Annotated in this window: 44 protein-coding genes and 1 riboswitch (1 of these 45 running past the window's edge); of the genes, 13 read left to right on the forward strand and 31 right to left on the reverse strand. The window is 68.6% G+C overall.

What is annotated here, in order from left to right; genetic code table 11:
* The first annotated feature begins 336 nt into the window (after positions 1–336).
* The gene (locus SOM39_RS08515) at positions 337–2,856 is read left to right on the forward strand and encodes an autotransporter outer membrane beta-barrel domain-containing protein (protein ID WP_320458076.1); all 2,520 of its coding nucleotides are present in this window, start codon (positions 337–339) and stop codon (positions 2,854–2,856) included.
* A gap of 16 nt (positions 2,857–2,872) precedes the next feature.
* On the opposite strand, the gene thiL is transcribed toward SOM39_RS08515, so the two are convergent.
* The 5 genes from thiL to SOM39_RS08540 form a co-directional block, all read right to left on the reverse strand.
* Entirely contained in the window at positions 2,873–3,844 is a 972-nt protein-coding gene (thiL, locus tag SOM39_RS08520; protein WP_320458077.1) for a thiamine-phosphate kinase, read from the reverse strand.
* Between the two features lie 19 nt (positions 3,845–3,863).
* Positions 3,864–4,343: a transcription antitermination factor NusB gene (gene nusB / locus SOM39_RS08525; RefSeq protein WP_068849204.1), complete on the reverse strand. Its 480-nt coding sequence runs from the start codon at positions 4,341–4,343 to the stop codon at positions 3,864–3,866.
* The gene (ribH, locus tag SOM39_RS08530) at positions 4,340–4,807 is read right to left on the reverse strand and encodes a 6,7-dimethyl-8-ribityllumazine synthase (protein ID WP_068854542.1); all 468 of its coding nucleotides are present in this window, start codon (positions 4,805–4,807) and stop codon (positions 4,340–4,342) included. The genes nusB and ribH overlap by 4 nt, the downstream gene beginning before the upstream one ends.
* 182 nt (positions 4,808–4,989) lie before the next feature.
* The gene (ribB, locus tag SOM39_RS08535; protein ID WP_068849203.1) at positions 4,990–6,105 is read right to left on the reverse strand and encodes a 3,4-dihydroxy-2-butanone-4-phosphate synthase; all 1,116 of its coding nucleotides are present in this window, start codon (positions 6,103–6,105) and stop codon (positions 4,990–4,992) included.
* Complete coding sequence (locus tag SOM39_RS08540; protein ID WP_093536107.1) at positions 6,102–6,713, reverse strand: riboflavin synthase; 612 nt, start codon at positions 6,711–6,713, stop codon at positions 6,102–6,104. The genes ribB and SOM39_RS08540 overlap by 4 nt, the downstream gene beginning before the upstream one ends.
* A 76-nt stretch (positions 6,714–6,789) precedes the next feature.
* Positions 6,790–6,934, reverse strand: a riboswitch (FMN riboswitch).
* 153 nt (positions 6,935–7,087) lie between these two features.
* Between SOM39_RS08540 and SOM39_RS08545 the strand changes: the two genes are divergently transcribed.
* From SOM39_RS08545 to SOM39_RS08555, 3 genes are all read left to right on the forward strand, one after another.
* Positions 7,088–7,720, forward strand: a complete 633-nt coding sequence (locus SOM39_RS08545; RefSeq protein WP_320458078.1) for an outer membrane beta-barrel protein — start codon at positions 7,088–7,090, stop codon at positions 7,718–7,720.
* Between the two features lie 209 nt (positions 7,721–7,929).
* On the forward strand, positions 7,930–8,196 hold the full coding sequence (locus SOM39_RS08550) for a hypothetical protein (protein WP_320458079.1): 267 nt from the start codon (positions 7,930–7,932) through the stop codon (positions 8,194–8,196).
* On the forward strand, positions 8,196–8,525 hold the full coding sequence (locus SOM39_RS08555; RefSeq protein WP_320458080.1) for a transcriptional regulator: 330 nt from the start codon (positions 8,196–8,198) through the stop codon (positions 8,523–8,525). The genes SOM39_RS08550 and SOM39_RS08555 overlap by 1 nt, the downstream gene beginning before the upstream one ends.
* 91 nt (positions 8,526–8,616) lie before the next feature.
* On the opposite strand, the gene ribD is transcribed toward SOM39_RS08555, so the two are convergent.
* From ribD to SOM39_RS08580, 5 genes are all read right to left on the reverse strand, one after another.
* Positions 8,617–9,699: a bifunctional diaminohydroxyphosphoribosylaminopyrimidine deaminase/5-amino-6-(5-phosphoribosylamino)uracil reductase RibD gene (gene ribD, locus SOM39_RS08560; RefSeq protein ID WP_320458081.1), complete on the reverse strand. Its 1,083-nt coding sequence runs from the start codon at positions 9,697–9,699 to the stop codon at positions 8,617–8,619.
* A 205-nt stretch (positions 9,700–9,904) separates the two neighbouring features.
* A complete protein-coding gene (gene nrdR, locus SOM39_RS08565; protein ID WP_068849191.1) occupies positions 9,905–10,426 on the reverse strand; it encodes a transcriptional regulator NrdR in 522 nt (173 codons plus the stop codon).
* A 93-nt stretch (positions 10,427–10,519) separates the two neighbouring features.
* Positions 10,520–10,963, reverse strand: coding sequence for a hypothetical protein (locus SOM39_RS08570; RefSeq protein ID WP_320458082.1), 444 nt, complete (start codon positions 10,961–10,963; stop codon positions 10,520–10,522).
* The gene (gene glyA, locus SOM39_RS08575) at positions 10,963–12,216 is read right to left on the reverse strand and encodes a serine hydroxymethyltransferase (protein WP_320458083.1); all 1,254 of its coding nucleotides are present in this window, start codon (positions 12,214–12,216) and stop codon (positions 10,963–10,965) included. The genes SOM39_RS08570 and glyA overlap by 1 nt, the downstream gene beginning before the upstream one ends.
* A 119-nt stretch (positions 12,217–12,335) precedes the next feature.
* Positions 12,336–12,800: an RcnB family protein gene (locus tag SOM39_RS08580; protein ID WP_068849185.1), complete on the reverse strand. Its 465-nt coding sequence runs from the start codon at positions 12,798–12,800 to the stop codon at positions 12,336–12,338.
* A 233-nt stretch (positions 12,801–13,033) separates the two neighbouring features.
* Here SOM39_RS08580 and ettA point away from each other — a divergent pair, with 233 nt between their 5' ends.
* The gene (ettA, locus tag SOM39_RS08585) at positions 13,034–14,698 is read left to right on the forward strand and encodes an energy-dependent translational throttle protein EttA (RefSeq protein WP_068849183.1); all 1,665 of its coding nucleotides are present in this window, start codon (positions 13,034–13,036) and stop codon (positions 14,696–14,698) included.
* Between the two features lie 372 nt (positions 14,699–15,070).
* Entirely contained in the window at positions 15,071–16,387 is a 1,317-nt protein-coding gene (locus SOM39_RS08590) for an NCS2 family permease (RefSeq protein WP_068849181.1), read from the forward strand.
* A gap of 145 nt (positions 16,388–16,532) precedes the next feature.
* Here the strand turns inward: SOM39_RS08590 and pncB are convergent, their stop codons facing one another.
* The 17 genes from pncB to purL form a co-directional block, all read right to left on the reverse strand.
* On the reverse strand, positions 16,533–17,708 hold the full coding sequence (gene pncB, locus SOM39_RS08595) for a nicotinate phosphoribosyltransferase (RefSeq protein WP_320458084.1): 1,176 nt from the start codon (positions 17,706–17,708) through the stop codon (positions 16,533–16,535).
* Between the two features lie 73 nt (positions 17,709–17,781).
* Positions 17,782–18,618 (reverse strand): glycosyltransferase family 2 protein, encoded by an 837-nt coding sequence (locus SOM39_RS08600; protein ID WP_320458085.1) that lies wholly within the window; start codon positions 18,616–18,618, stop codon positions 17,782–17,784.
* Complete coding sequence (locus tag SOM39_RS08605) at positions 18,615–19,475, reverse strand: glycosyltransferase (protein WP_320458086.1); 861 nt, start codon at positions 19,473–19,475, stop codon at positions 18,615–18,617. Before SOM39_RS08605 ends, SOM39_RS08600 begins: the two co-directional genes overlap by 4 nt.
* 43 nt (positions 19,476–19,518) lie before the next feature.
* Positions 19,519–21,717 (reverse strand): type II secretion system secretin GspD, encoded by a 2,199-nt coding sequence (gene gspD, locus SOM39_RS08610; protein ID WP_320458087.1) that lies wholly within the window; start codon positions 21,715–21,717, stop codon positions 19,519–19,521.
* A 9-nt stretch (positions 21,718–21,726) separates the two neighbouring features.
* Positions 21,727–22,545, reverse strand: a complete 819-nt coding sequence (locus SOM39_RS08615; RefSeq protein WP_320458088.1) for a hypothetical protein — start codon at positions 22,543–22,545, stop codon at positions 21,727–21,729.
* The gene (gene gspM, locus SOM39_RS08620) at positions 22,535–23,257 is read right to left on the reverse strand and encodes a type II secretion system protein GspM (protein ID WP_320458471.1); all 723 of its coding nucleotides are present in this window, start codon (positions 23,255–23,257) and stop codon (positions 22,535–22,537) included. The genes SOM39_RS08615 and gspM overlap by 11 nt, the downstream gene beginning before the upstream one ends.
* Complete coding sequence (locus SOM39_RS08625; RefSeq protein ID WP_320458089.1) at positions 23,238–24,395, reverse strand: PilN domain-containing protein; 1,158 nt, start codon at positions 24,393–24,395, stop codon at positions 23,238–23,240. The genes gspM and SOM39_RS08625 overlap by 20 nt, the downstream gene beginning before the upstream one ends.
* Complete coding sequence (locus SOM39_RS08630) at positions 24,392–25,252, reverse strand: general secretion pathway protein GspK (RefSeq protein ID WP_068854541.1); 861 nt, start codon at positions 25,250–25,252, stop codon at positions 24,392–24,394. Before SOM39_RS08630 ends, SOM39_RS08625 begins: the two co-directional genes overlap by 4 nt.
* Entirely contained in the window at positions 25,249–25,881 is a 633-nt protein-coding gene (locus tag SOM39_RS08635) for a type II secretion system protein J (protein ID WP_320458090.1), read from the reverse strand. Before SOM39_RS08635 ends, SOM39_RS08630 begins: the two co-directional genes overlap by 4 nt.
* Positions 25,878–26,300 carry a type II secretion system protein XpsI gene (gene xpsI, locus SOM39_RS08640; RefSeq protein ID WP_320458091.1) on the reverse strand — a complete coding sequence of 141 codons (423 nt, stop codon included), beginning with the start codon at positions 26,298–26,300 and terminating at the stop codon, positions 25,878–25,880. Before xpsI ends, SOM39_RS08635 begins: the two co-directional genes overlap by 4 nt.
* The gene (xpsH, locus tag SOM39_RS08645) at positions 26,297–26,806 is read right to left on the reverse strand and encodes a type II secretion system protein XpsH (RefSeq protein ID WP_414715865.1); all 510 of its coding nucleotides are present in this window, start codon (positions 26,804–26,806) and stop codon (positions 26,297–26,299) included. Before xpsH ends, xpsI begins: the two co-directional genes overlap by 4 nt.
* 6 nt (positions 26,807–26,812) lie before the next feature.
* Positions 26,813–27,247, reverse strand: a complete 435-nt coding sequence (gene gspG, locus SOM39_RS08650; RefSeq protein ID WP_320458092.1) for a type II secretion system major pseudopilin GspG — start codon at positions 27,245–27,247, stop codon at positions 26,813–26,815.
* Positions 27,248–27,290: 43 nt separating this feature from the next.
* A complete protein-coding gene (gene xpsF, locus SOM39_RS08655) occupies positions 27,291–28,511 on the reverse strand; it encodes a type II secretion system protein XpsF (protein WP_320458093.1) in 1,221 nt (406 codons plus the stop codon).
* Positions 28,512–28,513: 2 nt separating this feature from the next.
* Entirely contained in the window at positions 28,514–30,247 is a 1,734-nt protein-coding gene (gene gspE / locus SOM39_RS08660; protein ID WP_249833749.1) for a type II secretion system ATPase GspE, read from the reverse strand.
* 118 nt (positions 30,248–30,365) lie between these two features.
* Entirely contained in the window at positions 30,366–32,219 is a 1,854-nt protein-coding gene (locus SOM39_RS08665) for a S8 family peptidase (protein WP_184124692.1), read from the reverse strand.
* 128 nt (positions 32,220–32,347) lie between these two features.
* Positions 32,348–40,993: an ESPR-type extended signal peptide-containing protein gene (locus SOM39_RS08670; protein WP_320458094.1), complete on the reverse strand. Its 8,646-nt coding sequence runs from the start codon at positions 40,991–40,993 to the stop codon at positions 32,348–32,350.
* Positions 40,994–41,453: 460 nt separating this feature from the next.
* Entirely contained in the window at positions 41,454–45,338 is a 3,885-nt protein-coding gene (purL, locus tag SOM39_RS08675) for a phosphoribosylformylglycinamidine synthase (protein WP_320458095.1), read from the reverse strand.
* 310 nt (positions 45,339–45,648) lie between these two features.
* Between purL and SOM39_RS08680 the strand changes: the two genes are divergently transcribed.
* Together SOM39_RS08680 and SOM39_RS08685 are read left to right on the forward strand one after the other, a co-directional pair.
* A complete protein-coding gene (locus SOM39_RS08680) occupies positions 45,649–47,751 on the forward strand; it encodes a glycosyl hydrolase family 18 protein (RefSeq protein ID WP_320458096.1) in 2,103 nt (700 codons plus the stop codon).
* A gap of 266 nt (positions 47,752–48,017) precedes the next feature.
* The gene (locus SOM39_RS08685) at positions 48,018–49,337 is read left to right on the forward strand and encodes a hypothetical protein (RefSeq protein ID WP_320458097.1); all 1,320 of its coding nucleotides are present in this window, start codon (positions 48,018–48,020) and stop codon (positions 49,335–49,337) included.
* A 41-nt stretch (positions 49,338–49,378) separates the two neighbouring features.
* Here SOM39_RS08685 and SOM39_RS08690 read toward each other — a convergent pair whose 3' ends face one another.
* Complete coding sequence (locus SOM39_RS08690) at positions 49,379–50,155, reverse strand: DsbC family protein (RefSeq protein ID WP_068854539.1); 777 nt, start codon at positions 50,153–50,155, stop codon at positions 49,379–49,381.
* A 167-nt stretch (positions 50,156–50,322) separates the two neighbouring features.
* Between SOM39_RS08690 and SOM39_RS08695 the strand changes: the two genes are divergently transcribed.
* Positions 50,323–51,123, forward strand: a complete 801-nt coding sequence (locus SOM39_RS08695; protein WP_320458098.1) for a hypothetical protein — start codon at positions 50,323–50,325, stop codon at positions 51,121–51,123.
* 21 nt (positions 51,124–51,144) lie between these two features.
* On the opposite strand, the gene xerD is transcribed toward SOM39_RS08695, so the two are convergent.
* Positions 51,145–52,119 carry a site-specific tyrosine recombinase XerD gene (xerD, locus tag SOM39_RS08700; protein WP_320458099.1) on the reverse strand — a complete coding sequence of 325 codons (975 nt, stop codon included), beginning with the start codon at positions 52,117–52,119 and terminating at the stop codon, positions 51,145–51,147.
* Between the two features lie 70 nt (positions 52,120–52,189).
* Between xerD and SOM39_RS08705 the strand changes: the two genes are divergently transcribed.
* Positions 52,190–52,663 (forward strand): RDD family protein, encoded by a 474-nt coding sequence (locus SOM39_RS08705; protein ID WP_320458100.1) that lies wholly within the window; start codon positions 52,190–52,192, stop codon positions 52,661–52,663.
* Between the two features lie 306 nt (positions 52,664–52,969).
* Here SOM39_RS08705 and lptG read toward each other — a convergent pair whose 3' ends face one another.
* Both lptG and lptF read right to left on the reverse strand, forming a co-directional pair.
* Positions 52,970–54,076: an LPS export ABC transporter permease LptG gene (lptG, locus tag SOM39_RS08710; protein ID WP_306989887.1), complete on the reverse strand. Its 1,107-nt coding sequence runs from the start codon at positions 54,074–54,076 to the stop codon at positions 52,970–52,972.
* Positions 54,073–55,152, reverse strand: coding sequence for an LPS export ABC transporter permease LptF (gene lptF / locus SOM39_RS08715; RefSeq protein ID WP_093536157.1), 1,080 nt, complete (start codon positions 55,150–55,152; stop codon positions 54,073–54,075). Before lptF ends, lptG begins: the two co-directional genes overlap by 4 nt.
* Before the next feature lie 104 nt (positions 55,153–55,256).
* On the opposite strand from lptF, the gene SOM39_RS08720 reads away from it, so the two are divergent.
* The 3 genes from SOM39_RS08720 to SOM39_RS08730 form a co-directional block, all read left to right on the forward strand.
* Positions 55,257–56,747, forward strand: a complete 1,491-nt coding sequence (locus tag SOM39_RS08720; protein ID WP_320458101.1) for a leucyl aminopeptidase — start codon at positions 55,257–55,259, stop codon at positions 56,745–56,747.
* Positions 56,734–57,159 (forward strand): DNA polymerase III subunit chi, encoded by a 426-nt coding sequence (locus tag SOM39_RS08725; RefSeq protein WP_184124672.1) that lies wholly within the window; start codon positions 56,734–56,736, stop codon positions 57,157–57,159. Before SOM39_RS08720 ends, SOM39_RS08725 begins: the two co-directional genes overlap by 14 nt.
* Before the next feature lie 73 nt (positions 57,160–57,232).
* Positions 57,233–57,671 carry the 5' end (the start) of a valine--tRNA ligase gene (locus SOM39_RS08730; RefSeq protein ID WP_320458102.1) on the forward strand. The gene runs 2,387 nt beyond the window's last position, so only the first 439 of its 2,826 coding nucleotides appear in the window; it begins with the start codon at positions 57,233–57,235; its stop codon lies off the right edge, out of view.

Raw genomic sequence — 57,671 nt, forward strand, 5'->3', positions numbered from 1 at the left:
GCTCGGCGCGGGCGCCCGCGTCGGTGTCGGCCGGGGCGTTTCGGCATGGGGCGGGCTGGCGCTGACGCGCGGCGATGGCGGCTACCGGGAAACCGCCGCGCAGCTGGGGCTGTCCTGCGACTGGTAAGCACGTCACGCGCAAAGTGTGATGCTTTGCAATTCCTTGCATGGGCCGGGCGCGCATCGCTGCGCATTCTTGTCGCCCCCTGGACACCCGGCCTGCCACACGGCCCCGCGGTGGATGCGCGGCCTTTGGCCACGTCGTCCCACGCCCTCCTGCAGCCAACGCCGTGGTGATGGTCGGGAGTCCTCTGCCCCCGACCAGGACGCAAGACGATGATGCCGCCCCGCCGTACCCGCCCCACCCCTCTTTCGATGCGCACCTCGTTGGCCAACAGCGTGGTACTCGCGCTGCTGGCGCTGCCGTTGGGCGGCCTCGCCGCGCGCGAACTCGACGGGGAAGACCAGACCGCCGTGATCGGGCCCGGGGACGGCAGCGAGTCGTGGTCCCTGCGCAACGGCGCCTCACTGGTGGTCCATCTTGGCCAATCGCGCTCGATCGATGCCGACAGCGGATCGCACGTCACCTTGTCCGGTGCCACCGTCACCCGTAATGCCAACTACGGCCGGACGGCCGTACTAAGCGGCGGCGCCAGACTGGAAGCAGCCGGCACCCGGTTCCTGGGCGGCGGGCTGTGGCTCAACGGTGCGTCTTCGGCCCACCTGGTCGGCAGCGACATCCTGATGGAGAACCTCGGCGCGGACTTCGTCGGCGGGAGCGTGGGCATTGCGCTGCTGCCCTTCGATGGGTCCGACCACGGCCCGATGCAGGTGGTGCTGGATTCCAGCCGCGTCCACGTCCGCGACGTGGAAGGGGTTGCCGACCGCGATTCGGGAGTGGGCGTGCGCCTGGACCACGGCCGGGTGGACATCCTCGACCGCTCGCACATCGAGGCCGCGAACGTAGGCGTTCTGTTCGAAGGCTTGGTCGGCAGGGACGGTGTAGGCCACGTCCGCGTGGACAATTCGACCATCCGCTCGGGCCGTGGCGCCGCCATCCATGTCAACGCGCTCTACACCGATGCCTCGGATCGCCTTTATGACATCGAGATCGTCAACGGTTCCCAGCTGTTCGGCGGCGATGGCAATCTGCTGCGGGTTGACGGCAACCCGAACGCCGGGCAGCGCTGGATCAACTTCAGCGTGGACGATGCGCAGCTTGCAGGCGATATCAGCGTGAACGGGGCGGGCGACAACCTCCATGTGGACGTGACCCTGCGCAACAGTGCGCGCATCGAGGGCCGATTCCTCGGTGTCGGATCGGCCACGCTGGGCACGGATGCCTCCTGGCAGTTGACCGGCGACAGCAGGGTGGGCCGCCTGCGGATCGACACCACCGGCACCGTCGCGCTGAGCGATGGAACCACCTTCAACACCCTCACCGTCGATGATTTCCTGGGCAATGGTGGCACCCTGGCGTTCAATACCGTGCTCGGCGATGACGCCTCGCTCACGGACCGCCTGGTGATCACCGGTGATGCCAACGGCCAGGCTGGCGTACGCGTGCTCAATGTGGGCGGTGCCGGCGCGAAGACCGACCGTGGCATCGCGCTGATCAGCATCGTCGGCGAATCCAACGCGCAGTTCGACCTGGTCGGGCGTGCCGTTGGCGGCCAGTACGAGTATTTCCTGGTCAAAGGCATCGACGGCAGCTGGTACCTGCGCTCGGAGGGTGGCCCCACGCCGGATCCGTGCGATGTTGATCCCAGCCTGCCGCAGTGCGAGCCGATTGATCCGATTGATCCGATTGATCCAGTCGATCCCGTCGATCCGGTGGACCCGGTGGACCCAATTGATCCGGTAGATCCCGTCGATCCAGTGGATCCGGTCGATCCCGATGAGCCCGCGGATCCCGTCGATCCCGGACAGCCGGCTCCCGTGCTTCGCCCCGAAACCGGCGCCTACCTGGCCAACCAGTTCGCGCTCCACCACCTGCTGCGCCACAGTGCGCGCGAGCGCACTGCGCAGCACGCATCTACCCGTGGGAACGTGCGCGCGTGGGCGACGCTGGATGGAACCCATACCCGCCTGGGCGCGGTCAAGGACCAGCTTGCCCTTGATGTAGACCGCTCGCGCCTGCTGGTCGGCACCGACATCGGCGCGTTTGCTGCCGACCGGGGCCGCGTGGGCGTGATGCTCGCGGCCGCCCGGTCGCAGGCGACCTCACGCTCCTCCCTCACCGGCTACCGCGCACGCGGCAAGGTGGAAGGCGGCGCGGCAGGTGTGTACGGCAACTGGCGCAATGACGCCGTGTCCGTGGATGCATCGGTGCAGCGCGGCCGGTTCCGCAACCGCGTGGAAGGCGATGGCCTGCAGACCGAGCGCTACGACGCGGACCTGTGGCAGTCGTCGCTGGAAGTCGGCTACCGCCTGGATGTCGGTCGCATCGGCGCCACGGCGCTGAGCCTGCAGCCGGAGCTGCAACTTCTCCATACCGATGCTGCCATGGACGTGCATCGCGAGGGCAACGGCACCACGGTACGCAGCCTGGGCGACCACGGCCTGTCGGGCCGGCTGGGCATGCGCCTGGAAGGCGCGACCGAGCGCAGCAGTGGCACCATGTCCCTGCAGCCGTACGCAACGGCGAACTGGTATCGCGACGGGGCCGGCAACGGCATCGCCTTCGACGACGAGGCGCTGCGCGCCAGCACCCCGCGCAACCGCTACGCGCTCGGCGCGGGCGCCCGCGTCGGTGTCGGCCGGGGCGTTTCGGCATGGGGCGGGCTGGCGCTGACGCGCGGCGATGGCGGCTACCGGGAATCCGCCGCGCAGCTGGGGCTGTCCTGCGATTGGTGAGCGCTTCGGCCCGGCGCTACAGCTCGGTGAAGTGCTCGTAGCCGCGATGGCCGGTGGTTTCGCCACCGGCATCCACGCCCTGGCCGGCCACGATCGCGCCGATGCGGGTGAGCGGCAGCGCCAGGCGCGCGGCGATGGCCTCGACCGCCCCCTGTTGCGCAGCGGCGGCGGTGAAGCAGAGTTCGTAATCGTCGCCGCCGCGCAGCGCGGCCTCGCGCGCATGGGTCAGACCCACCCGTGCACGCGCTGCGTCTGACACCGGCAGGCGCTCGGGGTCCACGCGCGCGCCTACGCCACTGCGTTCGCAGATGTGGCCCAGGTCCGCCAGCAGGCCATCGGAGATATCGACGGCCGCATGCGCCACACCCACCAGCGCGGCGCCAAGCGCCACGCGCGGCGTAGGCCGGGCCAGGCGCTGGCGAAGGTAGTCCACCGGCGCATCTTCGGCGGGCCGACGCACGTCGAGGGTACCGCCCTGCCAGGCGCGCAGGGCCACGGCGGCGTCGCCGAGCGTGCCGCTGACCCAGACATCGTCGCCCACCTGCGCGCCATCGCGGCGCAGTGCCGCACCCGGCGCCACCTGCCCCATCGCGGTCACCGACAGCGACAACGGGCCACGCGTGGTGTCACCCCCGATCAGCACGATGTCGTGCGCATCGGCCAGGGCGAAAAAGCCGTCGGCAAACGCATCCACCCAGTCCGGGTCGGCGTCGGGCAGCGACAGTGCCAGCACGCACCAGGCCGGCTGCGCGCCCATCGACGCCAGGTCGGAAAGATTCACGGCCAGCGTCTTCCAGCCGATGTCATAGGCCGGGGTTTCCGCAGGGAAATGCACGCCGCTGTTGAGCGTATCGGCGGTGACCACCAGCTGTTGGCCGGCACGCGGCTGCAGCAGCGCGGCATCGTCGCCGATGCCGAGCACCACATCGGCACGCGCGCGGGTGCGCGTGCGGATGCGTTCGATCAGGGAGAATTCGGCGAGGGACATGGGCGTTCCCCGACCCGGCTCAGTGCCCGCTTTCGACCTTGCGCCACTCCACCGCAGCGCGATCCAGCACGCCGTTGACGTAGGTGTGGCCGTGTTCGGAACCAAACTTCTTGGTCGATTCGATCGCTTCGTTGATCACCACGCGGTACGGCACGTCCATGCGGTAGCGCAGCTCGAACGCGGCCACGCGCAGCGCGGCACGCTCGATGGCGTCCACTTCCTCGATGCCGCGGTCCACGAACGGATCCAGCGCCTCGTCGAGGTCCTTGCGGTGGTCGAGCACGCCGCTCACCAGCGCCTCGAAATACGCCAGGTCGGCGATTTCGCGCGCCTGCTCGTGGGCGAACTGGGCGATCAGGGCCTGCGCGTTGCCGCCGGAGATCTGCCAGGCGTAGATTGCCTGCAGGGCACGACGACGCGCGCGCGAGCGCAGCACCGGGTCGATGCCATCGCGGCGGACCGGCTTGCCGGAGGGCTTGCCCGGGTTTGACTTGTTCACGGCAACTGCTCCAGAAGATTGACCATTTCCAACGCCGTCAGTGCGGCTTCCTCACCCTTGTTACCGTGGCTGCCACCGGCGCGGGCCTCGGCATCCTCGGCGCGTTCGACCGCCAGCACGCCATTGAGCACCGGCACGCCGAAATCCAGCTGCACACGCATCAGGCCTTCGGCGCAGCGGTCGGCCACGTGTTCGTAGTGGCGGGTGTCGCCACGGATCACACAGCCCAGGGCGATGATCGCGGCATGTTCGTGCGCCGCCGCCAGGCGCGCGGCCACCAGCGGCAGTTCCCACGCGCCCGGCACCCGGATCACGTCGATGGCCGCTTCCTGGATCCCGTTGCCGGCCAGGCTCTGGCGCGCGCCGGCCACCAGCACGTCGGTGATGCGGGCATTCCAGCGGCTGGCGAGGATGGCGAAACGGGCCTGTTCCGGTGTCCGGAGATCGCCTTCGTAGTGGCTCATGATCGGCGTGGGTCCATTTAATAGATGAATATTCTAGCGCATGGCCGCGCGTAGCCGGATTGCGGCACGCTGCGGGACGGGTCGGGTGGAAAAGCCCCCTGAGTCAGGGGGCTGCCGCGAAGCGGCGGGGGTCTGGGTGATGGTAAGAGGGGCCCGCGGTTTGCGAAGCAGATCGTGGGGCGTCAGCGCGCATGCGATGACGGGCTCCCCACCGTTTCGATGATCTCCAGGCCGTAGCCGGCCAGGCCGATCTGGCGGCGCGGGGTGCCCAGCACGCGCAGCTGGCCCAGGCCCAGGTCGGACAGGATCTGGGCGCCGGCACCGTTGCGGCGCCACTGGCTCACGTCCTTGTCCTTGCCCGGGGTGACCGGCTGCGGCTGCTGGCGCAGGCGGGCCAGCAGGCTGTTGCTGTCACGCGGGGCCGACAGCACCACCATCACGCCGCGCTCGGCGGCCGCGATGGCGCGCAGGGCGTCGGTGGACGCCACGCCGAAATCGTCGCGGCGCCAGTGCAGCAGATCGGCCAAGGGGTTCTCCACCTGCACCCGGACCAGGGTCGGCTGGGTGTCGGGGGTGCCGCGGACCAGGGCGAAATGCAGGTCGTGCGCGATCCGGTCGCGGTAGGTCACCAGCTTGAACGGGCCGAATTCGGTGTCGATCTCACGCTCATCGACCCGTTCGACCGTCTTCTCGGTGGCCAGGCGGTAGGCGATCAGGTCGGCGATGGAGCCGATCTTCAGGCCGTGCTCGCGCGCGAACACCTCCAGCTCCGGGCGGCGCGCCATGCTGCCATCGGGGTTGAGGATCTCCACCAGCACCCCGGCCGGCTCCAGCCCGGCCAGCATGGCCAGGTCCACACCCGCTTCGGTATGGCCGGCGCGGGTCAACACGCCGCCCGGCTGGGCGATCAGCGGGAAGATGTGCCCCGGCTGGTGCAGGTCGGCCGGCTTGGCATCGGGCTTCACCGCCGTGCGGATGGTATGCGCGCGGTCGTAGGCCGAAATGCCGGTGGTGACGCCTTCGGCGGCCTCGATGCTGACCGTGAAGTTGGTCTGGAACTGGGCGGTATTGGCCTGCACCATCGGCGCCAGGCCGAGGTCGGCGGCACGTTCGCGGGTCAACGGCAGGCACACCAGGCCACGGCCGTGGGTGACCATGAAGTTGATGTCCGACGGCTTGACCAGTTCGGCGGCCATGATCAGGTCGCCTTCGTTCTCGCGGTCTTCGTCATCGACGATGACCACCATGCGGCCCAGGCGGATGTCCTCGAGGATCTCGGGGATGGGAGCGAAATTCATGCGCGGGTGTCCTGTACCTGGGGGGCGACCAGCCGTTCGACGTAACGGGCGACCAGGTCGATTTCGAGATTGACCGCACTGCCCACGCCGGTGGCGGCAAAGGCGGTGTTGGCCACGGTATGCGGGATCAGCGCGACCTCGAAGCCGGCGTCATCCACCTCGTTGACGGTCAGGCTGACCCCGTCCACGCAGATGGAGCCCTTCTTTGCGATATAGCGCAGCAGACCGGCCGGCGCGGCAAAGCGCCAGCGCTGGGCGCGCGCGTCCTCATGGATGGACAGCACCTGGCCGAGGCCGTCCACATGGCCGCTGACCAGGTGGCCACCGAGGCGGTCGGTCGGGCGCATGGCGCGCTCCAGGTTGATCACCGCACCCGGCGCCAGCTGGCCCAGCGTGGTCAGGCCCAGGGTCTCGGTCGAGGCATCGGCCTGGAACGAGGTGGCATCATGGGCGATGACGGTCAGGCACACGCCGTTGATGGCGATGCTCTCGCCCAGCTGCACGTGCTCGAACGGCAGGCTGCCGACGTGGAAGGTGAAGCGGACATCGCCGCCGAGGGGATCGCGTGCGGCCACATGGCCGACGCCTTCGATGATTCCAGTAAACACTAACGTTCTCCGCGAAAAGTGAGCGAAAAACGCCGCAAGGCAAACAGGCGGGCGCAGGGCCATGCAGGCCCTGTAGCACCGTCTTCTTTCATCCGGACTATACCGTCGGCTCCGGCATCGGACCGGATCTGCTGACCTTCCGGCGGGGCCGGAAGCGCTCGCGGGCTCGTGCTTGCGCACCTACCGCCGGTGGGGAATCGCACCCCGCCCTGAAGACGTTTGTATACCGGCGAACCGGCGCGGCCATTGTACCAGCGCTGGCTGAGCGCTCGCTTTCTGTAAACAATTTGTTAAGATGCGCCGCGCGGCGATGATCGCCGCCCTGCCGCCCACGACGGGCTGGCTGAAATGGACCTCACTTCCAAGGAATTCCGATGCGCAAGATGCTCGTCCTGGCCGCCGCCCTGCTGGCCGCCGCTCCGATGGCCGCCTCTGCTGCCGACGCCATGAGCTACACCTATGTTGAAGGCGGCTGGACCCAGCTGCAGGTCAGCACCCCCGGCAGCAACCCCAAGCTGGACGGCGGCTTCATCCGCGGTTCGTTCGCCATTGCCGAGCAGGTGTACGTGTTCGGCGGCTACAGCACTGTTTCCGAGACCTACCACCTGGAAGACAGCATCGGCGAGTACCGCATCAAGAACACCATCGACCAGCCGGAGGCAGGCATCGGCTACCACATGCCGTTCACCGACCGCCTGGACTTCACCGCGGACATCGCGTGGATGCGCATCAACAACGAAGTGAAGTTCGAGGACGGCGAGTTCAGCGAAACCGAGAAGGTGCATACCAATGCCGGCCGCGGTGCGCTGGGCCTGCGTGGCAAGCCCTCGCGCGCGACCGAAGCCTGGCTGAAGGCCGGCTACATCGACGGCAGCGACATGGACGGCGAGTGGATCGGCACCCTGGGCGGCCAGGTCAGCTTCAACCGCAACTGGGGCCTCATCGGCGAAGTCCAGTACTTCGACGACATCACCCAGTACTCGGTCGGCGTGCGCGCCAGCTTCTAAGTTACTGATCGGGCAGCGCTAACCCGCGCCATGATCGACGGGCCCCGCAAGGGGCCCGTTTTTTTTGGGCAAGCGGTGGCCACCTATCGTTTTCCGGAACTTGATCGAATACTCGAAAAATACACAGAGTGAGGTGTGAACGGCTGCCCCTTCTGGTGTGATGGTGCAAGGTAAGGTGGCTGGCAACCCTACGCAGATAACGTATACTTATGCACACCGTGTTCGTGGAGATGCCGGCGTTCTCGCGCCACCGTGCCGCCTACCTCGACGACGATGGGCTCTGCGCGCTTCAGCAGTTCCTGCTGCGGGCGCCGGAGGCTGGCGACGTGATCGTAGGCACTGGCGGTCTCCGCAAGCTTCGCTTTTCCGACGACCGCAGGCAGCGTGGCAAGGGCGTCCAGGACGACCTGGACGCGATGCAGAAAAGACTGTTGAAAAGAATGCTTGAGGCCGAACTTCTGGCGAGGACCACATGATGAAACGCGACGTATTTGCCGAGCTGGTCGAAGGGCTGCACGCGCTGGAGGACGAGCGCGCGGGCAAGACCACGCTGCGCACGCACAAGGTTCGACTGCAGCCGTTGCCTCCGCTGCATGCGTCAGAGCTGGTCGCCATCCGTGAACAGCTGAACATGTCACGGCCGGTGTTTGCCATGTACCTGCGTACCAATGCACGCACGCTGGAGAACTGGGAGCAGGGCCGCGCGCGTCCCAACGCGCAGGCATCGACCCTCATTCGACTGGTGCAACAGTTTCCACAGACCGTTCGCCACCTGGAGGCGCTGCAGCCGGTCGTCGCCTCCTGATCTGCCCGCCGCCGTGCGGCGCCACCCGACCAACGGTCGGGTGCTACCGGCCTACCCCACGCGTAGTGCCACGCCCTGCGTGGCAGAAGCCTCACACGCGCAGCAGCAGCCGCAGATCCGCCCCCACCTGCCGCTGATCCACCACCCGCAGCCGTCGCTGCTGCGCCATTTCGTGAATGCCCAGGCCGCCCAGCAGCGGCCGGCCATGCTCTCCCAGCAGCGTGGGCGCCTGGTAGAGCAGCAGCTCATCAACCCACCCGCCGGCCAGCAGCGCGCCGGAAAGCGTGGCCCCGGCTTCGGTATGCACTTCATTGATGCCGCGTCCGGCCAACAGCGCCAATACGGCACCCAGATCCAGTCGCCCGTCCTGGCTGGGCACGCTGGCAAACTCGGCATCGGCCGCATCGGGCGGGCTCACCGACGCATCGTGCAGGTACAGGGTCGGCGCCCCACCCTCGCGCACCCGCGCGCATTCGAGCGACCGAAGGCGCGTATCGAGCACCACCCGCAACGGCGGCATGACCTCGGTATCGGCCAGCCTCACGGTCAACTGCGGGTCATCGGCCAACACGGTATCGGCCCCGGTCAGGATCGCACCGGCACGTGCGCGCCAGCGCTGCACGTCCGTGCGGGCCGCGTCGCCGGTAATCCACTTGGAGGTGCCATCGGCCATCGCCGTGCGCCCGTCCAGGCTGGCGGCCAGCTTCACCCGCAGCCACGGCCGGCCACGTTCAACGCGCGACAGGAAGCCACGATTCAACTCACGCGCCTGCGCCGCCATCAAACCCTCAGCCACCTCGATGCCCGCCTCGCGCAGCAGCACGAAGCCGCCGCCATCCACCTTGGGGAACGGGTCGCGCATGGCCGCCACCACCCTGGCTACCCCGGCCTCGATCAATGCCAGCGCGCATGGCGGGGTGCGCCCGTGATGGGCGCAGGGTTCCAGGGTCACGTAGGCGGTGGCACGGCGCGCCTCTTCGCCGGCCTGGCGCAGCGCGAACACTTCGGCGTGCGGGCCACCGGTGCGCTGGTGCCAGCCCTCGCCGACCACCCGGTCGCCGTGCGCGATGACGCAACCGACCATCGGGTTGGGCCGGGCGGTGAACCGGCCGCGTTCGGCCAGGCGCAGCGCGCGGGCCATGTGCAGGTGATCCAACGTGGAGAAATCGCTCATGGCGGGCATGGTAACGCCAACCCCCGGCAGAGCGGACTGTCAGTCCGCTGCCGCCCACGCATGGTAGAGCGGACTGTTAGTCCGCTGCCGCCAAGGCATGGTAGAGCGGACTGTCAGTCCGCTGCGGCTAACGCATGGTAGAGCGGACTGTCAGTCCGCTGCTTCGGCAAGAAGCGGATCAAGAGCAGCGGACTGACAGTCCGCTCTACCCTTTTTTCTTTTTGGTCAGGGCGATCACATCGCCCAGCAGCTGCAACTGTTCGGTACTGGACGGCAGCTCGCGTTCGAGCTTCTCGATTTCCTCGCGGAAATCGGCCACGTCCTCGAAGCTGCGGTACACCGACGCAAACCGCACGTACGCCACATGATCGAGCTTGCGCAGTTCGTTCATCACGAACTCGCCGACCTTGATCGACGGAATCTCGCGCTCGCCGCACATGCGCAGCTGCTGCATCACCGCGCGCACCGCCAGTTCGATCTTGTCTTCGGGCACGGGGCGCTTCTGCAGCGCGCGGTCGAAACCCACCCGCAGCTTGCGCGCATCGAACTGCTCGCGGCTTCCATCGCTCTTCACGATCGCCGGCAGCTTCAATTCGATGGTTTCCAGGGTGCTGAAGCGCTCGCTGCACGCCTCGCATTCACGCCGACGGCGGATCGTCGCACCGTCTTCGGAGACGCGCGAGTCGATCACCCGGGTATCGGCATGCTGGCAGAACGGACAGTACATGGAACGCCTTGCATCGGAGAAACGTCATGCCGTGGTCACGGCAGCGTCGCAACGGTACCTGAGAAGACCCCAGCGTACAAATCGCGATGTCGATCAGGATTCACCGGCAGCGGCCGGAACCGTCCGCAACCAGAGCAGATGCGCGCTGCAGACCAGCAGGGGCGGACCCACGAGCAGATAGCCCAGCGCCCGCCACGAGCTGCCGGAAAGCGAGTTGTAAGCGACCAGTGCGACCACGCCCAGCGCGGCCACCACGCCCAACCCCAGCCCCACCCACGGCAGCAGGCCGGTGCTGCGCAGGGCGGTTCGCCCCCTGCGCAGGTAGACCACGCTCAGCCAGGCCCAGCCCAGCAGGCCACATACCCCGGCCAAGGCCCATCCCAGCAGGAACAGGCCTTCACGATTGGCCATGTAGCCGTGGCGGTCGAAAAAGACGTACAACGCCAGCCCGGCCACGCCGCCACCGGCGACCAGCGCGGGCAACCCCAGCAGCAGCGCCTGCGCGATGTACAGGCGCCGCTGCAGGGTCTCGCCCATTACCCGTAGACCGGGTACTTGCGGCACTGCGCGCTGACCGCATCGCGCACGCGGGCGATCACCGCCTCATCGGCCGGGGCGTCCAGCACGTCGGCGATCCAGTTGGCCAGTTCGACGCAGTCGGCTTCCTGGTAGCCGCGGGTGGTCACCGCCGGGGTGCCCAGGCGCAGGCCCGAGGTCACGAACGGCGAGCGCGGGTCGTTGGGTACCGAGTTCTTGTTGACCGTGATGTGGGCCTTGCCCAGCGCGGCTTCCGCATCCTTGCCGGAGACGTCCTTGCCGATCATGTCGACCAGCATCAGGTGGTTCTCGGTGCCGCCGGAGACGATCTTGTAGCCACGCGCGATAAGCGTGGTGGCCATCGCCTGGGCATTCTTCACCACCTGCTGCTGGTAGGCCTTGAAGCCCGGCTCCAGCGCTTCCTTGAAGGCCACGGCCTTGGCCGCGATGACGTGCATCAGCGGGCCGCCCTGGATGCCCGGGAACACGATCGACTGCAGCTTCTTCTCGATCTCTTCGCCGGCGCCCTTGGCGATGATGATGCCGCCACGCGGACCGCGCAGGGTCTTGTGCGTGGTGGAGGTGACCACGTGCGCGTGCGGCAGCGGGCTCGGGTACACGCCGGCGGCGACCAGGCCGGCCACGTGGGCCATGTCCACGAACAGGTAGGCACCGACCTTGTCGGCGATGGCGCGGAAGCGCGCCCAGTCCACCACCTGCGAATAGGCCGAGAAGCCGGCCACGACCATCTTCGGCTTGTGCTCCATGGCCAGGCGCTCGACCTCGTCATAGTCGATCAGGCCCTGCTCGTTCACCCCGTACTGCACGGCGTTGAACAGCTTGCCCGATGCGTTGACCTTGGCACCGTGGGTCAGGTGGCCACCGTGGGCCAGGCTCATGCCCAGGATGGTGTCGCCCGGCTGCAGCAGCGCGAAGTACACCGCCTGGTTGGCCTGCGAGCCGCTGTGCGGCTGCACGTTGGCGTAGTCGGCATCGAACAGCTGCTTGAGGCGGTCGATCGCCAGCTGCTCGGCGATGTCCACGTATTCGCAGCCACCGTAGTAGCGCTTGCCCGGATAGCCCTCGGCGTACTTGTTGGTCAGCTGGCTGCCCTGGGCTTCCATCACCGCCGGGCTGGTGTAGTTCTCGCTGGCGATCAGCTCGACGTGGTCTTCCTGGCGCTGGGTTTCGGCGGCGATGGCCTTGGCCAGTTCGGGATCGTAGGTTTCGATGCGGACGTCACGCGGGAACATCGCTTACTCCAGGCAGAAGGGGGAAACAGCGGGCCCCTGATTGTAAGCGGCCCCGGGGGGCCACGCGAAAAAAAAGCGCGCCCTGGGGCGCGCTTTCGTTTTGGGGCCAGGGCCCCGGCTTACCGGTTGTTGATCACGTAGTCGGCGATGATGCCGGTGGCGATGGCGACCAGCAGCAGGTTGCCACGGTCGTCGCGGATCCAGTGGTGGTCACGCGGCGGGCGCCGCACCGAGTAGCGGCTGTAGTCATTGACCACGTAGACCGGGCCCCGGTAGTACTCGTTGTAGCGGTGGCCGCGGGCCCAGCCGTAACCGCGGCCCGGGGCCGGCCGGTAAACCACGCGCGGCGGCGGTGCCGGGCGGTAATAGCCCCGGTTGTCGTAGTAGCGGCGGTCGTGGTGGGCTTCACGGCGGTCGTCGCGCCAGTCGCGGCGGTCGTCGTGGCGGTCATGGCGACGGTCATGACGATCATCATGGTGGCGGTCGTGGCCACGGCCGCGATGGTCGTCGGCGAAGGCCGGGGCGATGCTGCCCAGCGCGAGCAGCGAGGCCACGGTCCCGACCACAATTCGATTCATGCGCATGTCTGGCCTCGCTTGGTGAGTGATGGCTCCATCATGCTGACGTCGTCTGAACGGTTTCCGGCTGGAAACGGTTTCCAATTCAACCGCTTTGACGACCCATTCAGGCAGCGGCAAGGCCCGCCCCAGGGGCCGGCCGGCGGGGGTCATCGCTTCGGGCTATAATTGGCGCCATCCCTTTTCATCTGTGCTTGTTCCTGACGGAACGGGCGCAGGGTTGCGCCTTCGGAGAGCTCATGTCCTCGCAATACATCTACACCATGAACAAAGTCAGCAAGGTGGTCCCGCCCAAGCGGCAGATCATCAAGGACATCTCGCTGTCGTTCTTCCCGGGTGCCAAGATCGGCCTGCTGGGCCTGAACGGTGCCGGCAAGTCCACGGTGCTGAAGATCATGGCCGGCGTGGACACCGATTTCGAGGGCGAAGCCCGCCCGCAGGCCGGCATCAAGGTCGGCTACCTGGCGCAGGAACCGGAGCTGGACCCGACCAAGACCGTGCGTGAAGCGGTCGAGGAAGGCGTGGGCGAAGTGCTGCAGGCCCAGGCCGCGCTGGACGCGGTGTACCTGGCCTATGCCGAGGAAGGTGCCGATTTCGACAAGCTGGCCAAGGAACAGGAGCGCCTGGAGGCCATCCTGGCCGCCGGTGACTCGCACACCCTGGAAAACCAGCTGGACGTGGCCGCCGATGCGCTGCGCCTGCCGCCGTGGGATGCCATCGTGGGCAAGCTGTCCGGTGGTGAGAAGCGCCGCGTGGCGCTGTGCCGCCTGCTGTTGCAGAAGCCGGACATGCTGCTGCTCGACGAACCGACCAACCACCTCGACGCCGAGTCGGTGGAATGGCTGGAACAGTTCCTGGCGCGCTATACCGGCACCGTGGTGGCCGTCACCCATGACCGCTACTTCCTGGACAACGCCGCCGAATGGATCCTGGAACTGGACCGCGGCCGCGGCATTCCGTGGAAGGGCAACTACACCGACTGGCTGATGCAGAAGGACGAGCGCCTGAAGCAGGAAGACAACCAGGAGAAGTCGCGCCAGAAGGCGATCCAGAAGGAACTGGAGTGGTCGCGCCAGAACGCCAAGGGCGGCCGCACCAAGGGCAAGGCGCGTCTGGCCCGCCTGGAAGAGCTGCAGTCGGTCGACTATCAGAAGCGCAACGAAACCAATGAAATCTTCATCCCGCCGGGCGAGCGCCTGGGCAATTCGGTGATGGAGTTCAAGAACGTGTCCAAGAAGTTCGGCGACCGCCTGCTGTTCGACGAACTGAGCTTCCTGGTCCCGGCCGGCGCGATCGTGGGCATCATCGGCCCCAACGGTGCCGGTAAGTCGACCCTGTTCAAGATGATCACGGGCCAGGAGAAGCCGGATTCCGGCGAGATCGTGGTCGGTCCGACCGTCAAGCTGTCCTACGTGGACCAGAGCCGCGACGCGCTGGAGGGCAACCACAACGTCTTCCAGGAAATCGCCGGCGGCCTGGACATCCTCAACATCAACGGCATCGAGATCCAGTCGCGCGCCTACATCGGCCGCTTCAACTTCAAGGGCCAGGACCAGCAGAAGCTGGTGGGTTCGCTGTCCGGTGGTGAGCGTGGCCGCCTGCACATGGCCAAGACCCTGCTGCAGGGTGGCAACGTGCTGCTGCTCGACGAACCGTCGAACGATCTGGACATCGAAACCCTGCGTGCGCTGGAAGATGCGCTGCTGGAATTCCCGGGCAACACGTTCGTGATTTCGCATGACCGCTGGTTCCTGGATCGCATCGCGACCCACATCCTGGCGTTCGAAGGCGATTCGCACGTGGAGTTCTTCCAGGGCAACTACCGCGAATACGAAGAAGACAAGCGCCGCCGCATGGGCGACGACGCCGCCCCGAAGCGCCTGCGCTTCAAGGCGCTGAAGTAAGAGGGAAAAACGGCCGCGCTCGCGCGGCCGTTTTGCATTCTGGTGTTTACGGCAGCGTCTCTGTTGCTGCGTGCAGGGAGGCCGTCGGGCAGCCCCTTACGGGACACGCCGTAAACCCATCCATGGGGGCTTGGCAAAAACATCCATGTTTTTGACAGTCCCTACAGGGGCTGCCCGCCGGCCTCCCTCGACAGATCGCGTATGCGGTTGGCAGAGGCATACACGCGTGGCGTGTCCCCACGCAGCACGCATGGAAATGATCGAAACGGCATTTGATTTTCCATGGCCACCGACCGTATTCGGGAGGGCCGCATCAAACGAAGGCCTTTGACTTCGCTTGTGATCCAACCAAAAGAGACATGGACCCCCGCCATGAAGCTGCTTGAAAACCTGTTCCAGCTCAAACAGCACGGCACCACCGTGCGGACCGAACTGCTGGCCGGGCTGACCACGTTCCTGACGATGTCGTACATCGTCTTCGTCAATCCCGACATCCTGTCCACCACCGGCATGGACCCGGGCGCCGTGTTCGTCGCCACCTGCCTGGCCGCCGCGCTGGGCTCACTGGTGATGGCGTTCGCCGCCAACTTCCCGGTGGGCATGGCGCCGGGCATGGGCCTGAATGCGTTCTTCGCCTTCACCGTGGTCGGTGCCGCCGGCCTGCCCTGGCAGCAGGCATTGGCCGCCGTGTTCATCTCCGGCCTGGTGTTCCTGGCGCTGTCGCTGACCGGCGTGCGCGCCTGGCTGGTGGCCGGTATTCCCGCCTCGCTGCGCGCCTCCATCGTCGCCGGCATCGGCCTGTTCCTGGCCATCATCGCCCTGCAGAAGTCCGGCGTGATCATCGCCAACCCCGACACCCTGGTTGCGCTCGGCCCACTCAACACCGCCCCGCCGCTGCTGGCCCTGGCCGGCTTCCTGCTGATCGCCATCCTCGAAGCACGTCGCGTGCGCGGTGCCATCCTGATCGGCATTCTTGCCGTCACCGGCGCCGCCTGGCTGCTGGGCGCCGTGCAGTACCAAGGTGTCATCTCGCTGCCGCCCAGCCTGGCGCCCACCTTCCTGCAGCTCGACCTGCCGGGCCTGCTGCACCACGACGGCGGCGCGCCCATTGCCGTGCTGCTGCAGGTGGTGCTGGTGTTCGTGCTGGTTGAAGTGTTTGATGCCACCGGCACCCTGTATGGCGTGGTCGGCCGTGCCGGCCTGCTCAAGCTGCCGGGCGCGCAGAAGCGCTTTGGGCGTGCGCTGCTGGCCGACAGCACCGCCATCGTGGCCGGCTCGCTGCTGGGTACCAGCAGCACCACCGCCTTTGCCGAAAGCGCCTCCGGCGTGCAGGCCGGTGGCCGTACCGGCCTCACCGCGCTGGTGGTGGCCGCGCTGTTCCTGGCCGCGCTGCTGTTCTCGCCGCTGGCCGGCATGGTGCCCGGCTACGCCACCGCACCGGCGCTGCTGTTCGTGGCCGGGCTGATGCTGCGCGAACTGGTCGATGTGGACTGGAACGACCTCACCGAGTCCGTGCCCGCTGCGCTGTGCGCGCTGGCGATGCCGTTTACCTATTCGATCGCCAACGGGTTGGCGTTCGGCTTCATCGCCTATGCCGTGTTGAAGGCCGGTACCGGGCGCTGGCGCGACGTGCATCCGGCGGTGTGGCTGGTGGCTGGGTTGTTCGTTCTGCGCTACGCGCTGGAATGATACAGAGCGTCACGACCAACGGTCGTGACCTACCGGTGGTGGGACGAGAGCGTCACGACCAACGGTCGTGACCTACCGGTGGTGGGACGGGGAGGTTACGGCCGGTGTCTGGTCGGTAGGTCACGACCGTTGGTCGTGACCCGCCTCATGCCGGCGGCAGCTCGAATACCTGGCGCAGGTAGGCGAGGTAGCCGGGGTCGTCGCACATGCTCTTGCCCGGCGAATCGCTGAGCTTGGCCACCGGCTGCCCGTTGCAGCGGACCATCTTGATCACGATGTTGAGCGGGGTCGGGCCCAGGTCGTTGGTGAGGTGGGTGCCCACCCCGAACGCAACCTGGCAGCGGCCACGGAAGTAATCGAACAGGCGCATCACCTTTTCGATGTTGAGCCCGTCGCTGAACACCAGCACCTTGCTGCGCGGGTCCACGCGGCGCTCCTTGAAGTGCGCCAGCATCCGGTCGCCCCAGCTGAAGGGGTCGCCTGAATCATGGCGCACGCCATCGAACAGCTTGCAGAAGTACATGTCGAAATCGCGCAGGAACGCGTCCAGCCCGACCACGTCCGACAGCGCGATGCCCAGGTCGCCGCGATACTCGCGCGCCCACGATTCCAGTGCCGCCACCTGCGAATCGCGCAGGCGCGGACCCAGCGCCTGGAACGCCTGCAGGTACTCATGGGCCATCGTGCCGTGCGGGGTCATGCCGTACAGCCGCGCGAAATGCACGTTGCTGGTGCCCACGAACTGGTCGCCCAGCGCATCGCGCATCATCGGCAGCATGCGTGCGTGCCAGTCGCGCGAATAGCGGCGGCGGCTGCCGTAGTCGGCAATGCGGCACAGCTCGAAGCCCGGTGTATCGCGCAGCAGCGCGGTCTTGGCGTGCAGGCGACGCTCGCCTTCGGCGAAGTCCGGCGTGCTGGTGTTGCGGAACCAGACCTCGTTGATGATCGCCAGCAGCGGCACTTCGAACAGGATCGTGTGCAGCCACGGCCCGGTGATGTCCAGCTCGATCTCGCCCGGCACGGCCTGCGACGGGCGCAGGTCGATGTACTTGCGGTCCAGATGGAACAGGCCGAGGAAGTCGGCGAAGTCCGGCTTCACGAAGCGCAGCCCGCGCATGTAGTCCAGCTCTTCGGCGCTGAAGCGCAGCTGGCACAGGTGGTCGATCTCGGCGTTGATCTGGTCGATGAACGCCGCCAGGTCGATGCCCGGCGTGCGGCACTTGAACCGGTACTGGACCTGCGCGCCGGGGTGCTGGTGCAGCACCGCCTGCATCATGGTGAATTTGTACAGGTCGGTGTCGAGCAACGATTGGATGATCATGCACCGGATTATGCGCCTGCCAGCATGTACCGACCAACGGTCGGTACCTACCGGGCGCGCCATCCGCCGCCTTTCAGCGCCGGCGCAACAACCGTGGGACCTGGGCCGCGGCGTGCGCCCAGATCGCGCCCCAGACCGCGGCCTGTACCAGCAGGTTGCGCCGCGGCGCCTCGAACCGGCGGAAGTAACGCCACAGACCGCGATGCTTGTGCCATTCCACGAAGAACGGCCGCGAACGGCTCGACACGCCGCGCACATGCACCACCTGCAGGTCATTGGCGATGGCCACCACCGCCCCGGCTTCGCGGGCGCGCCGGCACAGGTCAAGGTCTTCGGCATGCAGGCGGTAGCCGGCATCCCAGCCGCCGATGCGGTCGAACAGCGCGCGCGGCATCAACAGCAGCGCCCCGGACAGCGCCGGCACCGTCTGCAGCACCTGCGTCGGGTCAGCCGGGATGGCCAGCTTCGCGCCCTGCCCCGGGTGGCGCAGCATGGCGCCGAAATCGGGATCGCGGCGGCGCACAGCCGCATCGGGCTGGCCCTGCTCGTCCACCTGCTCCACGCCCAGCACGCAATCGCCCAAGGCCTCTCCGCGCGCGCGCAGCTGCGCCAGCGTACCGGCCTGGACCATCAGGTCCGGGTTGATGAAGGCCAACCAAGGTGCCCGGCTGTCGGCCACGCCCTGGTTGTTGGCGGCGGCGAAGCCCGGGTTGTCGGGGTTGGCGATGAAGTGCAGGCGCGGGTCGGCAGTTGCATGGCGCTGCACGATGTCCAGCGTGCCATCGTCGGAATTGTTGTCGACCACGCGGATCTCGGCGACCTCGTCGGCCGCGCGCAACCGCGTCAGGCATTGGTCCAGCGTGCTGGCACTCTGGTAGCTGACGATGATGACGGCAATGCAGGGATTCAAGCAGGCGGCTCCGGAGCGGTTGCGGCGGGCGATCCGAACAGATCGCCCTGCGACCGGGGCATTATCGCCTGCTGGTGCAGGCGCTGCAGGTCCTGCCTGACCTGCAGCAGCGGATCGCCCATCAGGAACCCGGCCAGCCGCGGCTGCCAGGTCGGCCAGCGCGTGCCCAGTGCTTCCAGGTCACCGTCGTGCGCCTGTGCTTCACCGTCGCGCGCGACATAGGCATTGGCACACAGCGCGTTGCGCCAGCCCAGGCCGGCCATGCGCAGGCTCAGGTCGATCAACGCCGCGTTCCAGGAACCATAGCTGTGCATGTCCAGGCCGCCGGCCTTGCGCCGCGCGTTGGCCCGCAGCAGGACCGCGTGGGTCACCGCCGAGGGCAGTTCCGGGTCGAGGGTCGGCAGTGCGGCGCAGGCCTGGGCCATCGCGTCCAGATCGTCCGGGACCGGGTTGATCTCGCCCAGCCGGGGCCAGGCCGCGGTTTCGCCGGCATTGCACCAGGGCGTGGCCGAACCGATCGAGGCATCACGCGCGAAACAGGCATCCAGCTGCTGCAGCCAGCCCGGCGCCGGTACCGCATCGGGGGCCAGCACCACCACCTCACTGCCTTCGCAGGCGCGCAGCATTTCATCCAGGTGCGCCACTTCGCCGATCGCCCGCGCGCGTCGGGTGTACTCGGCGCGCAGCGGGGTGCTTTCCAGCCAGTGCGCGATCACCGCCTGCGCACGCGGCCCGGCCTGGCCATCGTCGGCCAGCCACACCGGCGTCTGCGCCGGCGTGCCGGCATCCAGCGCCGCCAGGCAGCGGTCCAGCGCGCTGTCATCGACCCCGATCGGCAGCAACACGATCGTTCCCATCCGTCCCCCTGTGTGCGGCGTCGTGACCGCAGCGTAGCAGGACTCAGCGCTTGGGGCGGGACGGGAATGGTTCCATGGCGCGGAAGCGGTTGCTGTATTCGTCGGTGAGGTTCCGCGACTCCTGCGCGTTGCGCACGATGGTCGGGGTCAGCAGCACGATTACTTCGGAGCGGTCGGTGTTCTGGGTCTTCCTGCCGAACAGCGCGCCGAGCACCGGGATCCGGCTCAGGCCCGGCACGCCGTTGGCGCCGTTCTCGTCCGAATTGGTGATCAGGCCGGCCAGCATGATGGTGTCCCCGCTCTGCACCGCCGCCTCGGTCGAGATCTTGCGGGTGTTGATCGGCGGGTTGCAGGTGGTGCGGGTGGCGTCGCAGCCGGATGGGATGGCGCCGGCCGAGCTCACTTCCTGCACGATGTCCAGGAACACCACGCCATCGCGGGTGATGCGCGGCCGCACCTTCAGGATCACGCCGGTGTCCAGGTACTGCACCTGGCTGTAGGTGTTGTCGCCGCCCACGCCGGTGTTGACCGACACCGAGTTGATCGGGATCTGCGTGCCTACATTGAGCGTGGCTTCGGCGTTGTTGCGCACGAAGATCGACGGGGTCTGCAGCAGGCGCAGGTTGCTCACCTTGTCCAGTGCGGTCACTACCGCGGCGGCGTTCTTGCCCAGGAAGGTCCAACCCAGGCCGCCCTCGCCTACCCGCCCGGAAATGCTGCCCCAGATCGAGCGGCCCAGTGCGCTGGGCAGGTCGATACCGCTTTCGGTCTTGCCGGTCGCCACCGCCTGTTCGAAGAACCAGTTCACGCCGTAGGCGAGGTCGCCGGTGAGCGAGACCTCGGCGACCTGCGCTTCGATGTGCACCTGCATCGGCATCACATCGAGCTTTTCGATGACTTCACGGATCGAACGCCACGCCTGCGGGGTGGACCGCACCAGCAGCGTGTTGGTCTCTTCCACCGCCGACACGCCGACCGAATCGCCCTGGATTTCCAGGTTGAAACTGGCGTTGCCCGGCTGCCGCTGCGGCAGGCTCATGGTGCCATCACCCATGCCGCCGGTGCGGGTAGTGCCGGTGTTGCCGGTGCCGTTGAGGCTGTTGCCATTGGTGCCGTCACGGCTGCCCAGCTCCTGCACGTTGGCGCCGGGCGCCAGCGAGCTGCTGCCGCCACGGCCCCCGCGGCTGTTCTCACTGGCGAAGGCTTCGGCCAGGCGCTCGGCCAGGTCCTTGGCTTTGACGTAGCGCAGTTCGTAGGAGAACAGCCGGGCGCTGCCGCCGGCGGTATCGATGCGTTCCAGCCACTGCTGGATCTGGTCCAGGTAACGCGCCTGCGGGGTGATCACCAGTACGGCATTGGCGTTCTCCAGCGGCAGGAAGCGGAACATGCCGGCGCTGGGAGTCTTGCTCTCTTCGCCGAACACTTTCTCCAGGTCCGCCGCGACCTGCTCGGCCTTGCCGGTCTGGATCGGGAACACGCCCACGGACATGCCCGACAGCCAGTCCACATCGAATATCTCGACCGTGCGCAGGTAGTTTTCCAGTTCGCTGCGGGTACCGCCCAGGGTGATCACGTTGCGGCCGCTGTCGACGTTGACGATCGCGTTCGGCCGCGCGTACGGCTCGAGCACTTTCTTCATTTCGGTGGCGGAGATGTACTGCAGCGGGATGACGCGCACTTCGAAACCGCGCGCGTTGGCCGCCGGCGCGGTGCTTGGTGCGACGGTGCCGGCCAATGCCTGGTCGGCGGCCACGATGTTGTAACGGCCGCCGCTGTAGACCATGCGCGCGTTGTTCCAGCCCAGCACCATCTCCAGCAGGTTCAACGCCTGCGCCGAAGACACCGGCTTGGGCGTGGCCAGGGTTACCGTGCCCTGCACGCCGGGCGCGATCACGTAGTTCTGGCCGAGCATGTCGCCCAGGATCGCCTTGACCACCGCGTGCACCGATTCGCCTTCGAAGTTGAAGGTGGCAGTGCCGGTGCTGGCCTGCGACAACGCCGGCGACGGCGCGGCGGCAGCACTGCGGTTGATCATCGTGCCGCTGCCGCGGCGGATCACCGGCTGCGGTGCGCCGTCGGCGTTCAGCGGCTGCGCGTCCACGCCATCATGCGAACCGTCACCGGCCACCACCTGGTGCTTGCCATCAAGGACCGCGTCGCGGCGCACTTCGGGACCGGGCACGGAGGCGCAGCCTGCAAGCAGGGCCACGGCGAACGACAGGGAGAAAAGACGCAATGTCATGCTTTCACTCTATTTGGTTTGGCCGGAGCCGCCCGCGGGCGGCTGCTGCGACTGTTGCTGCTGCAATTGCTGGCGACGCGCCTGGATGCGGGCGCGGATGGCTTGCATCTGTTCTTCGCTCGGGCCCTGCGTGGCCGGCTTCTGCGCTGCGGCAGCGGCCGCATTCGCCGCTGCATTGGCGGCGGCTTCCGCCGCTGCCTGCGCCGCTGGCGGCGGAGCGCCGCTGAAGTTCGTCGTGGGTCCGCGGCCCGCGTTCTGCGTGGGCGCTGGAACCGGCGGGCGCGCGCCATTGGCCTGGCCTGCGCCGGCGGCGGTGCCCAGCACGGTCGGCGGTTCGCCGCCCTGCCCGCTGAAGGTCACCAGTTCCAGGGTCTGGGTGCCGCCGGGTCCACTGACGGTCGCACTGCGCGGCTCCAGCGCGAGCAGCTGCCAGCCGTTGACCGCATCGCCGTTGAGGCGCAGGCGCAGCGACTGCTTCTGGTCGGTGGTGAGGATGGCCATGCCGAATTCGGAGGTGAGCAGCACGCCGGTCAGGGTGACCGCGCTGGCGCTGCTGCCCGGCTCGCTGCCGCCCAGCAGGTACGGACGCGGCTTGCGGTCTTCGGCGAACAACGGCCGCGCGCCGATGCTGGCATACGCCTCGGCCGAGGCGATCCGTTCCGGCGCGGCCGCGGCCAGGGTCGGCAGCGGCGGTGGGGCACGGTCGCCGGCACCGGCCGGGGCGATGCGTCCACCCACGCCGAACAGCGTGGCGATCCAGATCGCGGCGGCCCAGGCGGCCACGCCGCCCAGCCACCAGCTGCGCAGGGGGGCCAGTTCAATCTTCATGGGTGCCCTCCTCGACCGGTTCGGCCGTGCCGGGGTCGGTCGGGGCGGCCATCGCCGACCCGACCGGCTCCAGCCCCGCCGGCGCGGGTTCGGGTGCAGGCTCGACCGGCGCGGCGGCCGCATCGCTGCCTGCACCGGGGCGGAGGTAGCCAACCAGTTCGAAGGACACGTCCAGTCCGGTGCCGGTCTCGTTGGGCGAGGCCTGGAAGCGCTGCGCCAGCAGGTTGAGGTTGTTCACGAACAGGCGCGGGCTGCCGGTTTCCAGGGTGTGCAGCACCGCCGCCATTTCCGGCACGCCACAGCGCAGGCGGACCTGCAGGGCCACGCGCGGGAACTGCGCATCGCGCGCGGTGTCGGTCAGCGGTGAGCGGTTGCTGATGGTGCAGCTGCGGTTGCCAGGACTGGCCGACGCGACCGCATCCTGCAACCGGCTCGACAAGGCGGCGGCGGCCGATTCAGCAGTGGGTTCGCGCAGGAAGCCGGGACGCCCTTCCAGCGCCGCCTGCACCTGATGCAGGCGCTCTTGCACGGCGGTGCGCTGCTGCAGCTGGGACTGCACGCGCTGCTCGCGTTCCTGCAGCTCGGCAATGCCCTGGTTGATGTCCAGCAGCGGCCGGGTGAACCACGGATGCACCAGCAGCAGGTACGCCAGCGCGATCACCGCCAGCAGCAACGCCAGTGCCAGCCAGCGGTCACGGCGTGTTGGCGGCATTGCCATCGGCAACCTCCGGGGCGGGCGTGGCGGCGGCCGGGGCACCGGGCAGCGGCTGCAGCTCGGCGGTGAGGGTGAAGCGGTCACGGCCGGCGGCGCCGCCATCGGCCTGCAGCACGCCGGTCAGGTTGACCTTGCGCCACAGCGGTGAATCCTGCAGCAGGGAGACCAGCTGCGAAGCCTCGCGGCTCAGTCCGATCAGCTGCAGCGTGTTGCCTTCAACAGAAAGTTTTTCCAGGTAGGTGCCATCGGGCAGCAGCCGGGTGAGTTCGTTCCACAGCTCCACGGTGCTGGCATGTTCGGCGCGCTTGCCTTCCAGGAACGCGGCGCCATCCACCAGCTCCTGCAGCTGCTGGCGCTGCGCGGCGACGCGGCGCGCGTCGTGTGCGGCGGCATCGACCTGCTCGCGCAGGCGATCGGCGGCGGCCTGGCGGTTGTCCAGCAGCTGGGTGCCAGCCAGGGCCAGCAGCACCACGGTGGCCACGGCGAGCAGCAGGTTCCAGCGCCGCATCGGGTCGTGGGTGACCCGGCGCTGGGTCGGCGGCAGCAGGTTCACGCCCAGCGGCTGCCCCGCGCCATCGTCGGCATCCACGCCGGCCAGCTGCTGCGCCCAGCTGCCGGCCTGCTGCGACCACTGCTCCAGCGCCTGGCGCGGAATGACCACCAGTTCCACCTGCAGCTGGCCGTCGGGCAATGTGTCCAGTTCGCGGACGTCGTAGTGGACCTGATTGGCCTCGAACGGGGTCTGCCGGTCGATCTCGAAGCCGACCACGTCGCGCAGGCGCGGTGCAGCGGCGGCCGGCAGGCGCAGCGGGCGGCGCAGCACCGCGGCGGCCGGCAGCACCCAGTGCCGTGGCAGCGCGCGCAGGCGCGCATCCAGCACCCGCTCCAGGTCGGCTGGCGTGGTGGGCCACGGCAGTTCGGCCACGGCCTGCAGCTGGGTCGCGGTATCGCGGCGCAGCACCAGCTGTTCGGCATGCCGCGACAGCAGCAGGCGCGAACGCGACCAGCCCATGGCCCATTGCCAGCGCAGCGGCAGCCAGGCCAGCAGCGAACGCCGCCACCAGCGCAGGCCATTGCCCACGCCGGGCGCGAACCGTCCCCGTGCCTGCACCAGACTGTCCCGCCATGCCGTCATCGTGCTGCCATTCCCTGTTCCCAGCGAAGTACTGTGTAAGCCGTTCCCGGCGTGCCTGCCGCGCCCATGCGCACTACCGCACGCAACACCGAAACCCGTCCGCGCTCATCCAGCGCGCGGCTCTCGATACTATAGGTGCCGCTGCCACTGGCAAGCGCGCCGGTCACGTTTTCGTCGCCGGCCGCTTCGGCCCGCTCGCGTTCGGCCAGCAGGCGTTCGGCATCCAGCCCGAGCGCGTTCAACACCGGCCCGGCCGCGAACCGGGGATCCGGACGCGACTGCCGACTGTACAGGGTCAGCATCGGTTCCATCCGTTCATACAGGTCGGCGTCCATGCCCAGCACCCGCTGCAGCTCGCCGAGCGTCTCGAAGCGCCCGTTGCGCGCGCCATACGGAAGGCCGGCGGCCTGGTAGTCGGCGGTCTCGGCACCGCCGCCGGGCTGTTTGAGGCTGTCGGGATCGCGCCAATCGGCGATCGCACCCGCCAGCTGCTGGGCGCGCCCGGGTTCCACCTCCAGCGCGCGCAGGAAGGCGGTCAACAAGGCGGTATCGGCCAGGTTGAGGTTGATCTTGCCGTTCTCGTCGATGATCCGAAGGTCGATCTGGCGGCCATCGAAGGTCCAGCGATAGCGGCGCCCATCGGCCTGCCACGGCGGTTGCAGCGCGGAGGGGCGCAGGCGGAACAGGGCGTACTCCAGCCCGGCGCGTGCATGCTCCTGGCCGATTGCATCGTCACCGATCACCCGCTGCTGCAGGTGCTCGATGCGCGCGCTGAGCGCAAATGCGCCGACCACGGCGGTGAGCAGTGCGATCAGCCACAGCACCAGCACCAGCGCAGCACCGCGCGCGCGCCTCACGAGCGCGGCCCGCGCGACTGCGACAACGCGGCCACCATCGGCGGCCATGCCGGGCCCTGCTGCGGCACGATGCGGATCTCCACCAGCAACGGCAGCCGCCGGGTGTCCTCCCAGCGCGTCTGCCAGTCGCCCAGCTGGCCGCTGCGCGGATCGATGCCGCGGTAGCGGAACGCGACCTCGCGCAGCGCGTCGGCCAGCAGTTCCGGCGCGCGCGGCGGAGTTTCGTCGATGCGCTCGCCGTTCTGCACCAGGGTCAGTGCAACGTCCAGCCGCAGTGCATCGCCGTTGCGATTGACCTGCAGCTCATGCACGTAGGGCCCACCCCGGCCGAGATAACCCGGCAGTTCGGACACGAACAGCATGCGCTGTGGCTCGCCCTGGAAATACAGCGGTTCGCGGGTGGGATCGGGCGGTTCGGCGGCGGTCGGCAGCGCCATGCTGAGGCGGCGGCGCAGGAAGCCTTCCACCGCGCGCATGCGCTCGTTCTGCGCAGCCACGCGCTCGCCCCGCTGGGCGATGTTCATCGCCGAGCGCACGGTGGCGAAGGCCAGCGCCAGCCCGCCGACCAGCAGCACGGTGGCCAGCAGCACTTCGATCAGGGTGAAGCCGTGTGCGCCGCGCCGGCTCATCGCGGCGCCTCGGGCGTGTTGGGCAACAACCGCAGCGAACGCCACTGCAGGCGTTCGCCGCTGCCTTCGCCCCAGCGCACCTGCAGGGTCAGCTGGGCCAGGGTCGGCCCGCTGACGGTAGTGGCAGCGGCCTGGGGCAGCGCACTGGCGCGCGCATCCACGTACGGCTCCACCTGCAGCTCCCAGCGGTAGCGGCCGTCTTCCCAGTCGCCCTGCGAACGCCCTTCCTGCAGCGGTTGTTCGATGCCGGTCGCGGCCAGCAGCGACTGCGCGTGCAGCATCGCGCGGGTGCGCAGGTCGGCGTTGTGCACCTGGCGTGCGGCCCCGGACAGGCTGCCCAGCAGCAGCGTCAACGCGAGCGCCAGCAGCGCGAAGGCGACGATCACTTCCAGCAGCGAATAACCACGCTGGTGCTTCATGGCGCGCCCCGCACCGGACCCGAGCGCACTTCGCCGGTGATCCAGCTCACGTCGATGCGCCACAGCGCATCGCGCATACCCAGTTCGATGGTGCCGCCACTGGAGCCGCCGTCGGGATGGAAGGCGATGCCGCCCTTGCCGTTGGCCACGCCGGCGACCTGGCCGGCACCCCGGAAATGGACCTCGAGTGCAGCGGGCAGGCTGCCGTGGCGGCCGTTGGCGGCTTCCCAGGTGCGCGCCTGCGGATCGATCAGGAAGCGCTGGCGTTCCCCGGTGGCAATGGCCTGGGTGCGTGTGTAGCGCAGCTGGCTGGCCACTTCCTTGCCGGCATTGCGCAGCCGCACGCCGTCGATGCCGCCGTTCATGGCGGTGGCGGTGAGCACCCCGATGATCGCGATCAGGGCCACCACCAGCAGCATTTCCAGCAGTGAAACGCCGCGCACGGCACGCCGTCGCGACAGCGCGCGCGGGCGTCGGGTCCGGCGTGGCGGAGCAGGCATGCGCAAGCGCGCTTACTCGTACTTGATGTCCGCGTCGTAGCTGGTGCCACCGACCTTGCCATCCTTGCCCAGGCTGATCAGGTCGAACGGCTGGCCTTCGCCCGGTGCGCGGTATTCCAGTGCGTTGCCCCACGGATCGTTCAGCTCGCTGGCCTTCGCATACGGGCCCAGCCAGCCGCTGCTGCCGCCCGGCTGGGTGACCAGGTCGTCCAGCTTGGCCGGCAGCTTGCCGGTATCGAGCTGGTAGTTCTCGATCTTGCCGGCCATGGTCTGCACCTGCGACTTGGCGATGTTGGCCTTGCCACGATCGGCACCACCGAGCACGCGGCTGCCGACCAGGGTGAGCACCGCGCCGATCAGCACGATGACGATGATGATTTCCAGCAGGCTCATGCCCGACTGGTTGCGCGGCGAAGAAAAGCGGACCAGCTTGCGACGGTGGATCATGAAAGCTCCTTGCAGCATGTCGGAACGAAATGCGCCACGGCGGTCAGCCGATGGCATTGGTGAGGTCGTACAGCGGCACCAGCACGGCCACGATCACCAGGCCGACCACCGAGGCCAGCACCAGGGTGATCACCGGCACCAGCGCCGACAGCAGCCGATCGATGGCGCGCGCGGTTTCCTGTTCAAAGGTATCGGCGGTCTTGAGCAGCATGACATCCAGCGCGCCGGATTCCTCGCCGACCTGGATCATCTGCAGCGCAAGCCGGGGAAAGCGCTTGCCCTTGGCCAGCGAGGCGGACAGGCCGTTGCCGTTCTTGACCTCGTCGCTGGCCGCGTCAACGTCGGCGGCCAGCGCGCGGTTGCCCAGTACGTTGCGTGCGATGCCCAGGCCAGCCAGCAACGGCACGCCGTTGCGCAGCAGCGTGCCCAGCGTGCGCGCCAGCCGTGCGGTTTCCAGCTTGGCCACCAGTCCGCCGATGCCCTTGCGCTGCAGCAGCCAGCCATCCAGCGCCAGGCGCGCCGCGGGCTGGCGCAGCTTGCGTTCGATCACCAGCAGCGCCAGCGCCGGCACCACGATCATCGCCAGCCAGCCCTCGCTCACCACCAGGCCAGCAGTGAGCACCCACTGGGTGAACCACGGCAGCGCCACATCCAGGCTTTCGTACATCTGCGCGAACTGCGGCACCACGTAGCCCAACAGGAACAGCAGCGCCCCGCCGACCACCGCCAGCAGGATCGCCGGGTAGATCAGCGCATTGATCACCCTGCCCTTCAGCTCCTGGCTGCGCTCCAGGTAATCGGACAGCCGCTGCAGGGTGTCGTGCAGGCTGCCACCGGCTTCGCCGGCGCGCACCATGTTGATGTACAAACGCGAAAACAACCCGTGCTGGCGTTCCAGCGCGGTGGACAGCGCGGCACCGCCGCGCACCACGTCGCGGATGTCGGTGATCACCCGCCGGCTGCGTTCGTCTTCGGGCAGTTCCAGCAGGATGGTCAGCGCGCGGTCCAGTGGCTGGCCGGCACCGAGCAGGGTGGCCAGCTGCTGGGTGAACTGCACCAGCGCGCCGCCGTCGAAGGGCTTGCGCCGCAGCAGCGCCGCCCACGGGGTGCCGCCCGCACCGCCCTCGCTGGCCAGCCGCGCTTCCATCGGCAGATGGCCCTGGTCCTGCAGCCTGGCGGCCACATCGGCCTCGCTGGCAGCCTCCATCTGGCCGTCGAACAGTTCGCCGTGTGCGTTGAGGGCCTTGTAGCGGTACTGCGCCATGCTCAGCTTTCCTCGGTCACGCGCAGCACTTCTTCGAGCGTGGTGTGGCCCATCAGCGCCTTGGCCAGGCCATCCTCGTACATGGTGCGCATGCCGGCGGCGCGGGCGATCTGTTCCACTTCGCCCATGCCGGCGCGGCGCATCACCGCGCGCCGCAGCTCGTCGTTCATCACCAGGAATTCCATGATGGTGGTGCGCCCGAGGTAACCGGTCGGCGCGATCGCCGAGGGCTGCGCGCGGTACAGGTAGATGTCTCCTTCCGGTTGCAGGCGGCGCAGCCCGAACTTGTCGATCTCCTCCGGTGACGCCAGGTAGCGCAGCGCGTGCTGCGGTTCCAGCCGGCGCACCAGGCGCTGGGCCAGGATGCCGTTGATGGTGGAGGTGAGCAGGTAGTCTTCCACGCCCATGTCGAGCAGGCGGGTGATGCCGCCGGCGGCGTTGTTGGTATGCAGCGTGGACAGCACCAGGTGGCCGGTCAGCGCGGACTGGATCGCGATGCGCGCGGTTTCCAGGTCGCGCATTTCGCCGATCATGATGATGTCCGGGTCCTGGCGCACGATGCTGCGCAGCGCGTTGGCGAAGTCCAGCCCGATCTGCGGCTTGGCCTGGATCTGGTTGATGCCTTCGATCTGGTATTCGACCGGATCCTCGACGGTGATGATCTTTACATCCGCGGTGTTGAGCTGGCTCAGCGCTGTATACAGCGTGGTGGTCTTGCCCGAGCCGGTGGGGCCGGTGACCAGCAGGATGCCGTGTGGCTGCTCCAGCACTTTGCGGAACTGCGGCAGGAACGCATCGGTGAAGCCGAGCCGGTGGAAATCGAACACCACGGTGTCGCGATCGAGCAGGCGCATCACCACGCTTTCGCCGTGCGCGGTGGGCACGGTGCTCACGCGCAGGTCCAGTTCCTTGCCCTGCACGCGCAGCATGATGCGGCCATCCTGCGGCAGGCGGCGCTCGGCGATGTTCAGCCGCGCCATGATCTTGATGCGGCTGATCACCGCAGCGGTGAGGTTGGCCGGCGGGCTTTCGCCTTCGATCAGCACGCCATCGACGCGATAACGCACCTTCAGCCGGTTCTCGAACGGTTCGATGTGGATGTCCGACGCGCGCAGCTCCACCGCACGCTGGATCACCAGGTTGACCAGGCGGATCACCGGCGCTTCGGAAGCCAGGTCACGCAGGTGCTCGATGTCGTCGACCACGCTGCCTTCGCCGTCAGCGGTTTCGATGATGGCGCCCATCGCGCTGCGGCCCTGGCCGAACCAGCGTTCGATGACGTCATCGATCTCCGAGCGCAGGCCCACGTGCAGGCGTACCGGCACCGCCATCGCCAGCTGCACCGCATCGGCGGTGTACGGCTCCTGCGGGTCGCTCAGCCACAGGTCGAGCACGCCGTCGTGCAGCGCCAGCGGGCAGGCATGGAATTGTTTGAGGAAGCGCAGCGACAGCGGCAGCGCATCGATCAGGGATTCGGGGGGCGCTTCGGCCACGCTCTTGCCCTCCAGCAGCGGCAGCCCCAGCACCTCGGCACAGGCCTGCGCGTGGTCGCGCTCGGACACCAGGCCCAGCCGCACCAGCAGCGGCAGCAGGCTGCCACCGGCTTCGCGCTGCAGCGGCCGCGCGCGGGCCAGGTCGGCCTCCTTCAGCCGCCCGTTGCGCAGCAACAGCGCCACGATGCGGGTTTCCGCATCCATGGCTGACTCTTCAGCAAGATCGTGGGTTACCGCATTCACGAAAGCTCTCCTGGCGACCCGCAGACTTTAGCAGTTCGCCGTGATGCCACATGCGGTGGTGGCCAATGAAAAACGGGAACCCGTCACATGACGGGCTCCCGCAGGGTCTTCCCGGCTGTTACTGGACGGCCTGGATGCTCACGTTGCTGTAAGCCGATTCACCCACCAGCTTGATGTAGTAGGTGCCTGCCACGGGCGCGGTGAAGCGCACGGTTTCACTGTTGCCCGGACGCGCGGACTTGGCATCGAAGTCGGTCGCGGTCGGCTCGGCGCCGGCGCTGACGTACAACGACACGTTGCCGCTGCCGCCGTAGGTGAGGACGCTGAGCGTCTTGCCCGCGGTCGCTTCGAAGCTGTACAGCGTTTCACTGCCACCGGCACCGGTCAGCCCGCTGACCGCCACGCGGTTGGTGAGCGGCGTCGCATCCGGCGCGCAATCGACCGTGCACGGTTCTTCCAGGGCCTTGTCCAGTGCACCCTTGGCGTCGACGATGCCGCTGCCGATCGGGGTGGCCGCCGGGATGGTCACCGGGAAGTTGCGTGCGCTCTGCTTGAGCAGGGTCTCCAGCTGCGCCGGGGTCAGCGGGTCCTTGCCGGCCGAGGCCAGCGCGCCCTGCACCAGCGCGGCCACGGCGGCCACGTGCGGCGAGGCCATCGAGGTGCCGCCCATGCCCATGTAGCTGTAGGCACCGGAGGTCGGGGTGGTCAGGCCGTTGTAGCCGGCCTGCCAGACGTAACCGCCCGGGTTGCCGTCGACGCCACCGCCGCCGCCCGGACCGGACAGGTCCACGGCCGCGCCGAAGTTGGAGTACGACGCGATGCCGCCGGTGATGCGGGTGGCACCCACGGCGATCACGTTGGCGCAGCTGGCCGGACGGTAGCCCGAGGCATTGGAGGCCTGGTTGCCGGCGGCCACCACCACGGTGGTGCCGCGCGAGACCGCGCCGTTGATCGCATCCTGGTAGGCCGGGTCGCACGCGCCGCCGCCGCCCAGGCTCATGTTGATCACTTCGGCCGGGTTCGGGTTGGCCGGCACGCCGGCTACGGTGCCACCGGAGGCCCAGGTGATCGCATCGGCGATGTCGGACAGATAGCCGCCGCACTTGCCGAGCACGCGCACCGGCAGCACCTTGGCCTTGTAAGCGAGGCCGGCCATGCCGACGGTGTTGTTGGTGGCTTCGGCAACCGTGCCCGACACGTGCGTGCCGTGCCAGGAGCTGTCTTCGGCCAGCGAACCGGCGTAGCACTCGTTGTCGTTCTCTACCCAGTCGCCGTAATCCAGCGCGCCGGGCACGCGTTCATCGGTCGGGCGGCGCGAGGTCTCGGCGTCGCTGATGAAGTCGTAGCCTTCCAGCAGCGTGCCGGCGGCGAAGTCCGGGTGCTGCGGCAGGATGCCGGTGTCCAGCACCGCCACCACCACGCCTTCGCCCTGGGCCACGTCCCACGCGGCCGGCGCGTTCACGCCGCCGGTGGCGCTGTGCAGGTGCCACTGATACTGCGCGTAGTACTGATCGTTCGGCACCAGCTGCGCGGTTTCCTTGGCGCGCAGGTCGGCGCGCTGCAGCTTGACGTCAGCCGCGGCGTACTGGACCGACGGATCGGCCTGGATTTCCTTCAGCACCTTCTGCAGATCGGCTTGGCTGAGCTTGCCCTGCAGGCGGATCACATCGGCACCGGTGCCGAGCCGGCGCACTACCTGTGGGCTGGCTGCCGCGGCACGCGCGGTGGTGGCGCCGAGGCTGGCGCGCGAAACCGCCGAGGTCACCGTGGCCAGCTTGGCCGAGCGGTCGGAGGCCGCAGCGGTGCCGGTGCGGTACTTGACGATGATGCGTTCGGAACCCTGTTGGGCGGTGCTGGCCTGCTTCGCCGGTTCCTTGACCGGCAAACCGGCGGCATAGGCGCTGGCGCCCACGGACAGCGACAGCACGGCGGCTGCCAGCACGTTGATGCGAAGGTTCTGCTTCTTGGTCACGGTGTAATCCTCTTCAAGGTCATGGATCAAACGACTGTTCAGGCCAACACTCCATGCGGAAACCCCGGCCGGCCCTGGCCAGGGTTCCCGTGACCCGCCCCCTCAGGCCTTGCATTGCATCGGGCGCGTTACCAGCCGAAGCCGGCACCCACGCCCACCGAGCTGTCATCACTGCTGAATGCGCCGCCGACAGTGACCGTGGCGCGGTCGCTGAGGGCACGCTGGTAGCCCAGCGACAACGCCGACTCGCCGCTCTGGAAGCCGACACCGACACCGACGCGGTTCTGCGTGCGGATGCCCGCGGCACTGGTGGCCATGTTGAGCATCGCGGCGTTCATCGCGCCCTGGCGGTCGATGCGACGGTCCTGGTGGCGCAGGCGTTCATCGATTTCACCCTTGTAGATGTCGAAGCTGTCGGCCATCGCGCTGTAGCGCTGGTCGGTGTAGCTGTTGGCGGTGGCGATGCCACCGTCCAGCTGGCCCTTGTTGACCGCATCGGTGGCCGCGCTGCCGGCGGCCACGTTGGTGACCTGGCGTTCGGCACCGACGGCACCCACCGAAACCGTGTCGGCGCGGTCGGCGACCGAGCCCTGGCCCAGTGCGACCGAGTTGGCGGCGGTGGCGCTGGCCCCCTGCCCGATCGCGGTGGCCGAGGCCCCGCTGGCTACGGCACCGTCGCCCATCGCCACCGAGGTGACCGGTGCGACGACGGCCGCGACCGGCTGCGGTGCACCGACACTGGCAGCGGTCGGCGTGCCCTGCACGACCGGGGCGTCGGCACTGGCCACGCGGGCGGTGTCGGCGCTGGCGGCGGTGGTTTCGGCCGTGGTCGCCGCCGTATCGGCAGCCTCGGGCGTGGCCGCCACGCTGGCGGTGGACACCGACGCGGAGCGCGCACGTGCCGCGTTGCTGCTGCCACCGGCCACGCGCTGGTCGATTTCGCTGACCTTGGCATCCAGCGCCCCGAGCGCGTCACCCACGTTGTTGTAGGTGCTGCCCTGGATCACGTAGTTGGGCGCGACGAACACGCCCTGCATGCCGACGCTGGCGCCGCCGCCGAGGAAGCTGGCGGTGTCGGTCAGGGCCTGGAACAGCTGCCCGCCATTGACGGCCTGGCGGCTGCCGCTGGCGATCGACCCGGTGGCGACGTTGTCCAGGGTGGTGCCCTCCACGCCCGACAGGGTGAGCCTGTCGCGGCTGCTGTCGTCGTAGGTCAGCGCGTTGGCGGTCACGTTCTCCACCGAGCCGATGCGGTCATCGATGTCGCCGACGCGGGTTTCCACTGCGCCCACGCGCTGGTTGGTGGTGTTGAGCTGGCCGCCGGTGACCGCATCGGTGCTGCCTGCGGCGACACGACCGGCCGCGACGTTGACGATGCGGCGGGTAGCCGGCGAATCGGTACCGTTGCCGCCACCGACCGAGACCACATTGGCCTCCACTGCACGCGACCCTGCACCCAGCGCCACCGAGTTGGCACCGGACGCACCTGCAGCGGACCCGATGGCGATGCCGTTGGCGCCGTTGCTGACGAAGGCACCGTTGCCCACGGCCACGCCGTTGGTGGCGTTGGTCGAGGCCAGGCGGCCGACCACGGTGCTGTTGTCACCGCGTGCCGAGGCATCCGCACCGAGCGCCGTGGCGCCGGTGGCCGAGGCGGTGGCCGCGGTACCCACCGCGCTGCTGCGGGTGCCGCTGGCGGTGGCGCCCGAACCGGCGGCCAGCGCATCGGTGCCGCTGGCGTTGGCCACGCCGCTGCCGCTGGCGTCGAAGTGCTGGCCCACGGCATCGGCGGTCGCCGCGACGCTGTCCAGCTGCGCCTTGTTGACCGCATCGGTGGCATTCACTGCCGCACCGACATTGGTGATGCGGCGCGTGGCCGGACCAGTGGTGCCGTTGCCGCCGCCGACCGAGACCACGTTGGCCTCGGTGGCACGCGAGCCTGCGCCCAGGGCCACGCTGCCGGTGCCGCTGGCCCAGGCGCTCTTGCCCAGCGCGGTGGCATTGATGCCGCTGTAGGCGTAGCTGTCCTGGCCGATCGCGGTGGAGCCGGCCGAGGTCGCCCATGCCAACTGGCCGACGGCAGTGGTCTGTGCCGCTGTGGCCCAGGCGCTGGCGCCGCCGGCGAAGCTGTTGGCGCCGCTGGCCTGCGCGCTGTTGCCGATGGCGATGCCATACGCGCCGGAGGCAGTGCTGCCCCAACCGAACGCGGAGGCGTAGTCGCCGCTGGCTTCGGCACCGTAGCCGAGCGCGGTGGTGCGCAGCCCGCTGGCGGCACTGAACGCGCCGACAGCGGTGCTGTAGTCGCTGCCGGCTTCGGCGCTGTAGCCGACGGCGGACGACTGCAGCCCGGCCGAAGTCGCGCCGGCACCGCTGGCGGTGCTGAACACCCCGGTGGCCTGTGCGCCGGCACCCAGTGCGGTAGCGCCGGTGCCGCTGGCACTGGTGGCCTTGTCGAGCAGCACGTTGCCGTTGGCATCTTCGTAGTACAGCGAACCACCGATGGCGGTGGCCGAATCGGCGGTGGCCGAGGCGTTGTAGCCCGATGCCGACGCATAGCGACCCGACGCCAGCGAACCGCTGCCGTAGGCCGATGCACCGGTGCCGAACGCGTTGGACGCTTCGCCTGCCGCCGTGGCATAGGTGCCATCGACATAGCTGCCCACGTCATCGCCATTGCCGCTGCCCGAAGCCTTGAAGTAGCGGTTGGTTTCCTCGGCGGTATCGGCCACGGCGTTGAGCTGGTCAAGGTTGACCGCGTCGGTGCCTTCGGTACCGGCGGCCACGTTGGTGATCTGCCGCTGCGCAGTGGTGGTGCCGACCGAAACGCTGTTGTCGCGGTCCGCGGTGGAACCCGCACCCAGCGCGACGCTGTTGACGCCGGTGGCGGTGGCGCTTTCGCCCAGCGCGGTGGCGCTGGCGGCATCGGCCCACGAATTCCAGCCGACCGCAGTGGCGTAGTCATCGGTGGCCCAGGCACCGGCGCCGAAGGCCGATGCACCCGTGCCTGACGCGCGCGCCGGAATGAAGCCGAAGAACGTACTGCCGCCGACCGCGACGCTTTCGTCGCCGGTGGCTTCACTGAACTCACCCACCGCAACCGCGCTGGCACCGGAGGCCGTGGCGGCTGCACCCACCGCGGTTGCATAGGCATTGGAGGCGACTGCGCCATAACCCAGTGCCGAGGACAGCTCGCCGGTGGCTTCGCTGTACCCGCCGAACGCCGATGCACCGGCTTCCGACGCCGTGGAGCGGAAGCCGTTCGCCGTGGCCTGCTGGCCCGACGCGATGGCTTCGCTGCCGCCGGCCGTGCCGTACGCACCGGAGGCCTGCGCACCGGCACCCACCGCGCTGGCACCGATCTCGCTGGCGGCGGCACCGTTGCCGATGGCCACGCTGTTTTCGCCGGTCGCCTGGGCCTCGCTGCCCAGTGCGGCCGCACCTTCGCCGGTAGCGAGCGCGTTGAAGCCGATGGCGGTGGCATTGTTGGCCAGCGCGTTGGCACCACTGCCGAGCGCGCTGGCGCCATCGCCGATCGCATTGGACGCTTCACCCGCCGCCAGTGCGTTGTCGCCTTCCACATAGGCACCGGCATCGCTGTCGTCGCTGCCGCTGGCCTGGAAGTACTTGCTGGTGGTTTCAGCCACCGCAGCCACTTCCTTCAGCTGAGCCACGTTCACCGCATCGGTGTCTTCGGTACCGGCACCCACGTTGGTGATCTGGCGGTCAATCGCGTCATGCACCACGCCGGCCGCATCGGTCCAGGCTTCGGCCGCACCGACCGATACCGTGTTGGCACGATCAGCCAGCGTGCCGGCGCCGAGCGCGACACTGTTGTCGGCGTCCTTGGTGGTCCAGGTGTTGCTGCCCACCACGGTCGAGTTCAGCGCCTGCGCGTAGCTGTTGTAGCCAACCACGGTGGCACCATCTTCGGTGGCCCACGCCTCGCTGCCGACGGCCGTGGTCTGGATGCCCTGGGTGCTGCTGTTGGCATCGGCGCCGGCCAGGGCGTTGAAGCCGACCGCCACGCCGTTCTGTGCGGTGGCCGCGTTGTTGCCCAGCGCCACGCCGTACTCACCGGCATTGGCCTGCACGCCGAACGCCGCACCGGCCACGTTGGCACGCGTGCCCTGGCCCACTGCGGTGGCTACTTCGTCCGCGTAGCTGTAGGTACCGATCGCGGTGCCGAAGAAGGCAGCCGTGGCGCCCGCGCCGAACGCACTGGCGGCCCAGCCGTCGGCGGTGGCGAAGTTGCCGATCGCCGTGGTTTCGCGACCCAGCGCCCACGCCCCGTACCCTACTGCGGTGGATGCCAGGCCACTGGATTCCGCGCCCGCACCGACCGCCACCGAGCCGAAGCCCTGCGACAACGCGCCGCCGCCAATGGCGATGGCGGCACCGCCACTGGCGGTGCTCAGGTCACCAAGGGCGACCGCGCCCTGCCCGCTGCTGGCCGCGTTGCTGCCGATGGCAACCGCATAATCCGCGGTCGCCGTGGCATTGAAGCCCACTGCCGTCGCCTCGTTGGCAACCACCGTGCTGCCCGCACCCAGCGCGGTGGCGCCGTTGCCGATGGCATTGCTGGCCTCACCGGCCGCCAGCGCATCATCGCCGTCGACGAAGGCACCGGCATCGCTGGCAACGCTGCCGCTGGCCTGGAAGTACTTGCTGGTGGTGGCGGCGGTATCGGCCACGGCGTTGAGCTGGTCCAGGTTGACCGCATCGGTGCCTTCGGTACCGGCGGCCACGTTGGTGACCTGGCGCTCGCTGCCGGCGCTGCCGACCGACACGCTGTCATCGCGGTCGGCGATCGAATCCGCACCGAGCGCCACGCTGTTTTCGCCTTCGGAGGTCGCGGCGTTGCCGAGCGCGGTGCTGTTCAGGCCGGGCGACCATGCACCGCCGCCCACGGCGGTGGAGTAGTTGCCGGAGGCTTCGGTGGGCAGCAGGCCGAACAGCGCACCGCCGATGGCCACGCTGTTGGTGCCGCTGGCCAGGCTGCCCTGGCCGGTGGCGGTGCTGTAGGCGCCGGTGGCTTCGGCGTCGCCACCGAGCGCGACGCTGTTGGAGCCGGTGGCCTGGGCGAAGCTGCCCAGCGCAGTGGCGTTGAACGCGGTGGCGGCGGCGTAGCCACCGATGGCGGTGGTGTAGCCGGCAGTCGCTTCCGAGGCGAAGCCGTAGCCCGCCGACAAGGTGCCGCTGACCACGCTTTCCGCGCCGACCGCAGTGGCGCCCGAACCGCTGGCGGTGCTGTAGTAACCCAGCGCCACCGATTCCTCACCGGCCGCTTCGGACAGCGCGCCGCTGGCGAGGCTGCCGGCGCCCGAGGCGATGCTGGCCGCGCCATTGGCAGTGCTCTGCTCGCCCGAGGCGAGGCTTTCGGCACCGTTGGCGGTGGCGTATTCGGCGGTGGCCTGTGCATCGGCACCGGTGGCGGTGGCATTGCCTGCGCTGGCCAGTGCATTCAGGCCTACCGCGGTGGCGCCGTCAGCGAGTGCGAACGCACCACTGCCGACTGCCGAGGCGCCGGTGCCGCTGGCGAAGCTGCTGGAGCCCACTGCCGTGGCGTAGTCGCCATCGGTCGCAGCGTTGGAACCGGCGGCCACGCTTTCTTCGCCACCGACTACTGCCACGCCATCGCCGCTTGCCTGGAATTTGTCAGTGGCGGCAGTGAGCTGGTCGACGTTTACCGCGTCGGTGCCCTCGGTGCCGGCCGCGACCTGGGTGATCTGGCGCTGCTGGTCGTCATTGCCGACCGATACGGTGTACGCGCGGTCGGCGCGTGCGCCGGCGCCCAGCGCCACCGCGTTGGCGGCACTGGCGTTGCTGCCCGCACCGATGCCGATTGCGCTTTCACCGCCGGCGACGACATTCGTGCCGATGGCGATGGTGTTGATGCTGTTGCCGAGCGCCTGGTAACCCACCGCGACGCTGTTGTCGCCGTAGCCGAACGCACCGCGGCCGAGCGCGGTGGCGCTGTTGCCGCGCGCCCAGCTGTTGTAGCCGATCGAGGTAGCACCGCTGCCATCGGCCCAGGCCGCATAACCGACGGCGGTGGCATTGGCCTCGGTCGCCCACGCACTGGAACCGAACGCGGTGGCACCATCGCTGGTGGCCCATGCGTACGCACCGGTAGCGGTGCTTTCGCTGCCGCTGGCGAAGGCGTTGTCGCCCTGCGCCACGCTGTACTCACCCGTGGCGCGCGACTTGTAGCCCTGCGCCAGGCTGTTGTCGCCGGTGGCCTGTGCGCCGCTGCCGTACGCGTTGCTCTGCGCGCCGGTGGCCTGTGCACCTGCACCGACGGCGACGGCATCCTGCGCGGCGGTGGTGCCCACCGTCACCGCGTTGCCATCGGCATCCACGATCGGCGAGTTGTACTGGTCATAGGCCTGGCCGACGCCACCAATGGCGACGCTGCCGTTGCCGGTGGCGGCGACATTGCGGCCCACGGCCACCGTGTCATCGCCCACGGCGGACGCACCGTTGCCCACCGAGGTGGCACCTGCGCCGATGGCATTGCTGGCCTCGCCTGCAGCGAGCGCGCCGTCGCCATCGGCGAACGCGCCCACGTCGCTGTCCTGCGAGCCGTTGGCCTTGAAGCGGTAGGCGGTGCGGTCCGCGGTCCCGGCGACCGCATCCAGCTGCGCCTTGTTGACCGCATCGGTGGCTTCGCTGCCGGCGGCGACATGGGTGATCTGGCGTTCGTTGCCGACATCGCCGACCGACACCGTGTTGTCGCGCACGGCGGTGGAATTGGCGCCCAGGGCGACGCTGTTGGCGCCGCGCGCGGTGCTGTAGAAGCCGACGGCCGTGCTCAGTTCGCCACTGGCCCAGCTTTCCGCACCGAGTGCGGACGCGCCTTCGCCCGGTGCGTAAGCGAAGTAGCCCACGGCGGTGGCTTCGGTGCCGGAGGCTTCGCTGAGCGTGCCGTTGGCCACGGCGTAATCGCCGCTGGCAATCGCACCGGCGCCGACCGCGGTGGCGGCTTCGCCACTGGCCTGGGTGTCGACGAAGAAGCCCAGGCCGGGAATCAGGTCGACCGGACCGCCGATGGCGGTGCTGCTGGTGCCGCTGGCCGCGCTCTGCGTGCCCACCGCTGTGGCGTAGTCGCCGGTGGCATTGGCCACCGCGCCGAACGCCGACGACTGTGCGCCGGCCGCATAGGCGCCGACGCCATACGACGAGGCGGCAAAGCCCGCCGCTTCCGCGCTGGCACCGACGGCGGTGCCACCGACGCCGGCGCTGGTGGCGCCGGTATCGACCGGCACGCCGCCGTTGGTGATCAGCGGGTTGCCGTCTTCATCCACGGCAGTGCCGCCCACGGCCACGCTGCCCGGGCCGTTGGCCTGCGCGTTGGTGCCGAAGGCGGCGCTGTTCTGGCCGCTGGCCAGCGCGTTGTAGCCCACCGCGGTGGCGTTCTGCGCCACCGCGGTGGCGCCGCTGCCGAGCGCGGTGGTGCCGGCGCCGAGCGCATTGGTGGCTTCGCCCACGGCCGTGGCGTTGTCGCCGTCGGCAAAGGCGCCTGCGTCGCTGTCGGCGCTGCCGGTAACCTGCACGTACTTCGCGGTGGTGCCTGCCACCTCGCCCACCTCATCGAGCTGGGCCTTGTTCACCGCATCACCGGCTTCGGTGCCGGCGGCGACGTTGGTGATCTGCCGTTGCAGGCCGTTGTTGTTGCCGACCGACACGGTGTCCACGCGATCGGCGTAGGAGCCTGCGCCCAGCGCGACGCTGCCGACCGCAACCGCTGCGGAGTTGGACCCCAGCGCCGCGCTGAAGTCGGCCACCGCCGTGCTGAACGCACCCACCGCAATCGAGGCTTCGCCGCCGCTGCCGGCGCCGCGGCCGAGCGAGGTGCTGCCCGCGCCGATCGCCAGTGCGCCGCCACCAATGGCGGTGGCGCCATCGGCGCTGGCCTCGGCCAGCCCGCCAATCGCGGTGGCTGCGCCGTTTTCGCTGGCGGCAAACGCGGATGCGCCCAGCGCCACGTCACCAAGTCCGAACGCCATCGCGCTCTGGCCCACCGCGACGGTGGCGTCGCCGATGGCCAGGCTGTTCTGGCCGAATGCGCTGCCGCCCAGGCCGGCGGCAACGGCATCGCTGCCTACCGCCGTGGTGGCGTTGGCCAGCGCCTGGCTGTTGCGGCCGAGCGCGGTGGCGCCGTCGCCGTCGGCATTGGCACTGGCGCCGGCAGCGAGTGCACCTTCGCCCTCGATGCGGGCGGCATCGCTGTCGCTGCCTTCGCCGTCCGCCTTGAAGTAGCGCGTTGCGCTGGCGGCCGTTGCAGCAACGGTGTCGAGCTGCGCCTTGTTCACCGCATCGGTCGCCGCAGTACCGGCGGCCACGTTGGTGACCTGGCGCTCCTTGCCGGCATCACCGACCGACACCGTGTTGGCGCGTGCGGCGCGCGAGCCGGCACCGAGCGCCACGCTGTTGGCCGCCGAGGCGATGCTGTTGCTGCCGATGGCCACGGCGTTCGCGCCCGATGCGGTCGCATTGCCATCCACCACGCAGCTGTCGATCACGTTGCTGTTGAGCACCACGCAGTTGGCGTTGCCGCCCACTTCCACTGACTGCGCATGCGCGTCGGACATCGCCCCGGTCATGCCCAATCCAAGCGTCAACGCAATGGCGGTGGAGAGCACGGCGCCACCGCGCGTGGCGGAAGATCGTCGCTGATCGATGACCACGCCCGGGGTCTGGCTGCTGGCGAGTTCGGAGGCAACGACCATCTGCCCCAGTGCTTTGTTCCAGACCTTGCGATAAATCCGATTCATCGATGCGACTCCTGGTTGGCTGGTTTTGGGCAAAGCGACGCCAACGCCAGGCCGCGTGGCCCAACGTCCCCTGGGGGCGTTTTCCGCTTGATTTACTGCGTTGTGCCGGATGGCGCGCTATCGGCGCGATCAACGAACAGAGAACTCGCCATCCTTGCGGTTGATTCCGAACTGAACGATTGCAAACTGAGAACTCAGTGTTAACGCACGGTTTCCATGGCGTCAAGACTTTGACAGACGAAAGTGTTCGAACGCGCAAGGCGTCACACATTCGACTATTCATCAACGCATTTTGTTAGATCGATGTGAGCATTCGCCATCACGCGACTTCACACATGTAACGCGCTGTAACTCGTTGGCTGTGCTCGACTTGAACGCCGCCCAAAAAAAACCGCCGAACAGGTCGGCGGTCTTTCTTCACTTCTCTTTCACTCGTCTTTCACGCGACGTGCACCGTCGTTCAGCCGCACCATACTCTTGCGTTGCGGAACATGCGCAGCCACGGCGAGTCGCCGTTCCAGTCCGCCGGACGCCAGCTGAGGTTCACCGCGCGCGGCGTGCGCTCCGGGTGCGGCATCATGATCGTCACGCGGCCATCGGTGGTGGTCAGGCCGGTGATGCCGTCGGGCGAGCCGTTCGGGTTCAGCGGGTACTGGGTGGCCACGTTGCCGTCGCCATCGACATACCGCAGCGACACGCGGGCGGCGGCCTGGTCGACGGCATTGGCGAACACCGCCTGGCCTTCGCCGTGCGCCACCGCCACCGGCAGGCGCGAACCGGCCATGCCACGCAGCAGGATCGACGGCGATTCGACGATTTCCAGCAACGCGGTGCGGGCTTCGAACTGCTCGCTTCGGTTGCGGCGGAACTGCGGCCAGTGCTCGGCACCGGGGATGATGTCCTTCAGCTGGCTCAGCATCTGGCAGCCGTTGCACACGCCCAGCGCGAAGCTGTCCTGGCGGGCGAAGAAGCCGGCAAAGGCATCACGCAGCGCGCTGCGCTCCAGCACCGAGGTGGCCCAGCCGCGGCCCGCACCCAGCACGTCGCCGTAGCTGAAGCCGCCACAGGCGGCCAGGCCGGTGAAATCGGCCAGGTCGACGCGGCCGGCGATCAGGTCGCTCATGTGCACGTCCACGCTGCGGAAGCCGGCGCGTTCGAAGATGTTGGCCATTTCGATCTGGCCGTTGACGCCCTGCTCGCGCAGCACCGCCACGCGCGGACGCGCACCGGTGTTGATGAACGGGGCGGCCACATCCTCATTGAGGTCGAAGCTGAGCTTCGGCTTCAGGCCCGGCGCGGTGAAGCTGCGCGCGATGGCGCGCTCCTGGTCGGCGTTGTCGGGGTTGTCGCGCAGCTTCTGCATGGCGTGGGTGACCGACCACCAGGCATCGAACAGCGCTTCCCAGCGCCATTCAACCAGGCTTTCGCCCTGCAGCGAAACGCGCACCACCGGGGCCGTGGTCGGGCGGGCGATGCGCTGGGCACATTCGGTCAGCGCATGGCGCTCGACCAGGTCGGCGAAGGCCGCGCGGTCTTCGCGGGCGATCTGCACCACCGCACCCAGCTCTTCGTTGAACAGGCTGCGGAACGGATCATCGCCCCACGCATCCAGGGTGATGTCCAGGCCCTGGCGCGAGGCGAAGGCCATTTCGCACAGCGCGGCGAACGCGCCGCCATCGCTGCGGTCGTGGTAGGCCAGCAGCAGGCCGGACTGGCGTGCATCGCGGATCAGTTCGAAGAACGCACGCAGGCGCTGCGGGTCATCCAGGTCCGGCACGGCACCGGCAAACGCCGGCAGCGCGCTGTGGTCGGCGTGCACCTGGGCCAGGATCGACCCGCCCAGGCGCTGCTTGCCGGCGCCCAGGCCGATCAGCCAGAGCTCGCTTTCCGTCTCGCGGTCCAGCAGCGGGGTCAGCTGGGTGCTGGCATCGGCCACCGGCGCGAACGCGGTGATCACCAGCGACACCGGCGACACCGACTTGTGCGCCTCACCGGCGTCGTGCCACTGCGCCTGCATGGACAGCGAGTCCTTGCCGACCGGGATGCTCAAGTCCAGCTGCGGGCACAGTTCCATGCCCACTGCGCGCACTGCGTCGTACAGCAGCGCGTCTTCGCCGTTGTGGCCCGCCGCGGCCATCCAGTTCGCAGAAAGCTTCACCGTTTCCAGCGCATCGACCGGGGCCGCGCACAGGTTGGTGATCGCTTCGCCCACTGCCATGCGCGCCGAGGCGGCGGCATCGAGCAGCGCCAGCGGGGTGCGCTCGCCGATCGACATCGCTTCGCCGGCCAGCGTATCGAAGCCGGCCAGGGTGATGGCAACGTCGGACAGCGGCAGCTGCCACGGACCGATCATCTGTTCGCGTGCGGTCAGGCCACCGACGCTGCGGTCACCGATGGTGACCAGGAAGTTCTTCGACGCCACCGACGGGTGCGCCAACACGCGTAGGCCGGCCTCGTGCAGGTCCAGGCCGCCGGTCTTCAGCGCAGGCCAGCGCGGCGCCGGCGGGTGCGCGGTGTCGCGGTGCATCTTCGGCGGCTTGCCGAACAGGACGTCCATCGGCAGGTCGATCGGGGCGTCGGCCGGAATGTTGCCGACCGTCGCGCCATAGGCGACCACCAGGCGTTCTTCGGCCGTGGCCACGCCGACCGCGGCGAACGGGCAGCGCTCGCGCGCGCACAGCGCGGCGAACTCGGCCAGGCGCGCCTGCGGCACGCCCAGTACATAGCGCTCCTGCGATTCGTTGCACCACAGCTGCATCGGCGACAGCGACGGGTCATCGGTGGGCACCTTGCCCAGGTCGATCACCCCGCCCACGCCGGAGTCGTGCAGCAGCTCCGGAATCGCATTGGACAGGCCACCGGCGCCCACGTCGTGGAACCAGCGGATCGGGTTGTCCAGACCGAGCGCCACGCAGCGGTCGATCACTTCCTGGCAACGGCGTTCCATTTCCGGGTTGTCGCGCTGCACGCTGGCGAAATCCAGGTCCTCGGCGCTTTCGCCGGAGGCCACCGAACTGGCGGCACCGCCGCCCAGGCCGATCAGCATGGCCGGGCCACCGAGCACGATCACCGCATCGCCCGGCTGCAGCTTGAGCTTTTCGACCTGGACCTGGTCGATCGCACCGAGGCCACCGGCCAGCATGATCGGCTTGTCGTAGGCGCGGGTCAGGCCGTCACCTTCGGGCAGCTCGAAGCTGCGGAAATAGCCCAGCAGGTTCGGCCGGCCGAATTCGTTGTTGAACGCGGCGCCGCCGAGCGGCCCTTCCAGCATGATGTCCAGCGCCGGGGCCATGCGCGGGTTCAGCGCGCGCGGCGCTTCCCACGGCTGCGGCAGGGTCGGGATGCGCAGATGCGAGACCGAGAAGCCGGTCAGGCCGGCCTTGGGCTTGCCGCCGCGGCCGGTGGCGCCTTCGTCGCGGATCTCGCCGCCGGCGCCGGTGGAGGCGCCCGGGAACGGCGCGATCGCGGTCGGGTGGTTGTGCGTTTCCACCTTGATGCAGAACGCCGAATCGACCACCGCTTCGCTGCGGTATTCGCCCGTGGCCGGGTCCGGCCGATAGCGCGCGGCCGGGAAGCCGGCCACCACCGCCGCGTTGTCGCTGTACGCGCTGAGCGTGTGCTGCGGGGTCTGCTGGTGGGTGTTCTTGATCATGCGGAACAGCGAATGGGCCTGGTCGGCGCCATCGATGGTCCAGCTGGCATTGAAGATCTTGTGCCGGCAGTGCTCCGAGTTCGCCTGCGCGAACATCATCAGTTCCACGTCCGACGGCTTGCGGCCCAGCTCGCCGAAGCGCTGGCGCAGGTAGTCGATCTCGTCCTGGGCCATGGCCAGGCCCAGGCGGCGGTTGGCCGCTTCCAGGTCTTCCAGCGCTACCCGTTCCAGCTCGCCACGGGCCGGCGCGGTGAACAGCGCCTGGGCCTGGGCGGCGTCGTCCAGCACCGACTGGGTCATCGGGTCGTGCAGCGCGCGGATAACCGCCTCGCGCGCGGCCGCGTCGGCCGGCCAGCCGGCCAGGTCGATGCGCAGGCCACGTTCCACCCGGCGGATCGGCTGCCCGGCGCCACGCACCAGTTCGGTGGCCTTGCTCGACCACGGCGACAGCGTGCCCAGGCGCGGCACCACGAAGCGGCTGGTTGCCCCGTCCTCGCGTACTGCCGGGGCCGGCTCGGCTTCCAGGATCCGGGTCAGGACCACCGGGTCCGGGGCGGCATCGCCCTCGGTCTGGATGAAGTACACATGCCAGGCACCGGTAATGCGCAGATCGGCGGCCAGGGACTGGAGGCGGGATTCAAGACGTTCGCGGCGGAACGGCGAAAGGGCGGATGCGCCCTCGAGGACCATCATGTCCGGGGAACCGTGGTTGGGAACGGGGCCCACTATTGTACCGGTCCGTGCCGGCCGGTGGTCGGTCCCGGGGTCGGTCGCGGCCGACTCGCGGTGCTCCGCCTGAACGAACCGGCGCCCCGAACCTTGCGCTGGCGCACGGATTGGGCGGGCAAACCATGACAACGTTGCCACCACCTGCCCGGCACATCGCCGGCGGGCCCCGCGTCCGCCCCCTCTGCTGTTGCCGGCCTCTCTCACCGGCCCCGGACCTGCTGCAACGCTGGCGACACCCTGCCGCCCAGCGCCCACCACCTGATCGGAGTACGACATGGCTGACCCGATTGCGCGCAGTACGGTGACATCGTTATCTCCCCGCCGCCCCGCCCGGCCCCGCCGCTGGCTGCTGGCCCTCGCGCTGGGTTCGGCGGCCCTGAGCCCCGGCCTCGCCCTGGCCGCCAGTTGTACCGGCGTGCCGGAGTGGAACGGCAACGTGATCTACCTGGCCGGCAGCACCCTGCAGAAGGGCGGCGTGCTGTACCGGGCCAACCAGGACATCTGGAATGCCCCGCCCGACCACCCGGCCGGTGCGCCGTACTACACCAATCTGGGCGCCTGCGACAGCGGCGGCAGCAACCAGCCACCCAGCGTCAGCCTGACCTCGCCGGCCAACGGCGCCAGCTTCAGCGCCGGCAGCACCATCACCGTCAGCGCCAACGCCAGTGACCCCGACGGCAGCGTGAGCAAGGTCGAATTCTTCCGTGGCGGCACCTCGCTCGGCATCGACACCAGCGCGCCCTACAGCGTGAGCTGGACCAACGCGGCGGCCGGCACCCATACCTTCAAGGCCGTGGCAACCGACAACAACAACGCCGTGACCTCGTCGGCCACGGTCAGCGTGACCGTCAACGCCGCCAGCAACGACACCACCCCGCCCAGCGTGCCGGGCGGCCTGTCGTCGCCGTCCAAGACCGCCACCACCGTCAACCTGGCCTGGAGCGCGGCCACCGACAACAGTGGCGGCAGCGGCGTGGCCGGCTATGACGTGTACCGCAACGGCACCCTGGTCGGCTCGCCCAACGCCACCCAGTACACCGACGGCGGCCTCACCGCCAGCACCGCCTACACCTACGCCGTGCGGGCCCGAGACAACGCCGGCAACGCCTCGGCCCGCAGTGCCACCATCAGCGTGACCACCAGTGCAGGGGGCGGCAGTGGCGGCAACAAGCGCGTCATAGGCTACTTCACCCAGTGGGGCATCTACGGGCGCAACTACCGGGTCAAGAACATCGACACCAGCGGTTCGGCCAGCAAGCTGACCCACATCAACTACGCCTTCGGCAACGTGCGCAACAACCGCTGCGAAGTGGGCGTCACCCAGGCCTCCGACCCGAACACCGGGGTGGGCGGCGATGCGTTCGCCGATTACACCAAGGCATTCCAGGCCGGTGAGAGCGTCAGCGGCAGCGCCGATACCTGGGACCAGCCGCTGCGCGGCAACTGGAACCAGCTCAAGCAGCTCAAGGCCAAGCACCCGAACGTGAAGGTGCTGATCTCGCTCGGTGGCTGGACCTGGTCGCGCGGCTTCTCCAGCGCGGCGCAGCCGGCCAACCGCCAGGCGTTCGTGGCCTCGTGCATCGACGCCTACATCAAGGGCAACCTGCCGGTGACCGACGGTGCCGGTGGCGTGGGCGCGGCGGCAGGCGTGTTCGACGGCATCGACATCGACTGGGAATACCCGGTGGCGTGCGGCATCGCCTGCGGGACACCGGCCGACAATGCCAACTTCACCGCGCTGATGGCCGAATTCCGCCGCCAGCTCGATGCGGTGCGCCCGGGCCTGCTGCTCACGGTGGCGGTCGGTGCGGGCATCGACAAGATCCGCGTGACTGATCCGACGGCGTATCACCCGTACCTGGATTTCATCAACGTGATGACGTACGACTTCCACGGCGCGTTCGATCCGAAGACCGGGCACCATTCGGCGCTGTTCGATTCGCCGGCCGATCCGTCCGCCGGTGATGTGAAGCTGTATAACAGCAACGATGCGATGGAAGCCTTCCTCGCCCGCGGGGTGCCGGCCAGCAAGCTCAACCTGGGCATCGGCTTCTACGGCCGCGGCTGGACCAACGTGCCCAACGTCAACAACGGGCTGTACCAGACCGGCACGGCCGCACCGGGTACCTACGAGGCGGGCATCGAAGACTGGAAGGTGTTGAAGAACCTCAACCATCCGGTCTTCACCGACGCCACCGCGCGGGCCACCTGGAGCTACAACGGCACCACGTTCTGGAGCTTCGACACCCCGGCGATGGTGACCGAGAAGATGGGCTACGTGAAAACCCAGGGACTGGGCGGTGCGTTCTTCTGGGAGTTCAGCGGCGATGACACCCAGGGCACGCTGGTGAACACGATCAGCAATGGGTTGAAGTAAGGGGGATCGTGCCCGGGGCCCTCCCACCCCGGGCACGATGTTTCACTGTGATGGCGCGAACGTCTCCAAGTGAGCGGTTTCTGCAAGCTGCAATTTTTTGCAGCAACCAGAATGGTGCACTTTCCGCATGCCGCCATCCAAGGCAGGCCACTTCCGACTGAAATCGACGTGCGTGGGACCTCACGCACGCGCTTGAGCATTTTCTGAAAGCAGTAGAGGGCCGCCTTTCAATAATGGCGGTCCTTTCTTTATGGTGCCTTGCATCCATGCGGACCCCTACCACCCTGCTGCGCATTGGCGCTGCCCTCGGCATCCAGAACGCGAAGAACACTCTCGACACACGGCGTGCACTCAAGACACCGATCCTCACCAAGCTCTCCAACAGCAACAAGGAGTGGAAGGAAACGTGCCAGCAGCGCGGCTTCCTCACTGCTGGAGCAATGCCGCTGACGTTGATGTCCATCCGGGTAACACCGTTGCGCACCACCACGGATTATCGACCCGGTGCGGGGATGGCGCAGATCGAGAAGCTGCTGTGCATCCCCCCTCCGGAAACGGACGTGCTCGGCGGCGATGAAGCACCGCCCGCCGTCGTCACGCAGCGGAGCACACCGCCGCAGGCGTCGCTGCAGAAGAGCGCGCTCCCGGACAACCGTAGCTGGTTGCACCCTGGAAGCAGCGACGGATCGGCCCAGACCGCCACGTGGCAGAAGCCGACGCCCGCTAACGTGGACGCCACGCTGAAGTCAGTCGAGAAACGAATGGCTCCTGACGTACCGCGGTTACCGGTCCGGGCCAGCGAGCTGCATCCCAACGCGTTGATGAACCAGCATGATTTCCTCGATCCGCGTCAGGACAGGTTGGCCATCGATCTTTACGGCGAAGAGGGCGCGGCCGACTACGGCCTGGCAGCGTTCGATATTGCGTACACAGCGATCAACAGCGGCTTGTTTGAACGTCCGGAAGATCTGCCGATTGCGCCTGCATCGGTGGACGCCGCGCATCCGTCGGATCCGCTGGGGACTGGCTGGCACACTGACAGTTATTCCAATGCCGCGGACATCGCACCGATCGGACAGCGATATCCGGACGCGACAGGTCGATTTGCAGACGAAGACCGCGAGATCAAAGCTTTCGACGCAATGTTGAACAGCTACAGCGAAGAGAAGGCCACGGCTGACGGCGACATATCGCCGCCACCGCCTCCCCCCATGCCGGCGCCTGAAACGAGCAGCACCACCGTGTCGCCCTTGTCGCCGTCATCGCCGCTTAGCCACGCCAAGGCGCTGTTCATCGCCCCGACGAAGGAAGACGTGATGGCGGAACTACGTCAAGCACTTTCGCAACGCCAGGCGCGCCAGGCGAGCGTGGAAAGCACCGTCTCTAGCGCCGCCAGCCCTTCCCCTTCTAGCGCCACCAGCCCTTCCCCGTTGCGGGTCGCTGCAGGCTTGGTCAAGGGCTTCGAGCTGATGACGGACACGCACAAGGAATCGCTGTCCGGCTACAGCTCCGATTCCGGTCTCGGCAGCCATCTGCTTGATGCGGGCGCGGACTCCGACCACGGCTGGAGCGATTCCGAAGCATGACGCTGCGGTTCGCCCCGGGGTGATCCCGGGGCGGCGTGGGCTCAGTTGGCCTGGCGCTCCAGCGCCTTGAGCAGCTGCGCCGGCGGCACGTAGCCGCCCAGCTGGGTCCCGTCGGCGGCGAACACCGCCGGGGTGCCGCTGACACCCACCTGCTGGCCCAGGTTGTACTGCATCGCCACCGGGCTGGTGCAGTTCTTCGGCGCCACCGGCTGGCCCTGCTTGGCGCTGGTCAGCGCCTTGCGGCGGTCGCTCGCGCACCAGACCGAGATCATGTCGGTGAAGTCCTTGCTGCCCGGGCCCATGCGTGGGAACGCCACGTACTCCACGGTGATGCCCATGCGGTTCAGCTCGGGAAGGTCCTGGTGCAGCTTGCGGCAGTACCCGCACTCGATGTCGGTGAACACGGTGAGCGTGTGCTTGGGATTGGCCGCAGCGAACACGATGCGGTCACCGCGCGGCACTTTGTCCAGCAGCTGCTTGCGGTAGGCCAGCAGGCCGGCGCTGCTGGCCGGGGCGCGGTTCTGGATGTCGTACGGCTGCGACTGCATCAGGTAGCGGCCGTCGTCGGACACGTACAGCACCTGCCCGCCCACCAGCACTTCGCGGAAGCCCGGGAACGGGGCCGCGCCGATGTAGTCGGGCTTGAACTTCGGGTCCAGACCGGCCAGCGCGCTGCGCACGGTCTGGTCGGCGTTGGCATTGGCCGGCGCGGCGCTGCTGGCCGGCTGGGCGCCGGGCTTGGCGGCCGGCGGCGCCGGCTGGGCGCAGGCGGTCAGGCTGAGCGCACCGCACAGCGCCACGGTAAGGACTCGAAGCATCTGCAGTTCCACGGTAAAAGGTGCCCGATTCTCGCACAGCCGCTCCCGCGGCGACGTCACGGCGGGCGCCTTCGGCCCGCCTGCGGGTGCGGCGAGGGAATCGTGAAAGCGCTCGCCCATCAGTGCGTGCACGCTCGCTGCCCCTCCCTCCGCCCTGCCCCTTTCCCGTGCATTCCCTTTCATCGATCACGCTTTCGTTCAAGGCCCATGTCCTGCGCCGCACCTCCGCCCGCGTGGCGCTGGCGGCCGGCTCACACGACGGCGGGCGCTTCCATCGCGCCATGAACAGCATCCAGAACAGCGAAGACCGGCTGTCCGGGCGTTTCTGGAGCGGCGCGCTCAGCGCGCCGAAGCTGGTGGACCGCGCCGCCCAGCTGGCCCGGCTGCGCGAGCAGCTCATTCCCTCCCACCACGTCGCCGACCGGGTCGAGCGGCTGGAGCAGGTGCTGAACCGCTGTGGCGACCGTCGGCCGCGCTGGGTGTCCAACACCGGGCCACGCGCGCAGGCCATGCAGGCACTGGTCGCACCCGATGCGGTGCTCGGTCGCGCGCGCGCTGCACTGGCCACGCTGTTCTGGCAGGGTGAGCTGACCACGCTTCCTGACTTCAAAGCCGCTTACCTGCGTGCCAACCCACCGGACATCAATGACCCGGACCGTGCGGCAGAGCTGCACCGGGCCGCCATGGAACACTTGTACGCGCAGGCGCCGGCGGTGGAACACGGCGGTCAGAAAGCGCTGCTGTTTTCTTTCGGGGCCCTCGTGGCACCCCAGCACCGTCCTTCGGTTGTGTCGCTGTCGCCCAGCCGCGCTTCACGCAACGACGCGGTGAACCGGTGGCGGAACACCGCGATGCTGGCCGATGCGTCGGCGGGTTCGGACAGCGACGAGGTGTCCGACGACGGCAGCTGCAGCACCGTCTCCACCGCCTGGGTGGCGATCGGCGAGCCCCGGGAAAGCTACGCCTGAACGGCACAGCGCCGTGCGCCACTACCCTCTGGGATGGTGGCGCGCGTGCAGCTTCTGCAGGTGCTCGCGTGCCACCAGCGTGTAGATCTGGGTGGTGGACAGCGAGCTGTGGCCGAGCAGCATCTGCAGCGCGCGCAGGTCGGCGCCGCGGTTGAGCAGGTGGGTGGCGAAGCTGTGGCGTAGCCCGTGCGGGCTGATCCGCACCGGGTCGATCCCGGCCAGCACGGCGTACTTCTTCACCAATGACCAGAACTGCTGGCGGCTCAGCTTCTGCAGCGAGGGTTCCAGGAACAGCGGCACCTCGCCGTCGCGCGCCGGCACGGTGCGCGTGCCGACCAGCTTCGGCCGTGCTTCGCGCAGGTAGCGCTCCAGCCAGTGCTGGGATTCCTCGCCCAGCGGCACCAGCCGTTCCTTGCTGCCCTTGCCGGTCACCCGCAGCACGCCCTGGCGCAGGTTCACCGCGTTGGCCGGCAGCTCCACCAGCTCGCTTACGCGCAGGCCGGCGGCGTACATCAGCTCGAGCATGGCGCGGTCGCGCAGGCCCAGTGGCTGTTCCACCTCGGGTGCGGCGAGCAGCGCGTCGATCTGGCTCTCGGCCAGCGCCTTGGGCAGCAATCGTGGCAACCGGGGCGGATCAAGCAGGGCGCTGGGGTCTTCGCTGCGCTGCCCGCGCCGCACTGCATCGGCGAAGAACGCGCGCAGCGCCGACAGCAGCCGCGCGTTGCTGCGCGGCGACCAGCCGTGGCGCGCGCGCCAGGCCAGGTAGTCGAACAGGCCGGCGCGGTCGATCCCGGCCAGCCCGTTGCCGGCGCCGTCGCGCCAGCGGGCCAGCCCTTCCAGGTCGCGCCGGTAGCTGTCCAGGCTGGCCCGGGCCAGGCCCTGCTCGGCCCAGACCGCGTCGAGGAAACGCTGGATGAGCGCGTCGTCGTCAGCGCGCAGGTCGGGCAGGTGCTGCACCAGCTGGCGGCGCGCGGCGGGGGTGGCGGTGTCGGACATGCCCACAGGATACGGAGGCGGGGCCGCGCCGGCCATCCACAGCGGACGCCGGCGCGGGTATGCTCGGCGCATGAGCGCACCTACCGCTGTGGCCACGGATACCGCCCGCCCTGCCTCACTGCTGGTGTGGCGGCTGCTGTCGCTGCTGTATGACTTCTTCCCGGCGCTGGCGCTGTGGATGCTGGTCGGCGCGCTGTTCACCGCCGGCTACGCGGCCGGCCACGCCGCGCGCGACAACATCGCGCCGTTCAGTGCGCTGCAGTGGCTGCTGTGGGGGTGTTGCTGGGTCGTGACCGGCGTATATGCGGTCGAAAGCTGGCGGCGCGGTGGCCAGACGTTGGGCATGCGGCCGTGGCGGTTGCAGGTGGTGAGGGCCGATGGGGGTGCGCCTACGCTGGGGCAGTTGTGGGTGCGTTATGCGGTAGGAACCCTGTCGGTGCTGCTGGCCGGGTTTGGGCTGTGGTGGGCGTTGGTGGATCGGCAACGGCTGACGTGGCACGACCGGGCAAGCGGCACCCGGTTGTTGCGATTGCCGAAGCGATAAGAACGCGGCGCAGACCGCCTGGGCCGACCAACGGTCGGCGCTACCGGGCAGGTCAACGTTCGTTGGGGGTTCGCAGGGGCTCGTGTTGCATTGGCGCCATGCATCCGGAGCCGATGGTGAACCATCGAAATGCAACCGGCGCCCAAGGTTGATTGATCCCGATCCCAATGGGCCCGTATGAATTCGTAGCCCCGGCCGTTGGCCGGAAACCGCGCGCAGCGCGGCTCAAGCGTCCAACACCGATCCAACGCCGGTTGCGACCACCCCACCGACGTTCAGACCCAACCGAAGCCGCCCGTCACCCCATCATCCCGACTTGCGCCGGAACAACATGCCCGATACCACCAGCATCACGATCGGCGGCAGTGCGTACGCGATGCGGTAATCGAACTTCAGCGCGCCGGCCATGCGCCCGAAGAACAGCTGCAGCAGCCAGAAGCCCAGCGCGAACAGGATGCCCAGGAACAGGCGCTTGCCCATGCCGCCGCTGCGCAGCGAACCGAACGCGAAGGGGACGGCAGCCAGGCACAGCGCCAGCACGTTGAGCGGGTAGAACCAGCGGCTCCAGTAGATGTCCTCGTAATCGCGCGCGTCCAGCCCGTTGCGCTTGCGGTACTCGATGCTGGTGCGCAGGTCGCGCGCGGCCAGGTTGCGCGGCTTGGAGAACCCGGAGGCCAGCGCGCCCGCATCCAGCTTGGAATCCCACTTTTCGGTGTCCACGGTGGTACGGGTGGCCGAACGCTCGCCGAAGGTATCGCGGCGCACCTTGTTCAAGGTCCAGCCGTCGGCCGTGTGCTCGACCGTGCCGGCATGGGTCACCGACGCAATGTTGCCGTCCGGTGCGATCTGGTAAAGGCGCACGTCGCTGAGCACCAGCCGCGTGCCGCCACCGGGCAGCAGCTGCTCCTCGCCACTGGTCGCGGTAAGGAAGGTGTCGCCTTCACGTACCCAGATGCCCGCGTACCGCGACGCAGACAGGTTCTGTCCCGACTTCGCGCTGGCCCGGATGCTGTCGGAACGGTTCTGCGCCCACGGTGCCAGCGTCTCGCCGTTCACCACCATCACCGCCGTCATCAGCGACAACGCGATCGCCACCGAGGCACTGAGCCGCTTGCGCGACAGCCCCAGCGCGCGCAGCGCGGTGAGCTCGGAAGTGGCGGCCATCTGGCCCAGCCCCATCAGCGCACCGATCACCGCTGCGGTCGGGAAGAACGTGTAGGCCCGGCGCGGCACGGTGTACAGCACCGAGGCCGCCGCATGGCCGAGCGTATAGCCGCCCTTGCCCACGTCCTTGAACTCGCCGGAGAACGCCATCACCACGTCCAGGCCGACCAGCACGGCCCAGGTCAACAGCACCGTGCCGAACACCGCCCGGCCCAGGTAGAAATCAAACCGCATCGGGTGGAGCTTCATGCGGTCCTCCGCGGGCGCGAGAGCTTGCCGTCGCGCAGGTACATCCAGATGGCCAGCGCCAGCAACGGCAGGCTCAACCACCACAACCCCACTGTCGCCGGCACCTTGCCGTCCGCGATCCAACGGGTACCAATGAACATCAGGTTCATGCCGACCATGTAGGCAAGGAAGGCGAACATCATCCTGCCGTAGCGCTGCTGGCGCGGCGAACTGCGCGCCAGCGGCAGGGTCATCAACGCAAACGCCAGGGCGATCAGGGGAGGGGTGATGCGCGAGTGCAGCTGCGCCTGGGCTTCCGGCCGGGGGTCGCCGAACAACCGGCCGGTCGGCAGCAGCTCGGGGTCGTTTTCGTCGCGGGTGATGGCGCCATCGGGCAGCGCAACGTCGTTGCGGACGAAGGTCATCAGCCGGTAATCCAGCGCGCCGTTGGCCGGGCCCTCGATCTGGTGGCCGTCATTGAGCTGCAGGTAGCGCTGGCGGTCGCCCTCGAAGAACATCTTGCCGGTCGCGGCCGACATCACCTCGATACGGTCGCCGCGGCTGCGCTGGACGAAGATCCGCCCCAGCCCGCTGCCGTCGGCCGAGACCGAGGACAGGTAGACCACCCCCCCATTGGACAGCATGGTGAACTTGCCCGACTCCAGCCCGGCCATGACCAGGCTCTTGTTGGCGTCTTCAACCATCTGCTCACTGGTCCGGTCGGCCCACGGGCCCAGCCACAGCGAGCACAGGGCGATCAGCCCGACCACCGGCAGCACCAGCATCAGCACCGGCCGCAGCAGCCGCTTGGGCCCCACGCCAATGGCGGTCAGCACCGCCATTTCCGAATCCCGGTACAGCCGCGCGGTGGCCAGCAGCAGGCCCAGCATCAGCGCCAGCGGCAGGATCAGCGGCATGTAGACGATGAACTGCAGGCCCAGCTGGGAGAACAGCAGGCGGGCAGGCAGGCGGCCGTCGGCGATGTTGCCGAGGATGTCCACCAGCACGCCGCCCACGCTTACTACCAGCAATACGATCAGGGTGGCCAGAAAACTCTGGACGAAATCACGCAGGAGATAGCGATCGAGCTTCGACATGGGGCGGTGGTTTAAACTCTCGGATTCGTTCGCGTGGCTGCCCAGTCTACTGACGGGACGTAAACAGTTCGCGATTGTACGTTTTTGCCAACGGAATCTGATCAATGGCCCTGGAATTCACCCTGAACCACGCTGCCCCGGCCTCGGCCGAGGTCGACTGCGTCATCGTTGGCGCCTATGCCGACCAGACCCTGAGCCCGGCGGCACAGGCCCTGGACGCCGCGTCGGGCGGCCGTCTGACCGCCCTGGTCGCCCGCGGCGATGTCAGCGGCAAGACCGGCGCCACCACCCTGCTGCATGACGTGCCCGGCGTGAAGGCCCCGCGCGTGCTGGTGGTCGGGCTGGGCGAGCCGGCCAAGTTCGGCGTGCCGCAGTACCTCAAGGCGGTGGGCGATGCCAGCCGCGCGCTGAAGACCGGGGTCATCCGCCACGCGCTGTTCACCCTGGCCGAGATCGAGGTCAAGGGCCGCGATGCCGCCTGGAACATCCGCCAGGCCGTGATCAGCGCCGACCACGCCGCTTATCGCTACACCGCCACCCTGGGCACCAAGAAGGCCGAGGCCCCGGGCCTGGCCACGCTGGCCATCGCCGGCACCGACAGCCAGGCGCTGACCCAGGGCCAGGCCATTGCCGCCGGCGTGCAGCATGCCCGCGAGCTGGGCAACCTGCCGCCGAACCTGTGCACCCCGGCCTACCTGGCCGAATCCTCGGTGGCCTTCGCCCAGGCCCATGCCGGTGCCGAAGCGGAGATCCTGGACGAGACCCAGATGGAAGCGCTCGGCATGGGTTCGCTGCTGGCCGTGGCCCGTGGCTCGGCCAACCGCCCGCGCCTGGTGGTGCTGAAGTGGAACAACGGCGGCGACGCCAAGCCGTACGTGCTGGTCGGCAAGGGCATCACCTTCGATACCGGCGGCGTGAACCTGAAGACCCAGGGCGGCATCGAAGAGATGAAGTACGACATGTGCGGTGGCGCCAATGTCATCGGCACCTTCGTCGCGGCGGTCACCGCCAAGCTGCCGCTGAACCTGGTGGTGGTGGTCCCGGCGGTGGAGAACGCCATCGACGGCAACGCTTACCGCCCGTCCGACGTGATCACCTCGATGTCGGGCAAGACCATTGAAGTGGGCAACACCGATGCCGAAGGCCGCCTGATCCTGTGCGACGCGCTGACTTACGCACAGCGCTTCGAGCCGGCCGCGCTGGTCGACGTGGCCACCCTGACCGGCGCCTGCCTGGTCGCCCTGGGCCACCAGACCGCCGGCCTGATGACCAAGCACGACGACCTGGCCAATGAGCTGCTGGCCGCCGGCGAACACGTGTTCGACCGCGCCTGGCGCCTGCCGCTGTGGGACGAATACCAGCCGATGCTGGATTCCAGCTTCGCCGACGTCTACAACATCGGCGGCCGCTGGGCCGGCGCGATCACCGCCGGCTGCTTCCTGTCGCGCTTCACCGAAGGCCAGCGCTGGGCGCACCTGGACATCGCCGGCGTGGCCAGCGACGAAGGCAAGCGCGGCATGGCCACCGGCCGCCCGGTCGGCCTGCTGACCCAGTGGCTGCTCGACCAGGTCGGCCACGCCCATGTCGCGGGCTGATTTCTACCTGATCGCCAAGCCGCGGTTCCTGACCGAACCGCTGCGGCTGGTCTGCGAACTGGCCCGCAAGGCCAACGACGCGGGGCTGTCCACCCTGGTGCTGGCGCGCGACCAGGCCCAGGCCGAGGAACTGGACGAGCTGTTGTGGTCATTCGACGACGATGCCTACATCCCGCACCAGATCGCCGGCGAAGACGCGGACGAGGAAGAAGCGCTGGTGCTGATCGCCGCGCCGGGTACCGATGCCGCCTCGCGCCCGCTGGTGATCAACCTGCGCGACGACCCCTACCTGGGCGCCTGCGACCGGGTGCTGGAAGTGGTGCCGGCCGACCCCGAAGCCCGCGAGCCGCTGCGCGAGCGCTGGCGCCAGTACAAGGCGCTGGATTTCGACCTGAACAAGTACGACATGTAAGCCCGGCCCGGCACCCTTGATCGGTGCCGCCGGTGCCCTGATCCTTTACCGATTGCCTCCTGGTTGCCCCCGCATGACCCAACTTGCCTCCAGCTACGACCCCAAGACCTTCGAAACGGAGCTGTACGACTCCTGGGAGAAGGCCGGGCACTTCAAGCCGTCCGGCAAGGGCGAGCCGTACACCATCCTGCTGCCGCCGCCGAACGTGACCGGCACGCTGCACATGGGCCATGCCTTCCAGCAGACCCTGATGGATGCGCTGGTGCGCTACCACCGCATGCGCGGCTACGACACGTTGTGGCAGGTGGGTACCGACCACGCCGGCATCGCCACCGAAATGGTGGTGTCGCGCAACCTGGCGCTGGCCGGCAACGGCGAGAGCCGCGATTCGCTGGGCCGCGACGGGTTCATCGAAAAGGTATGGGAATGGAAGGCGCAGTCGGGCGACATCATCGAACGCCAGATGCGCCGCATGGGCACCTCGGCGGACTGGTCGCGGAGCACCTTCACCA

This window comes from Stenotrophomonas sp. CFBP8994 (assembly GCF_034044835.1).
Taxonomy (GTDB): Bacteria; Pseudomonadota; Gammaproteobacteria; order Xanthomonadales; family Xanthomonadaceae; genus Stenotrophomonas; species Stenotrophomonas rhizophila_A.

Excerpts from the sequence above, each read along its gene's own strand:
- ribH (WP_068854542.1), bottom strand. The coding sequence starts at position 4,807 with ATGAGCCACTACGAAGGCGATCTCCGGACACCGGAACAGGCCCGTTTC.
- SOM39_RS08725 (WP_184124672.1), top strand. The coding sequence starts at position 56,734 with ATGTCGCGGGCTGATTTCTACCTGATCGCCAAGCCGCGGTTCCTGACC.
- ribB (WP_068849203.1), bottom strand. The coding sequence starts at position 6,105 with ATGAATTTCGCTCCCATCCCCGAGATCCTCGAGGACATCCGCCTGGGC.
- xpsF (WP_320458093.1), bottom strand. The coding sequence starts at position 28,511 with ATGGCGCAGTACCGCTACAAGGCCCTCAACGCACACGGCGAACTGTTC.
- SOM39_RS08580 (WP_068849185.1), bottom strand. The coding sequence starts at position 12,800 with ATGCGCATGAATCGAATTGTGGTCGGGACCGTGGCCTCGCTGCTCGCG.
- SOM39_RS08685 (WP_320458097.1), top strand. The coding sequence starts at position 48,018 with ATGCGGACCCCTACCACCCTGCTGCGCATTGGCGCTGCCCTCGGCATC.
- gspM (WP_320458471.1), bottom strand. The coding sequence starts at position 23,257 with ATGCCGCCAACACGCCGTGACCGCTGGCTGGCACTGGCGTTGCTGCTG.
- SOM39_RS08705 (WP_320458100.1), top strand. The coding sequence starts at position 52,190 with ATGAGCGCACCTACCGCTGTGGCCACGGATACCGCCCGCCCTGCCTCA.
- nrdR (WP_068849191.1), bottom strand. The coding sequence starts at position 10,426 with ATGTACTGTCCGTTCTGCCAGCATGCCGATACCCGGGTGATCGACTCG.
- SOM39_RS08570 (WP_320458082.1), bottom strand. The coding sequence starts at position 10,963 with ATGGGCGAGACCCTGCAGCGGCGCCTGTACATCGCGCAGGCGCTGCTG.
- xerD (WP_320458099.1), bottom strand. The coding sequence starts at position 52,119 with ATGTCCGACACCGCCACCCCCGCCGCGCGCCGCCAGCTGGTGCAGCAC.
- glyA (WP_320458083.1), bottom strand. The coding sequence starts at position 12,216 with ATGTTCCCGCGTGACGTCCGCATCGAAACCTACGATCCCGAACTGGCC.
- SOM39_RS08615 (WP_320458088.1), bottom strand. The coding sequence starts at position 22,545 with ATGAAGATTGAACTGGCCCCCCTGCGCAGCTGGTGGCTGGGCGGCGTG.
- SOM39_RS08690 (WP_068854539.1), bottom strand. The coding sequence starts at position 50,155 with ATGCTTCGAGTCCTTACCGTGGCGCTGTGCGGTGCGCTCAGCCTGACC.
- SOM39_RS08720 (WP_320458101.1), top strand. The coding sequence starts at position 55,257 with ATGGCCCTGGAATTCACCCTGAACCACGCTGCCCCGGCCTCGGCCGAG.
- SOM39_RS08590 (WP_068849181.1), top strand. The coding sequence starts at position 15,071 with ATGAAGCTGCTTGAAAACCTGTTCCAGCTCAAACAGCACGGCACCACC.
- SOM39_RS08635 (WP_320458090.1), bottom strand. The coding sequence starts at position 25,881 with ATGAGCCGGCGCGGCGCACACGGCTTCACCCTGATCGAAGTGCTGCTG.
- xpsI (WP_320458091.1), bottom strand. The coding sequence starts at position 26,300 with ATGAAGCACCAGCGTGGTTATTCGCTGCTGGAAGTGATCGTCGCCTTC.
- SOM39_RS08605 (WP_320458086.1), bottom strand. The coding sequence starts at position 19,475 with ATGGGAACGATCGTGTTGCTGCCGATCGGGGTCGATGACAGCGCGCTG.
- SOM39_RS08515 (WP_320458076.1), top strand. The coding sequence starts at position 337 with ATGATGCCGCCCCGCCGTACCCGCCCCACCCCTCTTTCGATGCGCACC.
- gspD (WP_320458087.1), bottom strand. The coding sequence starts at position 21,717 with ATGACATTGCGTCTTTTCTCCCTGTCGTTCGCCGTGGCCCTGCTTGCA.
- thiL (WP_320458077.1), bottom strand. The coding sequence starts at position 3,844 with ATGTCCCTCGCCGAATTCTCCCTGATCGAACGCATCCGCACGCGCACC.
- pncB (WP_320458084.1), bottom strand. The coding sequence starts at position 17,708 with ATGATCATCCAATCGTTGCTCGACACCGACCTGTACAAATTCACCATG.
- ettA (WP_068849183.1), top strand. The coding sequence starts at position 13,034 with ATGTCCTCGCAATACATCTACACCATGAACAAAGTCAGCAAGGTGGTC.
- lptG (WP_306989887.1), bottom strand. The coding sequence starts at position 54,076 with ATGAAGCTCCACCCGATGCGGTTTGATTTCTACCTGGGCCGGGCGGTG.
- lptF (WP_093536157.1), bottom strand. The coding sequence starts at position 55,152 with ATGTCGAAGCTCGATCGCTATCTCCTGCGTGATTTCGTCCAGAGTTTT.
- SOM39_RS08550 (WP_320458079.1), top strand. The coding sequence starts at position 7,930 with ATGCACACCGTGTTCGTGGAGATGCCGGCGTTCTCGCGCCACCGTGCC.
- SOM39_RS08680 (WP_320458096.1), top strand. The coding sequence starts at position 45,649 with ATGGCTGACCCGATTGCGCGCAGTACGGTGACATCGTTATCTCCCCGC.
- SOM39_RS08625 (WP_320458089.1), bottom strand. The coding sequence starts at position 24,395 with ATGACGGCATGGCGGGACAGTCTGGTGCAGGCACGGGGACGGTTCGCG.
- purL (WP_320458095.1), bottom strand. The coding sequence starts at position 45,338 with ATGATGGTCCTCGAGGGCGCATCCGCCCTTTCGCCGTTCCGCCGCGAA.
- SOM39_RS08670 (WP_320458094.1), bottom strand. The coding sequence starts at position 40,993 with ATGAATCGGATTTATCGCAAGGTCTGGAACAAAGCACTGGGGCAGATG.
- SOM39_RS08555 (WP_320458080.1), top strand. The coding sequence starts at position 8,196 with ATGAAACGCGACGTATTTGCCGAGCTGGTCGAAGGGCTGCACGCGCTG.
- ribD (WP_320458081.1), bottom strand. The coding sequence starts at position 9,699 with ATGAGCGATTTCTCCACGTTGGATCACCTGCACATGGCCCGCGCGCTG.
- SOM39_RS08545 (WP_320458078.1), top strand. The coding sequence starts at position 7,088 with ATGCGCAAGATGCTCGTCCTGGCCGCCGCCCTGCTGGCCGCCGCTCCG.
- gspG (WP_320458092.1), bottom strand. The coding sequence starts at position 27,247 with ATGATCCACCGTCGCAAGCTGGTCCGCTTTTCTTCGCCGCGCAACCAG.